Consider the following 56,544-nt stretch of genomic DNA (forward strand, 5'->3'; position numbering starts at 1 on the left):
CGTGCGTGCGGTCTCGCATGCCGGTGACTTGCAGGGCCTGGCCAGGCTGCGCGCAGGTTTGCGGCAGCAAGTACTGGACTCACCCATCTTCGATGCGCAGCGCTTTGCCGGCCACTTCGAGGCCGCCCTGCGCGGCATGTGGCAATTGTGGTGTGAGCAGAACCCCATGCCCGCCACGGCAGGCTGAAGAGGCCGGCAATGGGAATATTTGACAAATTTGTGCGGGGGGCACGTATTGCCGCAAAAGCAGATGCGCAAGTTGCGCCGGGTCCAGGTCCGGATCCGGGTTTGAGCGCCGATGATCTGCTTGCACAGGGCCTGGAACTTGAACAGCAGGGGCGACCGGAAGAGGCTTTGCGGCGCTATGACCAGGCGATTGTCCTGGCGCCCGACTTTGCCCGGGCTCATTTCAGCCGCGGCACCATACTGCTTGACCGGGGCGATGCACAGGATGCACTGGAGGCGTTTGCCAGGGCCGTGCAGTACAAACCGGACTCGGCCGGTACCCACTTCAACATCGGGTCCGCCCACGCACGGCTGGCTCAGCACGAGGCGGCCGCGCGGGCCTACCGTCAGGCGCTCGGATTCAAGCCGGATTTCGTGGACGCGGAAATCGCATTGGGGGCAGCCCTGGAAGAACTGGGGCAGGATGAAGCAGCCTTGGAGAGCTATCGCCGCGCCTTGAAGATCAAGCCGGACCATGCCCAAGCCCATGAAAAACAGGCCGACCTCCTGAAACGGCTTGAGCGCACCAGTGAGCTGGCTATCGCTTACCGCCAGATGCTGGAACTCGATCCCGACAATGTAGACATAGTTTATAGCCTGGGTCTGGTCTTGCGCTCTCTGGGCCAGCTCCGCGACGCCGCGACCCACCTTCGGCGCGCAGCGGAACTCAAGCCTGATTTTGTCAACACGCATTGCCATCTCGGCGATATTTTTATGGCGTTGCGCTTGTTCGGCGAAGCGGCGGCAAGCTATAGCAAGGCGATCCAACTCGAGCCCCAGAATGCCGAGGTGCATCACAATCTGGGTGCCGCCTTCAAAGACCTTGACCAGCTCGACGATGCGCTGAAAAGTTACCGCAACGCGCTAACCATCAAGCCTGATTTCCCCATCGCGCAAAGCAATCTTTTATTGACTCAACATTTCCTGCCCGGCCTTTCACCCGAACAGTTGCGAGACGAGGCCCAGCGCTTCGGCGCGATGGTTTCGAGGTTGGCCCCACCTCCCGCCAGCTTGAGGAACCATGCGGATCCCGACCGACGCTTGCGTGTGGGCTTAGTCTCTGCAGATTTGCGCTCACATCCCGTGGCTTACTTTATCGAGAGCGTGCTGGAGGCTCTGTCGACCGAAGCGGCGGGTCGGCTGGAACTCTTTGCCTATTCCAACTCACCGGATGCCGACGATGTCACGGAACGGCTTAAAGGCCACCTGCAAGGCTGGTATCTGGCGGTTGGCCAGCCCGATGAAGTCCTAGCCAGGCGTATCCGCGCTGACGGGATAGATATCCTGATTGACCTCTCAGGACATACCGGAAAGAACCGTCTTCCTGTCTTTGCCTGGAAAGCCGCCCCCGTGCAGATCAGCTGGCTGGGGTACTTCGCTACCACGGGTGTCGAGGCCATCGATTACCTGATTGCCGACCCCTGGACTTTGCCCCCCGAGCTGGAGAGTCATTTCACCGAGGAGATCCTGCGCCTGCCGGAAACCCGGCTTTGTTTTACCCCGCCCCCGCACAATGTTGAGGTCACGCCCCTGCCTGCCTTGCGCAACGGCTACGTGACCTTTGCCTGCTTCAATAGCCTGTCGAAGATGAATGATGCGGTTGTCGCCTTGTGGGCCCGGGTACTGCACGCTGTGCCCGGCAGCCGCTTGCGACTCGCAGCATCACCGGACCAGCAGATCCGCTGGCAGCATGCCGTAGCAGAGCGCTTTGCCATCCACGGTATCAGCGCCGAGCGGCTGCATGTACTGAGCGCGGGACCTCGCGCGGCCTACCTGGCGACCTACCAAGAGGTGGATATCGCCCTCGATCCCTTCCCCTACACAGGTGGAACGACCTCGGCCGAAGCCTTGTGGATGGGCGTGCCGGTGCTCACACTGGCAGGTAAGAGTTTTCTGTCGCGTCAAGGCGTCGGCCTGCTGATGAACGCCGGCCTGCCCGAGTGGGTGGCCGAAGACGCCGATGACTACGTGAGAAGAGCCGTCTCGCATGCCGCCGACTTGCCGCGCCTGGCATCGCTGCGCGCCGGCATGAGGCAACAGGTGCTGGCTTCACCGCTTTTCGACGCCCCGCGGTTTTCCCGGCACTTTGAAGAAGCCTTGCGCAGCGTGTGGCGCAAGTGGTGCGTGAGGCAAGCTGCCTCGGAGGCACGCGCCGGGAACTGAACCACCGGCGCCGCAGCTTCCCCGCAAGACCTTATTTAATGCAGACGGAGCGGACCATCTTCAGGTCGGTCAGTCCCATCAGCACTTTTTCCATGCCGTCCATCTTCAGCGTGTGCATGCCGCTGCTGACCGCGCTGGCGAACAGCTCGGCCACGCGGGCCCGTTCCTGGATCAGTTTTTTCGCGGCGTCGTCGGCAATCATGAGTTCATGTAAGCCGATCCGGCCCTTGTAGCCGGTCTTGCCGCATTTGTCGCAGCCCACGGCCCGGTATACGGTAAGCTTGCCGTCCTTGCCGTAGCGCTCCATCCAGTCTTCAAACAGCTTTTGCGACTCGCCGCCCTCATCGGCCTTCCAGGCGTCGGTGTGGCGCAGTTCTTCGGCGTATTCCCGGATGAAATCCTTGATCTCCTGCGAGCTCAAGGTGTGAGCCTCCTTGCAATCGCACAGTTTTTTGGCCAAGCGCTGCGCCAGGATGCCCAGCAAGGCATCGGCGAAATTGAAGGGATCCATGCCCATGTCCAGCAGACGCGTGATGGACTCGGGCGCGGAGTTGGTGTGCAGGGTCGAAAACACCATGTGGCCCGTCAGCGATGCCTCGACGCCCATGGCCACGGTTTCCTTGTCGCGCGACTCGCCGACCATGATGATGTCCGGGTCGGCCCGCAGGAAGGCGCGCATGACCAGCGCGAAGTCGATGCCGGCCTTGCGGTTGATCTGCACCTGGCGCAAGCCTTTCTGGGTGATTTCAACCGGGTCCTCGGCCGTCCAGATCTTGGTGTCCGGCGTGTTGAGGAATTTCAGGATGGAATGCAACGTGGTGGTCTTGCCCGAGCCCGTGGGACCGCACACGTAAAAGAGGCCGTAAGGTTTGGAGACGGTTTTTTCGAGCCGCTCCTTGTTGTGCGCGGTCAGCCCGAGCTTTTCCAGCGGAATCGGCTCGCCGGCGGCCAGGATACGCATGACCACGTCTTCCACACCGCCGGCGGAGGGAATGGTGGCGACGCGCAGCTCGATATCCAGCGGGCCGTATTTCTTGAACTTGATCTTTCCGTCCTGCGGCTTGCGCTTTTCGGAAATATCCAGGTCGCACATGATCTTGAGCCGGGTCACCATGGCCTGGCGGAACTGCGCCGGCACTTCGATGTAGGGCTGCAAGGTGCCATCGATTCGGAACCGGATCCCGGTCTTGGCCTTGCCTGGCATGGGCTCGATGTGGATGTCAGACACCTTCTGGTTGTAGGCGTCGATGATGACCTTGTTGACGAACTTGACCAGCTCGTTGTCGGCCGCCGCGGATTCCAGCGACGACTCGTCGAGAGAATCGCCTTCCAGCGGCGAATCCATGTCGGCCAGCAGCTGGTCGATGGAGCTGCTGTCGGCACCGGCGCCGAAGAGCTGGTTCAGCGTCTCGTCAAACTCGGTCTGGGTCGTGACGCGGTAGGCGAACTTGGTGATGCGCGGGAACACCTGGGGAACAACGCGTGCCCCGCGCACGGCCTCCGGATCCATGCACATGATCACCAGGCCGTCCGTGGTTTCCTCCAGCGGTATCCAGCCCTGTTGCCCGATGAACTCCCGCTTGAGTGGCCCGTGCAGCATTTCGGAGCGGATGCGGCCTGCGTTGAAGGGTTCATAGCCCACGCCGAAAAACTTCGCCAGCGACTGGCCGATCTGGGTTGGGCGAATGTGGTAGCTGGCCATCAGCATATGCTCGACCGACTTGCCCTCTTCACGCGCCAGCTGAATGCACTGCTGCAGTTCGTCCTGCGACAGCACGCCTTCGGTGACCAGCCCGTCGTACTTGGTGGCCTTGCGGCGCTGGCCGTCTTCCGCTCGCTGCATGCGCTGGCGTATCGCGATGCCCAGCGTCTGGCATAGCTGGCGGGCGCCGTCTTCCTCGAGCTTGCCAAAGGGCTGGTCGCTGCGGTTGTTGATGACCTGCAGGACGCCGTACAACGTGTCGCCGTCCATGACGGGCGCCACCAGCATCTGTTTGGTCCTGTAGCCCGAGCGCTTGTCGACTTCCTGGAGAAAGCTCAAGGCCGGATGGATTTTCTTGAGCGTTTCCTCGTCGTAGACATCGGCGATGTTAACCATCTGGCGCGACATGGCCACATAGCCTGCGATGCTTTGCGCGCTGACCGGAAGCTTCAGGTCGCGGCTGGTGTTAAGTCCCGTCTTGACCTTGGACACGATGGAGGTGCGATCTTCATTGACGGCGTACAGGGTCAACCGGTCGGCGTTGAAGAGCTTGCAGATATCCTGGCTCGCCTCCAGCATGATCTGGTCGATGTTTTCGGTCTCATGGATGCGGTTGGTGACCAGCTGCAGCTGCCGGAAATACAGCGCCTCGAAGGTGACGCCGCGCTCTTGCGGCGGCAGCATCTGCGAGTCGAAAAACTCATCCTGGGGGTCTCGTTGCAATACGGCGCTCATAGTTCGAACTCCTGGCCTGCCCGTAGCCACCGGATATCGTGCGAGACGTTGGGGCCAAACGGGCGGGTTTGGTCAAAACGCTGTATCTCGGCCATGATGAGGTCGGTTTCGGCAGGCTTGGTGTGGGTGATGTAAATCGGGTAGTTCTTCCCGCGTTCAATGCAATCGAGCTCATTGGCCAGCGCATGGGGCGACAGGTGCAGGCTGCGCTTGGCGAGGTCGCGCTCGCGGTTGCTGAAAGCGGTTTCGATGACCAGCATGGCCACGTTCATCTGGTTGATCCGGGCCCACAGGGCCGGATTCTGCTCGGTGTCGCCGGTGAACACCCAGCAGCCCTTGCCGGTGGCCACGGCGTATCCCACGGCCGGCACGGTGTGCACCGCCGGCAGCACTTCCACGTGTTTTCCCGCCAGCAACAGGGTCTGCCCCACATCCAGGGGATGAAAACTGATGAACGGCGCTTCCGGCGTGGGGATTCTCGAAAAATCCGGCCAGATGGTGTTGTTGAAGATGTGCGCCTTCAGCGCGTTGATGGTGCCTTGCAGGGCGTGAATCTGTATTGGCGTGGTTCGCCGCGCCGCGATGGCGTCCACCATCAGGGGCAGCGCGGCGACATGGTCAAGGTGCGAATGCGTGAGCAGCACATGGTTGATGCCGGCCATCTCGTCGAGCGTGAGGTCGCCCACGCCAGTGCCCGCGTCGACCAGCAGGTCGTTGTCCAGCAGAAAAGACGTGGTCCGGCAGTCCTTGGCAATGGCTCCCGAGCAGCCTAGTACACGTACTTTCATGAGGTTTTCCGGTTGGCCCTGAGTTGGTCTTTGTGTTATTTGGTCTCAAAATTGGTTGCGCCATCCCACTCCGGATCAAACGGCAGCAGCCTCATGGAGGCTACACGCTCCGCGTACAGCCGGTAAAGGAACTTTTTGCCATTTGCCCGCTGCAAATTTAGTAACTGAACGTCACACTGGTCCCAGTCCTGGGCACGGTAGGCTTTCAAGGCCATGCCCCAGGTTTTCAGTTCGGCGGTGTTGTCCTTGTCGATACGGTCCGCCGGCGCCAGCGGCCAAAAAATGGCCACGGCCTGATCTTTGCCCTTCACGCGGACTTTGTCCAGTTCCTGCCACGCGAAATCACCGGCCAGCTTGCGGGTGGATTCGCTGACCACGATCTCGACACCATAGGTCTTGGACAAGCCCTCCAGGCGCGAGCCCAGGTTCACCGCATCGCCGATCACGGTGTAGCTGCGGCGGATGTCCGACCCCATGTCGCCCACGCACATGGTGCCAGTGTTCAGGCCGATGCCGATGCCGATCTCGGGTAAACCCTTGGCTTTGTGCTCTTCGTTGATCTTGCGGACGGCGTTGGACATTTCGAGCGCGGTTTTCACGGCCAGCGCCGCGTGGTCGGGCGTGTCCACAGGTGCGCCCCAAAACGCCATGACACAGTCGCCCATGTATTTGTCGATGGTGCCGCGGTTGCCCCGTATCAGGTCCGTCAGGCGGCTGAAGACACTGTTGAGCAGCGCCTGCAGCTGGGTCGGCTCCATGGTCTCCGACATCTTGGTGAAGCCGCGCATGTCGCAGAACATGACGGTCAGCTCCTTGGTGGTCGCCGTCATGCTGTAGCTGTCGGGGTCTTTCACCATCTCATCGACCAGCTCTGGCGGCACATAGGTGCCGAACAGGTTGGCCAGCTCGCGCTTGGAGCGGCTTTCGACGAAATAACCGTAACTCATGTTGAGCGCAAAAGCCGTCAGCGCCATCACCACCGCGCTGGCCAGCGGCAGCACCAGGCCGTAGCCCGCATAGAGCCAGAAATTCAGCCCGGCGATAGCGGCGGTCACGGCAAGGCTGACCAGGACCGCGCGGGAGGCCGACAGCAGGGGCAACGCGAACGCCAGCGTCAGGCCCGACAACAGCAAAATGACGATCTCGAACCCGACCGCATAGTCGGGCTTGACGAACACCTTGCCGTCCAGGAAACCCGAGATCACATTGGCGTGGGTTTCCACGCCAGGGTAAGTCTCCCCGACCGGCGTGACCCGCAAATCGAGAAGGCCCGGGGCCGTGGTGCCGACCAGGACGATCTTGTCCTTGAGCGAGCCGGGCGCCAGGCGCTTGGCCAGCACGTCGGCCGCCGAGATGTAGCGAAACGAGCCTCCGTTGGCGCCGCCGTTGCCGCGAAATGGCACCAGCGTGGCAACCCGGTCGTCGACCGGAATCGCCAGTACCTTGCCACCCTGCTTGAGCAAAATGCTTTCCAGCCCCTGGTAATTGCGCGTGAGGAATTTTTCCGGCGGAAAGCCGGGCTCAACCTTGGGCAAGCCCACCAGCATGCGGAACATGGCCAGCGCCAGCGATTCGTAGTACTGCCCCTTGTATTCCGCCAGCAGGGGGATGGAGCGCACCACGCCATCGCCTTCGGTGATGGAGTTGAAGAAGCCGCCCAGCGGAGCGGCCTTGGCCAGGAGTTCGATGTTGGCGCCGTAACCATTCCAGCTGGTGAACTTGATCGGGCGGCCGCCCAGCGCATCGCGGTCCATGACGGGTGCAGGCAAGACACCGTTGACGCGTCCGTCCCTGTCGCTGGTGAAGTAATAGCCCATCACGACCGGCCGCTTTTCGATAGCCTTGGCGAATACCGCGTCGTAATCCAGGCTGGCCTGCAGCTGGTTGAGCTTTTCCGAAAAACCGGGCTGGTCCTTCAGTTCCGTCTGCGCCAGCTGCTTGAGGCGTTTCAGGCCCGAGCTTTCATCGGCTTCGGCGAATACCACGTCAAAACCGAGCAGTGCGGTCTTCTGGCGGTCCTGCAACTCCTCGACCAGCTCGGCAAGCCTGTTGCGCCCCCAGGGCCAGCGGCCGACTTCGGCCAGGCTTTTTTCATCGATGTCGACGATGACGATGCGCTCATCCAGTGTGTGCGGCATCGTCGCCCGAAGGCGAGCGTCGTAGATGATGTCGTCCAGCCGCTGCAGCACGCCTATGCGCAGCACGCCGCCCGCATGCAGCAGGGCAAACACGAGCGGAATCAGCGTGACGGCGATGCGAGGCCAGTGCCGGGAGAGGAGTCTCATGAGACCTCGGGTGTTGGGTGCTGACGGTCCGCGCTAGTGCGAAGCCCGGGCAGGCACCCGGGTCAATGTTGGACGAACTGCATCTGCGTTCCGGCCAGTTCGAGCATGTCGCCGTTTTTCAGGATGACGGGCTCGGCCCCGATGGGCGCACCGTTGAGGGTCGGTTTTCCGGCCCCTTCCACATGGGCCACGACAAAGCCCTGGGGCCGCTTGGTGATCGCGGCCACCGCGACGCCGGGCTTGCCGATGGTGGTCACCACCTTGACCAGCGCCACTTCGCGGCCGGCCGCGGCACCCGACATGACCTTGATGGCCGCGCTGATGTTGCCGCCCGCGTCGGCGGGCGCCGCCGCCGGTACACCACCGGGAGGAGGCGCGACCAGACCCGCGGAGCCGGCCTTGATGATCATGGTTTTTTCGAAGCCGGCAGGCTGGGCCTCGTTCACGTACTTGATCTTGTACTTGCCGATTTCCACCGTGTCGCTGTTTTGCAGCAACAGTTTCTTCACGGCCTTGCCGTTGACGTAGGTGCCATTGGTGCTGTTGAGGTCTTCAAGGTAGACCTCGTTGCCGGACATCTGCAGGACGGCGTGCTCCCCGCTGACAGCGAGGTTGTCAATGACGATGTCGTTGTAGGGCCTGCGACCCAAAGACGTCCTGTCTTTCGTCAACTGGACTTCCTTGATCACAACGCCGTCAATAGAGACGATCATTTTCGGCATGGCCGACTCCTGTCTGTTTTTAAATTTTCAGTCACCGCGCTATTTTCCCAGCATTCTGGACAAAAGCCCGCGCTTGACCGAGTCTTCTTTCGCGTAAGCCAGCAAGACGGAAATATTATCGCGTCCGCCGGCCTCGTTCGCCGCCGCAATCAGCTGCTTTGACTTTTGTTCCAGCGTTCCCGCGCCCGCCAGGATGGCGGCAATGCCCGGATCCGCCACCATGTCCGACAAACCATCGGAACACATCAGGTAGAGGTCGCCCGATTCCACGCGGTGCTCGTTGACTTCCACCAGCACCGTGTCTTCCACGCCCAGGGCGCGCGTCACCAGGTTCTTGTTCAGGGACGTCAGGGCCTGCTCGGGGGTGATCAGCCCGGCGTCGATCTGCTCCTGGAGCAGCGAGTGGTCCTTGGTGATCTGCTGGAGCTCCTGGCCGCGCAGGCGATAGCAGCGCGAATCGCCAATATGGCCCAGCATCAGGCGCCCGTCCTGGAAAACACCCACGACCAGCGTGGTGCCCATGCCCGTGTATTGGGGGTTGGAGTTGGCCGCGTTGAAAATCGAATGGTTGGCGTTTTCCACGCAGATTTCCAGCGCCCGGCGCACTTCCTTGGCATTCGCGTGCCGGCCCGCCTGGGACAGCCAGCGCCCCATTTCCGACTTGATGAAGGCCACGGCCATGCCGCTGGCGATCTCGCCGGCGTTGTAGCCGCCCATGCCGTCCGCCAGGATGCAAAGCCGCGTTGCCGGGTCGAACGCCACCGCGTCCTCGTTGTTGTCCCGCGTCAACCCTGGGTCGGTATGTGTACAAATCTCGTAGATCATCTTGTTCGTGTTGTCACTGGGTGTCTTTGTCGCTGGCGGGCGGCCTGGAGACAACGGTTTTGTCAAAGGTCTGGGCTCCGCCGGCATTCAGGGCCTGGGTGGCATCATAGGCGCTGGGCCCGGGCGCCGGCGCGGCGGGGGCGGATTGCGCCACCGTGGCGTCGAATGAAGCCCCGGGGGCGGCCGGCGGGGCTGAGTAGGCCGGCGCGGATGGGGCTGCGGGTGCGCCTCCCTCCAGGGCCGCGATGAGTTCGCGCAGGTCGGCCGCAAAGCGGTCGCCGTCCTGGTAGCGAAGCTCAGGTTTTTTGGCCAGCGACAGCGCAACGACCTCGGCCAGCCGCGCGGACAGCTCCTTGCGGATGATGCGGATGTCCGGCGCCTCTTCGTTGGCGATCTTGTACATCAGCTCGGCCATGGAGTCGCCGCGGAAGGGCAGCACGCCGGCCAGCATCTGGAACAGCATGACGCCCAGCGAATACAGGTCCGAGCGCCCGTCAACCTTCTTGCCGGCGATCTGCTCGGGCGACATGAAGCTGGGCGTGCCCAGCACCAGGCCGGTCTTGGTCTTGCTGGAATCCGTGATACGGGCAATGCCGAAGTCGGTCACCTTCACCGTGTCGCTGTCGATCTCGTACATGATGTTGGCCGGCTTGATATCCCGGTGCACCACGTTCTGTTTGTGAGCGTAAGCCAGGGCTTCGGCCACCCGAGCCACGATGGACAAGACCTTGGGAATCGGCAGCAGGCTGCCGTCCTTGGTGACGTCGGCAAGATCCTTGCCCTTGAGGAATTCCATGGCGATGTAAGCGAGGTCATGCTCTTCGCCGGCATCAAAAATCGTCACGATGTTCTGGTGCTGCAGGCGGCCGGCGGTCTCGGCCTCGCGGAAGAAGCGCTCGCGCGCATCATCGAGCTCCTCGCCCTCGAATTCCTGGCTCAGCGCCATGGTCTTGATGGCGACAACACGGCCAATCTTGGGGTCCTTGCCGAGGTAAACCACGCCCATGGCGCCCTTGCCCAGCTCTTTTTCCACCTGGTAGCGGCCCAGCATGGGTTTCTCGACGGCGCCGCCATCCAGCAGCATGGTGCCGCCGGGATGTGAGCCGCCGCCGCCCAGGATGACCGTCTCGGAAAGGTTTTTGGCGCGGTTCAGCCTGGACTGCAGGTCCTTGTGGTTCTTGTTATAGGTGGCCATGTACTCGTACACGGCCTGGGCCTTGTTGAACTGCCGCTTGCGCTCGAAGTCCAGCGCGAGGTTGTTCATGTTGTCCATCAGCGCATCGGTGAAAGGCACGCGGCGGAAACGGTCGAAAGCCATGTCAAGCTGGCCCTGGCCTTGCAGCGCCAGGCCCATCATGCGGTTGGTTTCAGCCGATTCCTCATCGGACTTGAGCTTGCCGGCCTCGGTCATCAGGAAGCGCTTGGTGGTCAGCGCCAGATGGCCTATGACCAGGAGGGCCGCGGGGAAGATGAACTTGAGCCAGGTCGCAGCCGCCGACAGCAGGCTGAACTCGACCACCAGCAGCACCACGAACAGCAGCAAGGTGACGATGGCGGCCTTGCCCGCCGAAAGACGCGGCAGCCCGGCAATCAGGTAGCCGGCTACCAGCAGCAACACACCCAGCGTGGCCCAGACGCCCCAGCCCGGCTGCACGATGAAGTGCTCGCTCAGGATGCTGGAGGTGATGTGGGCGATGGTTTCCGCCGGCGAAAGCCCGGGGCCGGCCGGCGTCGGAAACTGGGTGCCCACCCCCGCGGCGGTGGCTCCGATGATCACGATCTTGTCGGCGTACTTGGCGGCCGGAATCTTGCCGGAAATCACGTCGTAAAACGAATCCACTGCAAAAGCGGGCCGGCCATCCTTGCCCTTGTAAAACTGCGGCAGCATCAGCGCCGATTCGTCGGTCTTGACCATCAGCTTGCCGATCTGCACCGACTCACCCACATTGAGCTTGATATCGGCGGGCCCGAGGTTCAGGCTCTTGGCCGCCACCAGCAGGCTCATGGAGGGCACGGCCTTGCCGTAGTAATTAATCAGCAGCGGTTCCTGGCGCACGGCGCCGTCCACATCGGGCAGCTGGTTGAGGTGGGCGATGCCGGCGGCCGCCGCGCCTATCAGTTCGATGGGCTGCTGGCCGCGTATGGCCGGCAGCGAGAAGTTATTGGTTTCATCCACCGCGCTCTTCAGGGCATAGGCCGGCAACGGGTTGTCGGGGCGGCCCTGCGGCACGCCCAGCTGGAAAACAGAGGGAACCAGGACATTTCCGGCCTTGCCCATGCTGGCCGCGAGCTTGGCGTCGGTATCCAGGGCGATCTCGGCCTCGGCGATGACCTTGCCGAGCTGTTCGGGCAGGCCGCCCTGGGGGGCTGCGGCGGGATCCGCCACAGGGCCGAGTGCCTCCTTCATCTTGCGGATAAACACCAGGCCGCGGTCCGTCTGCGGCTCGAAGAAGAAAGCGGTGTGGGCGATGGTCTTGGCCTTGGCGGCCGAAAGCTGGTCGATCAGCTGCGCATGCACGTCGCGCGGCCAGGGCCAGCGGCCGATGTTGGCGATGCTCTGGTCGTCGATGGCGATGATGGCGATGCGGTCGGAGGGCTGGCGCGAAGTGCTGGTGCTTGCGAAATCGTAGTAGCGGCGCTCCAGGGTGCCGAAAAAGTCCGTCAGGCCATGCAGAAAAAGGACGGCCAGCACCACCAGGACCCCGACGAACCAGTCGGCCCGCCAGAACTGACTCAGCTTTCTAGATGATTTGGCCACTGCCCGTCCCTTGTCCTGTTTCGCTGTGCATAGCTATGCCGTTTTTTAATTGCTTTGTATTACCAGCCGCCCGGTAACGGCCGGTTTCGCGCACCCGGCACCGCCCGCCGGCTGTTTCGGCAGGTTACAAGTCTCCTGATAGGGGACATTAACAGACGGGGTGCGGCTGGACAAGGGACTTTTGCACGGCAGCCGGGCCGACTGTTGCAAATAAGTGGTTTTTCAGCGCATGCGCCAAAACCCGCGCAATGCGGGCATGGCAGGGGGGTGCTTTCCCGGCCTCGCCGCCGGGACGCGGTCGGGGGGACTTCAGGCCGAGGGCGCTTTTTCCTTCTGCCGTTTGGTCAGGTAAGTGCCCAGCGCCACGACTAGCACGGCGCCCAGGAGCCCGCCAGCGGTAACCGTGTGATCGCCGATAGGCCCGAAATGGGTGACCACGGCCGGGTCGGTCAGCAGCATTTCACCGGCCAGGAAGCCGAGCAGGGCGGCGCCTATGGTGATGATGATGGGGAAGCGTTCCATGACTTTGGTCAGCAAGGTGGCGCCGAAGATGATCAGCGGAATGCTGACCAGCAGGCCCAAAACCAGCAGCGGCAGGTTGCCCTTGGCGGCGGCGGCCACTGCCAGCACGTTGTCCAGGCTCATGACGAGGTCGGCAATCAGGATGGTGCGGATGGCGGCCATCATGCCATTGATTTCATGGCCTTCGCCGTCTTCGTCTTCCTCGCCCTTGAGGAGGTCCACGCCGATGTAGACCAGCAGGATGGCGCCTATGAGCTTGAGGTAGGGCAGGCTCAGCAGCTGGATGGCCACGATGGTCAGGGCGATACGCATGACGATGGCCGCGGCGCTACCCCAGAAGATGGCTTTGCCGCGCTGCTCGGGCTTGAGCGTGCGCGCCGCCATTGCGATCACCACGGCGTTGTCGCCCGACAGCACGATGTTGGCAAGGATGATGGAGCCGAAAGCGCTCCAGAAAAGCGGGGACGCGAGGTCCAGTCCGAAAAACATGGCTATCTCCTGTTATCAATGAAAAAAAGCGCCGGGCAGCGCTTTTTTTGTTTTTTCGAGTTTAGCCCGGATAGGCGCGGGCAGCGTTCGTATTAATGCTTACGACCGCCGCCGCCTCTGGCTGCCTTACAGCAGCGCCTTGAGCAGCTTGGCCATTTCCGAGGGGTTGCGCGTCACGGTGAAGCCGCAGGCTTCCATGATGGCCAGCTTGGCGTCGGCCGTGTCGGCGCCGCCGGAAATCAGCGCGCCCGCATGGCCCATGCGCTTGCCGGCCGGAGCCGTCACGCCGGCGATGAAGCCAACGATGGGTTTTTTCATATTGGCTTTGCACCACTGGGCGGCCTCCGCCTCGTCGGGACCGCCGATTTCACCGATCATGATGACGGCGTCGGTTTCCGGGTCGTCATTGAAGGCCTTCATCACGTCGATGTGCTTGAGCCCGTTGATCGGGTCGCCGCCGATGCCCACTGCGCTGGACTGGCCCAGGCCGATTTCGGTGAGCTGCGCCACGGCTTCATAGGTCAGCGTGCCTGAGCGGCTGACCACGCCGATGCGGCCCTTGCGGTGGATGTGGCCCGGCATGATGCCGATCTTGATTTCGTCGGGGGTGATCAGGCCGGGGCAGTTGGGGCCCAGCAGCAGGGTCTTCTTGCCGCCGGCGGCTTCCTTGGCCTTCATGCGGTTACGCACTTCCAGCATGTCCTTGACCGGAATGCCTTCAGTGATGCAGATGGCCAGGTCGAGGTTGGCTTCCACGGCTTCCCAGATAGCGGCGGCCGCGCCGGCGGGCGGCACATAAATGACCGACACCGTGGCGCCGGTGGCCTTGGCGGCCTCGGTCACGTTCGCGAAAATCGGGATGCCTTCGAAGTCTTCGCCGGCTTTCTTGGGGTTCACACCGGCCACAAAAGCCTCTTTGCCGTTCGCGTAGTCGCGGCACATGCGGGTGTGGAACTGCCCGGTCTTGCCGGTGATGCCCTGGGTGATGACTTTGGTGTGTTTGTTGATGTAGATCGACATGCTTGTGTTCTCCTGGGCTTACTTGACGGCGGCCACGATTTTGGTCGCGGCTTCGGCCATGGTGTCTGCGGCGATGATGGGCAGACCGGAGTCCGCCAGCATTTTCTTGCCCAGGTCTTCGTTGGTGCCCTTCATGCGCACGACCAGCGGAACGGAGAGGTTCACGGCCTTGCAGGCGGTGATCACGCCGTCGGCGATGGTGTCGCACTTCATGATGCCGCCGAAGATGTTGACCAGGATGCCTTTGACATCGGGGTTCTTCAGCATGATCTTGAAAGCTTCGGTGACTTTTTCAGCCGTTGCGCCGCCGCCCACGTCCAGGAAGTTGGCCGGTTCGCCGCCGAACAGCTTGATGGTGTCCATGGTCGCCATGGCCAGGCCGGCGCCGTTGACCAGACAGCCGATGTTGCCGTCCAGGCTGATGTAGGCCAGGTCGAACTTGCTGGCTTCGACTTCGGCCGGGTCTTCCTCGTCCAGGTCGCGGTAAGCGACGATTTCAGGGTGGCGGAACAGCGCGTTAGCGTCGAAGTTGAACTTCGCGTCAAGGGCCATGACTTCGCCCTTGCTGTTGCGGTTCAGGGGGTTGATTTCAACCAGCGATGCGTCGGTGTCCATGTAGCACTTGTAGAGCTTTTGCAGGATGTCGACGGTCTGTGCGACGGAGTCGGCGGGCATGCCGATGCCGGCGGCGACTTCTTTTGCCTGGGCGTCCGTCATGCCGACCAGCGGATCGACAAACACCTTGATGATTTTCTCGGGGTTGGAATGGGCCACCTCTTCGATGTCCATGCCGCCTTCGCTGGAAGCGATGAAGGCTACCTTTTGCGACTCACGGTCGGTCACCGCCGAAATGTAATATTCCTTGTTGATGTCGGCGCCGTCTTCAATATAGAGGCGGCGGACTTTCTGGCCTTCAGGGCCGGTCTGGTGCGTCTTCAGCTGCATGCCCAGGATTTCGCCGGCAATGCGCTTGACGTCCTCGATGCTCTTGGCAACCTTCACGCCGCCGCCCTTGCCGCGACCACCCGCATGGATCTGTGCCTTGACCACCCACACCGGGCCGCCCAGCTTCTGGGCGGCTTCCACCGCTTCCTGCACCGTGAAGGCCGGAATGCCGCGCGGCACAGGCACACCAAAATTGCGCAAGATTTCCTTGCCCTGGTACTCGTGAATTTTCATGAAAAACCTTCAGAATTCAGTAAAAGAGGGGGTGCAACTGGGATTTGGGGCAGGGCTGTGGGGTGTCGGAAACAGGCCACACCGGCCCAAAAAACCACGTCGGCGGTCACTGCAGGCAGCAACGCAGAACTGTATCATGGTGCGACGCACAATTCTTGTGCCGGGCTTACACCCCGAAATGGCGCCGAAATGGGCTTTTTGAGGTGTTTTTGACGGCCCCGCGACCTTGTATTTGCTTTGTTTGCCTTATTTGCGTATTCCATTTCTGTTGTCAGCACCTGGAAGTCCCCATGCCCAAAGTTTTTATTGACGGAGAAGCCGGCACCACGGGCCTGCAAATCCGCGAGCGGCTGCAAGCCATGCCGCAAATCGAGCTGGTCAGCATCGCGCCCGAGTTGCGCAAGGATGCCGCGGCCAAGCGCGCGCTGATGGCGCAGGTGGACATGGTGATCCTCTGCCTGCACGACGACGCGGCCCGCGAGTCGGTGGCCATGATTGACAGCCTCACCGGCAAGAAACCTAAAGTCATCGATGCCTCCACCGCCCACCGCACCGTGCCCGGCTGGGTCTACGGCTTTCCCGAACTGACGCAGACGCAACGCGCCGCCGTGGCGGCCGCCGACCGCGTCGGTAACCCCGGCTGCTACGCCACCGGCGCGATCGCACTGATCCGTCCGCTGGTCGACGCCGGCGCGATACCGGCCGACTTCCCTTTGAGCCTTCCCGCCGTGAGTGGTTACTCCGGCGGCGGGCGGCAGATGATCGAGGACTACGAGGCCGGCACCGCGCCCCTGTTTGAACTCTACGGCCTGAGCCTGAAGCACAAGCACCTGCCCGAAATCATGAAGTACACCGGCCTGTCACGCCGCCCGGTGTTCATCCCCTCGGTCGGCAACTTCAAGCAAGGCATGCTGGTGCAGCTGCCGCTGCACCTGGACTTGCTGCCCGGCAAGCCGACCGGCGTGCAGTTGCAGGACATGCTGGCCAAACACTACGCCGGCAGCGAATGGGTGACGGTGGAAGCCGCACCTGAATCGGGAAAACTGGACGCGCTGGCGCTCAACGACAGCAACAAGATGGAGTTGCGCGTGTTCGCCAACGAAGAGCACCGCCATGCGGTGCTGGTGGCACGGCTGGACAACCTGGGCAAGGGCGCTTCGGGCGCCGCAGTTCAGAACCTGAAATTGATGCTCGGGCTGTAAGCCTGGCTTCAGTCCTCATCAGCTTGGGACACCACGCGGCGGATCACGTCGCCGCCAAAGCCCCGAGCGGCCAGAAACCGCATCTGCTTTGCCCGCGCCGCAGCGTCGGGTGCTGGACCCTCAAACTTCTTGCGCCAGATGTCCCGCGCGCGTTCCAGTTCGCTGCCTTTGAGGCTGGCAACCGCGCCGGCCACCCGCTCAGCGCTGAGGCCTTTGGTCAACAACTCATGCTTGATGCGCGCCGCGCCAAACCGCCCGGCACGCCGGTTAATCACCGACTCAACCACCCGCGCCTCACTGATGAAGTCCTTGGCTTCGAGATCGTCGAGCACCTTGGCCAGCTGGCCGGGGGTTTCCTCATGCGGCGCCAGCTTGCGCTCCAGCTCGGCGCGCGAATGCTCACGCGCGGCCAGGTAACGCAGCGCGCGGCCCTTCAAAGAAAGGCCAAAACCCGCACGACGGGCGGGTTTGGCTGGCTTGTGATCTACCGGATTTTCCATGGCTAACAGGCCGAGCCCAACACGCGCGCTAGCTTGTTGATAGCTATTAGCGCCTGCTCCAACTGGGCTAGAGCCTTATTTGGCATAAAAATCAGGCGGCCGCTTTGGCGGGTTTTTCGGCCTTCTCGGCTTTTTCAGCCTTGGCGGGCTTTTCAGCCGGGGCGTCCACGCCGCCGGCAACCTGTACCAGCGGGATGCCCAGCGATTCGCGCACCTTGTTCTCGATCTCGATCGCGAGTTCCGGGTTTTCCTTGAGGAATTCACGCGAGTTGTCGCGGCCCTGGCCGATTTTTTCGCCGTTGAAGGCGTACCAGGCGCCGGCTTTCTCGACGATGTGGCCGGCCACACCCAGGTCCAGTACCTCGCCCAGGCGGCTGATGCCCTCGCCGTAGAGGATGTCGAACTCCGCCGTCTTGAACGGCGAGGCCACCTTGTTCTTGACCACCTTGACCCGGGTTTCGTTGCCGATGACCTCTTCGCCCTTCTTGATGGAGCCGATGCGGCGGATGTCCAGGCGCACCGAGGCGTAAAACTTCAGCGCATTGCCGCCGGTGGTGGTTTCGGGCGAGCCGAACATCACGCCGATCTTCATGCGGATCTGGTTGATGAAGATGACCATGCAGTTGGCCTTCTTGATGGTGGCGGTGAGCTTGCGCAGCGCCTGGCTCATCAGGCGGGCCTGCAAGCCGGGTAGCGAGTCGCCCATTTCGCCTTCGAGTTCGGCCTTGGGCGTGAGCGCCGCCACCGAGTCGACCACGATCAGGTCCACCGCGCCGGAGCGGGTCAGCGAATCGACGATTTCAAGCGCTTGTTCGCCGGTGTCGGGCTGGGAGATCAGCAGTTCCTGCAGGTTGACGCCCAGTTTTTGCGCGTACTGGATGTCCAGCGCGTGCTCGGCATCGACAAAGGCGCAGGTGCCGCCCAGTTTTTGCATTTCGGCGATGACCTGCAGGGTCAGCGTGGTCTTGCCCGAGGATTCCGGGCCGTAGATTTCGACGACACGGCCGCGCGGCAGGCCGCCCACGCCCAGGGCGATGTCCAGGCCCAGCGAGCCGGTGGAAACGACCTGGATGTCCTCGATCACTTCGCCGTCGCCCAGCTTCATGATGGTGCCTTTGCCGAACTGCTTTTCGATCTGGGCCAGCGCGGCCTGCAGGGCCTTGGCCTTTTCGGTATTCAGGGCGGCGGTTTGCACGGGGTTTTGGGCGGGATTCAGTTTGCTGGTCAGTTCCATGAAAAACTCCTTGAAAATCAATGATGTAAAACTTGTTGCCTGGATTCCAGCCTCTGCTTTTAATCACAGCGCTGGATACATGACCAGTACTTTATGGGCGCGATAGAAATAAGTAAACCCTATTTTTAGTCAGTTTGCCTGATCAATTGAGATACCATGGTTTTCATGGCGGACACGACATCCACGACACTCTCGCCCTCGCTTTCCAGCCCCTTCGGCGCGACCGATGCCGGCTGGCGGCAGACCCACCTGGGGCGGCTCATGGGCCATGCGCTGCGCCGCTTCGACGAGCGCGTGCTCTCGCTGATGGCCAGCAGCGTGGAGGTGCCGCTGGCGCTTTCCAACCTGGCCGCGCGCGACCAGGTCGGCGCCGCGCACATCCACATCACACGCCACCTCGCGGTGGGCGGCTCGCGCCTGACCGACCTGGCGCAAAGCGCCGGCATGAGCAAGCAAGCCATGGGCGACCTGGTCGACCAGTGCGAAGCCTGGGGCCTGGTCACGCGCCAGCCCGACCCGCACGACAAACGCGCCCGCCGCGTGGTGTTCACCGAATCGGGCCTGCTCTGGCTGGAGGCTTTCCACCAGGCGGTACGCCGAGCCGAAGACGAATTCCGCCAGGCTGTGGGGCATGATGTGGCGACCGTGGTGGCGCTGGGACTTGAAGCTTATGCTGGCGCTTGACCCTGGCAACGTCAGCAAACCTGGGGCGACAAAAGCCTAAAATTTGCTGAAGAAGTAAAACACTAGCCCGCAGACTTCGTATTGCGGACCAATCCTGGAGACAACCATGCGTATTCTGATTGCCGAAGACGACCAGGTGCTGGCCGATGGCCTGCTGCGCACTTTGCGCGCCTCCGGTGCGGCGGCCGACCACGTGGCCAGCGGCACAGAGGCCGACGCCGCGCTGCTGACCAACACCGAATTCGACCTGCTGATCCTCGACCTGGGCCTGCCGCGCATGCACGGCCTGGAGGTGCTCAAGCGACTGCGCGCCCGCGGCTCGGCCATGCCGGTGCTGATCCTGACGGCCGCCGACAGCGTCGAAGAGCGCGTCAAGGGCCTGGACTACGGCGCCGACGACTACATGGCCAAGCCGTTTTCGCTGCAGGAACTCGAAGCCCGCGTGCGCGCGCTGATACGCCGCGGCATGGGCGGCGCCAGCAGCACCATCAAGCACGGCCCGCTGGTCTACGACCAGGCCGGCCGCGTTGCCACCATAGACGGCCAGATGCTGGAGCTGTCGGCCCGCGAACTCGGCCTGCTCGAAGTGCTGCTGCAGCGTGCCGGACGGCTGGTCAGCAAGGACCAGCTGGTGGAGCGCCTCTGCGAATGGGGCGAGGAAGTCAGCAACAACGCGATCGAGGTCTATATCCACCGCTTGCGCAAAAAAATTGAAAAAGGGCCGGTGCGAATCGCAACGGTTCGCGGCCTGGGCTACTGCCTTGAAAAGATCCCGGGTTGAATGTGGCCCCCACGCTCCCCACTTCGTGTGGTTCGCTGCCCCCCGAGGGGGCGTTGCGCCTGCGGCCCGGCAAAGCCGGTTCCGCGGCCCCTGCTGGCGTGAAGAAAATGCGCGGTAAGTGAACTGCTCCCACGCTTTTTGATCCGTGGCCCTTAGACTCTTCCAGCGCGAACGCCGCAGCCTCTTCGGCGAGATCCTCGACTGGATGCTCACGCCGCTGCTGCTGCTGTGGCCCATCAGCCTGGCGCTGACCTGGCTGGTTGCGCAGAACATCGCGGGCAAGCCCTTTGACCGCGCGCTCGAATACAACGTGCAGGCGCTGGCCAAGCTGGTGGTGGTCAAGAACAACCAGGTGCAGTTCACCCTGACGGCGCCCGCGCGCGAAATCCTGCGCGCCGACGACACCGACCTTGTCTACTACCAAGTGGTGGGCACGCAGGGCGAACACCTGAGCGGCGAGCACGACCTGCCCGCGCCGCCCGACGAAGACAAGCCCACCAACGGCGAGGTGCGGCTGCGCGAGGACGTGATCCAGGGCGAGGACGTGCGCGTGGCCTATACCTGGCTCAAGGTCGATGTGAAGGGCGCGCCAGCCAGTTCGCTGCCGGTGCTGGTGCAGGTGGCCGAGACGCTGGAAAAGCGCAAGACCCTGGCCACCGAAATCGTCAAGGGCACCATGGTGCCGCAGTTCGTCACGCTGCCGCTGGCCGTGCTGCTGGTGTGGCTGGCGCTGGTGCGCGGCATCAAGCCGCTGGCCCAGCTCGAAAAGCGCATACGCGCGCGCAAATCCGACGACATGAGCCCGCTCGACGAAACCGCGGTGCCTGAGGAGGTTGCGCCGCTGGTGTCCTCCATCAACGACCTGCTGAGCCGGCTCAAGGTCTCGCTGACCACACAAAAGCGCTTCCTGGCCGATGCCGCCCACCAACTCAAGACGCCGCTGGCGGGCCTGCGCATGCAGGCCGACCTGGCGCAGCGCGAAACCGACGCCGACGAGCTCAAGAAATCGCTCAAGCACATAGGCCGCGCCAGCATTCGCGCCACGCACACCGTCAACCAGTTGCTGGCCCTGGCACGCGCCGAAACCACCGGCCGCAGCCTCGCCAAGCAGCACATCGACCTGGTGCACATCGTCTCGGAAGTCATGGCCGACTCGGTGCCGCGCGCGCTCGAAAAGCAGATCGACCTCGGCTACGACGGCCCCGACGCGGGCGAGCAGGCGACGCAGCTCGAAGGCAACGCCACCCTGCTCAAGGAGTTGGTGCGCAACCTGCTCGACAACGCCATCAACTACACGCCCGAAAAAGGCCAGGTCACGCTGCGGCTGATGACCGACCGCTTCAGCGGCGTGCTGGTGCTGCTGGTGGAAGACTCGGGGCCCGGCATCCTGGAGTCAGAGCGCGAACTGGTGTTCCAGCCTTTTTACCGCGCACTGGGCACCAATGTCGACGGCTCCGGCCTGGGCCTGGCCATCGTCCTGGAAATCGCCAAGCAGCACGGTGCGACGATTTCGATCGAAGATGCCGCCTTGCCAGGGCACCCGCAAACGCCGGGCACGCGCGTCACCGTGCGTTTCGTCGGCATGGATTTGCCTGAAGGCGGATAAGGGACGCGCTCAGCCTGCTTTGGTGGCTCGCGGCCAGCGGTCGTACAGCTTGACGGTGACGCGCTCGCCCCACAGTTCGATCTGCGCCGGCGTTCCGGCATGCGCCTGGTTCGCGCTATCGCCGCGCACATAGCCCAGCGCCACGCAGGCCCCAGCCAGCGGGCTCCAGCCGACCGACGAAATTTCGCCCACTGACTGGCCGCCCAGCACGATGGCCTCGCCGCCCCAGGCAAAAGCATCAGCCGTGTCAAACACCAGCGTGACAAGCTTTTTACGCAGCGGCAGTCCCTGTGTGCGAAGCAGCGCGGCCTTGCCGATGAAATCGGCGGGCTTGTCGAGCTTGACGCTGAAAGCCAGTCCGGCTTCCCACGGCGTTTCGTCCGGGCCGAGTTCCGCCCCCCAGGCGCGCCGGCCCTGTTCTATGCGCAGGGCGTCCAGCGCGTAGTAGCCCGCGTCGCGAATGCCCAGCGCCTGTCCGGCCTCCATGAGCGCCAGGTAGACGTGGCGCGCCATCTCGATCGGCACGTAAAGCTCAAAGCCCGGCCCGCCCACATAGCTCATGCGGGCCGCGCGCACGCGCGCAAAGCCGACGTCGATCTCTTTTGTCCATGAGAACTTCAGGGCCTCGGGCGACAGGTCGTCGGGGCTGACAAGCGCCATCAACTCGCGCGCCTTCGGCCCCATCACCGACAGCACCGAATACATCGCCGATACGTCGGTCAGCACCGCATGCTCCGCTTCACCGATGTGCCGCGTGATCCAGTCGAAGTCGCGCACGGTCTGTGCGGAACCAGTGATGACCATAAAGCAATCGGCGGCTTGGCGCATCACCGTGAGGTCACTCTCAAAACCGCCGCGTTCGTTGAGCAAGGCGGTGTAGACCATCTTGCCGATCGGCACGTCCATCTCGTTGGCGCACAGGCGCTGCAGCACCGCCAGCGCATCGCGGCCCTGCAGCAGGTATTTCGAGAAGGAAGTCTGGTCGTAGAGGGCCACGGCTTCGCGTGTGGCCTTCTGCTCTTCGAGCATCCAGGGAAGCCAGCCGGGTTTATCGAGCGTGTACTCTGGTCTTGGATGGAATTGCTCCTTCCCCCTCTGGGGGAAGGTTGGGATGGGGGCCGCAGCGGACGCGGCGGGCCCCCACCCCTGCCCTCCCCCAGAGGGGGAGGGAGAAATATCCATGCTGGGCTTGAAATAACTCGCCCTCTCCCACCCATTCTTGCTGCCGAACTCCGCCCCTTTGGCGGCCAGGATGTCGTACAGCGGCGAGGTACGCAGCGGCCGCGCCGTTTCCAGTTCTTGCCGCGGCCAGCGCATCGCATAGTGCAGGCCCAGGGTTTCACCGGTGCGCTCGGCCAGCGCCTTGCGGTTGCCGGTGAAGCTGCCGAAGCGGCGTATGTCCACGTCCCACAAATCGGTGCTGGGCTCGCCGCCCACAATCCATTCGGCCATGAGCCGGCCCGCGCCGCCGCTGTTGGCGATGCCGGCCGAGTTGAAGCCGGCGCAGACAAAAAAGTTGCGCAGCTCGGGCGCTTCGCCCAGGATGAAATTGCCGTCCGGCGTAAAACTTTCCGGGCCGTTGAGCAGCATCTTGACCTCGGCCGTTTCCAGGCAGGGTGTGCGGTGCAGCGCGGCTGTCATCAGCGGTTCGAACTGGTCCCAGTCCTCGTCCAGCAGTTCGAACTGGAAGGTGGACGGAATCGGGTCCATCTTCCAGGGCTTGGCCTGCGGCTCGAAGCCGCCCATCACCAGTCCGCCGACCTCTTCCTTGTAGTAGATGTAGCCGTCCGGGTCGCGCATCACCGGCAGCATGGGATGCACGCCCGGAATCTTGCCGGTGACGATGTAGAAATGCTCGGCCGAATACAGCGGCACGTTCACGCCCGCGAGCTTGCCGAACTGGCGCGCCCACTGGCCGCCGCAGTTGACGATGACTTCGCAGCGCACCTCGCCCTGCGCGGTTTTCACGCCCACCGCCTTGCCGTTTTCAATGATGACGCCGGTGACCTCTATGCCTTCAACGATCTTCACGCCGCGATTACGCGCGCCCTTGGCCAGCGACATGCACAGATCGGCCGGGTTGGCCTTGCCATCACCCGGCAGCCAGATCGCGCCCTGCAAATCATCGGTGCGCATGATGGGGTATTTGTCGCCGGCTTCCTGCGGCGAAATCTCATGGCATTCGACGCCGAAGCTGTTGGCCATGGCGACCTGCTTCCTGAGCACCTTCATGCGCTCGGGCGTGCGTGCCACGTTGACGCTGCCGCATTGCTTCCAGCCTGTGGCCAGGCCTGTTTCGACTTCAAGAGATGCATACAGCTCGATGCCGTACTTGCTCATCTGCGTCATGTTGCGGTTGGGCCGCATCTGGCCGACCAACCCGGCCGCATGCCAGGTGGTGCCGCTGGTGAGCTTTCCCTGCTCGAGCAGCAGCACGTCGGTCTTGCCCATTTTGGCCAGGTGGTAGGCCACCGAACAGCCGGCGATGCCGCCGCCGACAATCACGACCTGTGCGTGCGGGGGAAGCATCAGGGCCTGCGCAGCCGCAATTGTTCCAGCTCGGCACGCACCTGCGCCAACTCGCTGCGCGCCGTGACCAGGTCGATGTGGATGAAGTCGTCCCAGACGCAGGGGCCGCACGCAAAGAACCGCTTCAGGTGCAATTGCTCTCTCGCAACATAGAAGCGGTTCACCTCGTCGAAATAGACGAACTCATAGTCATGGGCGAGCAGCAGCGGCTCCCAGGCCGCGTGGTTGGGCACCGGCTTTCCCGGCTCGACGCTCTCGAGCATGATGACCCAGGGCCGGTATCGCCGCAGGTCGAGGCCTTCCAGTACGGCCCGCTCGCCGCCTTCCACGTCGATGCTGAGGCAGTGAATGTCGCCGCTGGGGCGGTGCCTGGCGAGCACGTCGTTCAGCGAAACCAGGGGGACCATCGTCGTCATGACCTGCGCACCCCCCGAACGATGCAGCTCGGCGGTCTGGGGCGTCGTCGTCGAATACTGCTGGGCGTCGCCGAACGTGAAAAATGTGGTGTGGCCGCTTTCCGCGCCGGCTGCGGCCTGGACCAAGAGGTCGTCGGGGCGCAACTCGGCCCACAGGCTCGCCATGCCGGGCGCTGGTTCAATGGCCACGCCGCGCCAGCCGCGCAAATACATTGCGTAGGTGTTGCTGTCGGCGGCCGGGTGGTAGGCGCCCACATCGACATAGAAGCCCTGCGCAACCGAGTCGAATACGCGATTGAGTATCACGTCCTCGAAGTTGCGCGTGTAAGAGACGAAAGGCATGGTGTCAGTATAGAGGTGGTCATGCCAGGCGCAGCGCCATCACACCCGCAACGATAGCGGCCGTGCCGATGGCGCGCCGCACGGTGAATGCTTCTTTCAGGAATATCGCGCCGAGTAGAACGGCGAACAGCACCGAGGTTTCACGCAGCGCCGCCACCGTGGCCACCGGCGCGCGCGTCATGGCCCACAGCGCGATGCCGTAGGACCCCAGCGAAGCCAGCGCGCCGCCGGTGGCCACCGGCCAGCGGTGGCGCGCATAAGCGGCCATGGCGCGCCCGCGCCGCGCCATCATCAACAGGCCGAAAGGCCATCCGTCGAACAGGAAGAGGGTGGCGACGTACTGCAAGGCGTTGCCTGAAGCGCGCACGCCCAGCCCATCGACCACGGTATAGACGGCAATGATGAGCGCATTGGCCAGCGCAAAGCCGACCGCCTTGGGCGCATGCAGGGCATGGCGGCTCAAGCCTAGCACCAGCACGCCGCAGCAGATACCCAGAATGCCCGCCCAGGCCAGCGGCGTGAGCGTTTCACCCAGGGTGAAACTGGCCGACAGCGCCACCAGCAGCGGCGCGACACCGCGCATCAGCGGGTAGGTCAGGCCCAGGTCGCCATGCTGGTAGGCGCGCGTGGTCGCAATGTAATAACCGATATGGATCAGTACCGAGGCCCCGATGAATGGCCAGGCTTCAGCGCGCGGCCAGCCGACCAGCAGCACCAGCGGCAAGGCCAGCACGGAGCCAATGAGGTGAATGACCGCCATGTCCAGCGCCTTGTCGGCGCTGGACTTGACCAGCGCGTTCCAGCCCGCGTGCAGCAGCGCGCCGAACAGCACGGCGCCCACCACTGGCCAGGTCAGGACCAGGATTTCAGACGGCAAGCGCAGGCCCGGAAACAACGAGGACGCAGCGCCGTGCCCGCGCCAGGAAGTGCGCCAGCGGCGGCGTGGCCATGTCCGCGTCTTTGGCGAGGTCGTCCCAGAGGCGCAGCTTCACCGCATCCGCGGCACCTGGTTGGGCGATAAAGTGCGCGGCTTCCTCGGCCGAAAAAATGCCCCCCTGTAGCAGCAGGCTGCGCTTGGAGTCGGCCGACAAGCTGGAGTGGTAGCCGCGCCGTGCCGCGCACAGGTAGCGCTTGGCGTCCACATGCAGCTTGATCGCGTCCAGCACCGCGTCGGGAAACAGGCCGCGCAGAAATGGCAGGGCGCGGTACTGGTGGACGTCGTCCACACCTCGCAGCGAAGGCGTTTCGCCCAGGTCGTGCAAAAGATGCCCGAGGTCGTGCAGCAGGGCGGCGGTGACCAGCGCATCGCTCGCGCCCTCGGCCTCGCCCAGCGCCGCGGTCTGCAGCGCATGCTGCAGCTGCGTCACCGGTTCGCCGCTGTATTGTTCACCGCCGCGCTCTGCGAAAAGGTGTTCGATGTCGTCAAAGCTCAGCATGTGAATTCCTCACAGATCATGCATTCCAGGGGAGCGAGTAAGTTTTCAAGTTCGTGAAACTCTTGATCGCTTCCTGTACACCTTCTTTATAGCCCAGACCCGAATCCTTGATGCCGCCAAAGGGCGTTAGCTCGAGACGGTAGCCGGGTACTTCACGCACATTGACCGTGCCGACGTGCAGCTCGCTGACGAAGCGGTTGATGTAGTCGAGGCGGTTGGTGCAGACCGCGCTCGACAGGCCGTAGGCCGTGCCGTTGGAGATCTCGATGGCTTCGTCGATGTTCTTGAAGCGTATCACCGGCGAGACCGGGCCGAAGGTTTCCTCGCGGGCCACCGTCATCCGCGGCGACACGTGGTCCAGCAGCGTGGGCGAGTAGAGCGCGCCCCGGCGCTGGTTGCCGGCCAGCAGCTTCGCGCCCTGCGCCACGGCTTCATTGACGCGCGACTCGAACAGCATGGCGGCCTGCTCGTCGATCACGGTGCCCATGTCGTTGGCCTTGTCGGCCGGATCGCCATACTTCCAGGCCAGGGTCTTGGCCAGCACCTGCTCCACGAACTCACCCGCCACCGCCTCATGCACCAAAAGCCGCTTGATGGCGGTGCAGCGCTGGCCCGAGTTTTTGTAGGAGCCCTGTACGGCCAGCGTTGAGGCTTCGGCTATGTCGGCGTCCTCCATCACGATGATGGGGTCGTTGCCGCCCAACTCCAGCACCACACGGCGGTAGCCGGCTTTTGACGCGATGTATTTGCCGATGGCCACGCCGCCCGTGAAGGTCACCAAGTCGACCAGCGGGTTGGTGATCAGCTCGTCGGCGATCTCGCGCGGATCGCCTGTCACCACGCTCAGCATCTCGGGCGGCAGGCCGGCCTCGTACAGGATATCGGCGAACAGGATGGCCGAGAACGGCACCTTCTCGGAAGGCTTGAGCACCATGCGGTTATTGGTCGCGATGCTGGGCACCACCTTGTGCGCCACCTGGTTCATCGGGTGGTTGAAGGGCGTGATGGCGGTGATCACGCCCAACAGCGGCGAGCGGTGCGTGTAGACGCGGCGCTTCTTGCCGTGCGGCGTGAGGTCGCAGCTGAATATCTGGCCGTCATCCTTGAGCACCTCGGTCGCGCCGAACAGCAGCACGTCGCTGACACGGCCGGCTTCATAAATCGCATCTTTCAGGCACAGGCCGGCTTCGGCGGTGATCAGGTTCGCGACCTCGGACAGGCGCGACTGGATGATGGCCGCCGCGCGGTTCAGGATGGCGGCGCGTTCGTAGCGGGTGAGCTGGGGCTTGTAGGCATGCGCTCTGGCAAAGGTCTGCTGCACCTCCTCCAGCGTAGCCTTGGGCACGGTCCCCAGCAGTTTTGCGGTATAGGGATTGAACACCTCAATAGCACGGTCGCTGCTTCGGCCCGAGCCGACCTTGCGACCCGACAGGCGCATGGCGTTGAGCTGGTGGTCCTGGATGTATTGGTCAATCACTCTGCGGCTTTCATGACATAGGGCTTGGGCTTACTGGGCGTAATTGAGCGCCAGGTCAAAGGCATCAAAATTGCGGAATCGCCGGTTGCGATCCAACCCGGGCAGGGCGCGGTTCACGATCAGCGGCACGCGCTGCTCGCTCATGCCGCCATGCGAACGCAGCGGCACTTCAAGTGCCGAGAGATCGTGACGCGAGGCCGAGGTGCCGATCACGGTGAAACGCTCGGACACCGCCACGATGTCGCCGATGCGGTCGGGCGGCAGCTCGAAGCGCTCGGCCGCCTGTTCGCGCGAAAGCACCAGCTCCATGCCCTTGAGTGCCGCCAGCCGTTTGCGCGCAACCTCGATGTTGGTGCCTTCCGGCAGGTAGACCGTGGCAAAGGAACCCAGCGCGCCGTGGTGCACCACATAAGGATCGGTAATCGGCAGGATCACGCGCGCGATGGTGGCGCCCAGCCAGTTGTCGAACCAGTCCTGCAGGTAGATCACGTCGGGCGTGCCGTCCATGGCGACCTTGGCGTTCATGCCGTGGTCGGCCGTGAGCACGATCACGCAGCCCAGGTCCTCGAGCTGCTGCATGTAGCCATCCATCATGCGGTAGAAGGAATTGGCGCCGTCTGTGCCGGGCGCATGCTTGTGCTGCACGTAGTCGGTGGTCGAAAGGTACATCACGTCGGGCTTGTACTTCTGCATGATCTTGACACCGGCCGCGAAGACGAACTCCGACAAATCGGCGCTGTAGACGCTGGGCAGCGGCTGCCCCACCAGGCCCAGCACGTCCTCAATGCCGTTTTCCTCGAGCGTGACCTGGTCCGCCTTCTCGGACGAAAAGCAGATGCCCTTCATCTTGTGGCCCAGCAGCTTGCGCAGCTTGTCCTTGGCCGTCACCACCGCCAGGGATTTCCCGGCGTCGGACAGCGCGGCCAACAGCGTGGGCGCGCGCAGCCACTTGGGGTCGTTCATCATGACCTCGGTGCCGCTCGCCGTGTCGAACAGGTAGTTGCCGCAGATGCCGTGCACGCTGGGCGGCGCGCCGGTCACGATGGAGAGGTTGTTGGGGTTGGTGAAGCTGGGCACGACGCAGTCGCCCGTCAGGCCCGAGCCCAGCGCCAGCGTGCGCTTGAGCCAGGGCATTTGGCCCGTCGCCACCGCCTGCGCGAGGTAGTCGGGTTCGCAGCCATCCACACAGACCACCACCGTGGGTTTGGCCGGCAGCTTGTAAGCCCTGCCGTTGACTTTCAGTTCGGTTGCCGGTTCAGCGTTTGCCACGTGAGGGCCCTTCCTTCATTTTGTCCTTGTTGTCTTTTTCCTTGCGCGCACCCGTGCTGCTGGAAACGAGCTTGACGGGAACCGGCTTGGCGGCCGCCGCATCTGCCTGCTGCCCCGCCTGGCGCCGCAGGTCGTTTTCTATCGTGCGCTCCTTGCTTTCGATCACGTGCTGGAACATCGCGCGGCCGGCCGAATCCGCGTCGCCCGAGGCAATGGCCTTGACGATCAGCCGGTGCTCATTGGCCGACATCGGCATCAGCCAGCCGTCCGCGAGGTTCAGGCGCCGGAACAGCGAAAGCTCCTTGATGAGCTTGCGGTAGATTTCGGTCAGTTTGCGGTTACCCGCCATCTCGACCATGCGGTCGTGGAAGGTGAGGTTCAGCAGGTGGTAGGCATGGGGGTCTTCGGCCTTGACCGCTTTCTCCATGGCATCGACAAGGGCCTTGAGCTCCTTGACCTCCGCCGCGGTGATGTTTTCCGCGAGGCGGCGGCCGACGAGTTCATCCATGGCCGCGCGCAGGTCGAAGATCTCGACGGCTTCGTCGATGGGAATGTCGCGCACGAAGACGCCGCGGTTCTTCTCGGTGCGCACCAGGCCGGCCTCTTCGAGCATGCGGAAGGCCTCGCGCACCGGGCCGCGCGAGACGCCCATTTTTTCAGCCAGCGTGGCCTCGATCAATTTGCTGCCGGGCTCGTATTCGCCGGCAAGGATGGCACGCTCGATTTCCTGCTGCACCACTGTGGTGAGAGAGCTGTTCTGGAGTTGCGCGATGGTGGGATGCAAAGCAGCGTTCATGCCCTGAATTGAAGCACAAAAATGTAGATTGTCAACAATCTGCAATAAACAATTGACAAGATAGAAGGGTCGGCGTTAAATAAAAAATGAGCTGGGTTGGCGGCCTGAACACAGGTGGTCATCGCAGTGTCACCCCGACACGAACGAGTCACAACATTGCAGGCTTTCCACAAAGGACTTTTTATGCAGCTGGCTACCCAACTCAAATCCCTGTCAAAGGCGATCGCCCTCCTCGGCTTGCTGGCCGCCACCACCGGCGCCTTCGCCCAGAAAACCCAGTTGCTGGTGTACACCGCGCTGGAAACCGACCAGATCAAGGCCTACCAGGAAGGCTTCAACAAGGTCTATCCCGATATCGAAATCAAGTGGGTGCGCGACTCGACCGGGGTGATCACCGCCAAGCTGCTCGCCGAAAAGTCCAATCCGCAAGCCGACACCATCATGGGCGTGGCCGCCTCCAGCCTGGCGCTGCTCGACAAGCAGGGCATGCTCGAGCCCTATGCGCCCATCAATCTTGATGGGATCATGAGTCAGTACCGTGACAAGAAGAAGGTCCCCGCCTGGTTCGGCATGGACGTGTGGGGCGCCACCGTGTGCTTCAACACCGTCGAGGCCAAGAAGAAAAACATCCCCACGCCCGAGACCTGGCAGGACCTGACCAAGCCTATCTACAAGGGCCAGATCGTCATGCCCAACCCGGCCTCCAGCGGCACCGGCTACTTCGACGTGACCGCCTGGCTCACGCTGTTCGGCGACAAGGACGGTAAGGGAGGTGGCTGGAAGTACATGGACGCGCTGCATGAAAACATCGCGCAGTACACCCACTCGGGCTCCAAGCCCTGCAACATGGCGGCCGCCGGCGAGTTCCTGGCCGGCATCTCGTTCGAGTACCGCGGCAACACCAACAAAGCCAAAGGCGCGCCCATCGACCTGGTGTTCCCCAAGGAAGGCCTGGGCTGGGACCTGGAAGCGTTTGCCATCCACAAGGGCACCAAGAAGCTGGACGCCGCCAAAAAGCTGGCCGACTGGGCTTCGAGCAAGGACGCCATGATGCTTTACGGCAAGAACTTCGCGATCACCGCGCAGCCCGGCCTGGCACCGCCGCTGGCCAATGTGCCGAAAGACTATGAAGCCCGCCTCGTCAAGATGGACTTCAGCTGGGCCGCCGACAACCGCGAGCGCATCCTGAACGAGTGGACCAAGCGCTATAACTCCAAAACAGAAAAGAAGTAGTAGCCCCCTGTCAGCGGCCTTTGGCCGCTGTCTCCCCCTCAGGGGGACAGCCTCTGTGGCCCGGCTAAGCCGGTTCCACGCGGCTGCTTGCTTTCCGTATCGGCGCGCCCCAGGCAATACATACGTATGACCCACGAATGAACAACGACACCTTTCTGAACCTGCGCCACATCCGCAAGGAGTTCGGCGGCTTCACCGCGCTGCAAGACATCAACCTGGACATCCGCAAGGGCGAGTTTGTCTGTTTCCTCGGGCCTTCGGGTTGCGGCAAGACAACCTTGCTGCGCATCATCGCGGGCCTGGAGGTGCAGACCTCGGGTGAGGTGCACCAGGGCGGCCGTGACATTTCGCGTTTGCCGCCGGCCTTGCGCGATTACGGCATCGTCTTCCAGAGTTATGCGCTGTTTCCCAACCTCAGCGTGGCCGACAACGTGGCCTATGGCCTGGTCAACCGCAAGACGCCCAGGGCCGAGGCCGCCAAACGCGTGAGCGAACTCGTCAAGCTCGTAGGCCTGCCGGGCAGCGAAGCCAAATACCCGAGCCAGCTGTCGGGCGGCCAGCAGCAGCGCATTGCGCTGGCGCGGGCGCTGGCCACTTCGCCGGGCTTGCTGCTGCTGGACGAGCCGCTGTCGGCGCTCGATGCACTGGAGCGCGTACGGCTGCGCCAGGAGATACGTGCGCTGCAGCAAAAGCTGGGCGTGACCACCATCATGGTCACGCACGACCAGGAGGAAGCCCTGAGCGTGGCCGACCGCATCGTGGTGATGAACCACGGGCTGATCGAGCAGGTCGGTACGCCGATGGAAATCTACCGCGAACCTGCTTCACCCTTTGTGGCCGATTTTGTCGGCAAGGTCAACGTGATGCCGGTGCGCGTGAGCGGCGGCGAGATGAAGTTCGGCGCGCTGTGCCTGCCCTGCGATGGCGCCGACCGCGAGGCGAAGATCTACCTGCGGCCCGAAGACGTGCTGGCCCGGCCGATCGCCGCCGGCGATGCCCATGTGTTCGACGCGACCATCGAGAAGATCGAGTTCCTGGGCTCCTTTTGCCACGTGCACGTGGCCTCGCCCGCACTGGGGGGCCACAAGCTCACGGTCTACCTGTCGCTCAATTTCCTGTCGGAGCAGTCGCTGCAGGTCGGCTCCTCGCTGCCGCTGAAGCTGCTGCCCGAACGCATCAAGGTGTTCTGATGCCGGTCTTCACGCCCCCCGCGCCGCCCATGGTCAGGCAGCGCGCGCACTGGATAGACCACATCGCCTACGCGGCCCTGGCGCTGGTTGCCCTGGTCCTGGTCGCCTTCCTCGCCGCGCCGCTGCTGGCCATCCTGCAGCAGGCCCTGCTCGACAAATCCGGCGGCTTCGTCTGGTTCGACAACTTCATCGAATACGCCAAGACACCCGCCTTGCTCGAGAGCCTGTGGAACAGCCTCTGGGTGTCGGCCGTCGTCACGCTGGTCGCCGTGCCGCTGGCCTTTGGGTTTGCCTATGCACTGGCGCGCTCCTGCATGCAGTACAAGGCGCTGTTTCGCGGCATCACGCTGATCCCGCTGCTGGCGCCCTCGCTGCTGTCGGCGATTTCGCTGATCTACTGGTTCGGCAACCAGGGCGTGCTCAAGGGCTGGATGCAGGGCATCGGCATAGACCAGATCTACGGCGCGCCCGGCATCGTGGTGGCCGAATGTTTTGCGGTGTTCCCGCATGCACTGATGATCCTGGTCACGGCGCTCACGCTGTCGGATGCGCGCCTGTATGAAGCCGCCGACGCCATGGGCACCAGCGCCAGGCGCAAGTTCTTCACCATCACCTTGCCCGGCGCCAAGTACGGCCTGATCTCGGCGGCGCTGGTCACCTTCACGCTGGTGATGACCGACTTCGGCATCCCGAAAGTGATAGGCGGCAACTTCAACGTGCTGGCCACCGACGTCTTCAAGCTGGTCATAGGCCAGCAGGACTTCGCCAAGGGCGCGGTGGTCGCCATCCTGCTGCTGGCGCCGGCCGTTCTGACCTTCGCGGTCGACAAATACGTCAGCAAGCGCCAGACCGCGATGCTGACGGCGCGCGCCGTGCCCTACCGGCCCACGCCCTCGCGCGGCTACGACTGGGCCATGACGCTGTATTGCTGCGCGATCGCCTTCCTGGTGCTGGCCATGCTGGGCATGGCGGTGTTCGCCTCCTTCGCGAGCTTCTGGCCCTACAACCTCACGCCCAGCCTGCGCCACTACACCATGGGTCTGGTCGATGCGGAAGTCGGCGTCGGCTTCCTTAACAGCCTGAAGATGGCGGCGGGCACGGCTTTTTTCGGCACGGCCCTGGTATTCGTCAGCGCCTACCTGCTCGAAAAAACCAAGGGCATGGACGGCCTGCGCGGTTTTGTGCGCATGCTGGCCATGCTGCCCATGGCGGTGCCCGGCCTGGTGCTGGGCCTGGGCTACATCTTCTTTTTCAACGCGCCCGACAACCCGCTGAACGGCCTGTACCACACACTGACCCTGCTCACGCTGTGCACCATCGTGCACTTCTACACCACCGGCCACCTCACGGCGGTGACGGCGCTCAAGGCGCTGGACGGCGAATTCGAGGCCGTCAGCGCCTCGCTCAAGGTGCCCTTCTTCAAGACCTTCTGGCGCGTGACCTTGCCGATCTGCACGCCGGCCCTGGTCGACATCGCGCGCTACTTCTTCATCAACGCCATGACGACGATCTCCGCCGTCGTCTTCCTTTACTCGCCCGAAACCAAGGTCGCCTCCATCGCCATCCTGAACCTCGACGAGGCCGGCGAAATCGGCGCCGCGGCGGCCATGGCGGTGCTGATCGGTACTGCTTCGACGGTTGCGACCCTGCTGTTCATGGCGCTGGCGTGGTGGGTCAACCGGCGAACGCAGGCGTGGAAAGGATGAGCGTTGTGGTTCTCACGAGCGGAAGCCCGATCTTGACGGTTCGGGTTGAGGTATCGAAGTCTGGCTTCGTTCCGGCTTGCGTCATCTTTGCCAGGTGTGGCTGGCCGGGAATGGCCCGGCGGCCAGTAACTTTCTTTTGCTTCGCCAAAAGAAAGTCACCAAAGAAAAGGCGACCCGCAGTCTGGGTCCCCTGCGCTTCGCTCCGGGGCAACCTGCGGTGCTCGACTGCGGCGGGGTCTCGCGCAAACTCGCCTTCGGCTCAAACAAGCGCGATCCCTGATCCGCCTCCGTCTGCGCTCCTCGGCCCAGCCAGGACGGGGCAAGCGGGAGCGGGGACAAAGACAAACAAGGACACGCCAAGGCGTGTCCTTGCGGATTTCGGTATTTCTTCTCCCCACCCCTTGTGGATGCGCCGAGGAGCGGAGGTCCAGACGGATCAGGGCAAAAACTTGTTTGAGCGAAGCGAGTTGTTTTTGACCCCGTCCGGACCGAGCACCGCAGGTTGCCCGCAGCGAAGCGGAGGGACGCAGCAACCAGGGTCGCCTTTTCTTTGCTTACTTTCTTTTGGCGAAGCAAAAGAAAGTGAGTTGCCGCCGGGCAACCCCGGCCAGCAAGCCTCGGCAAATCCAGCATCGTCCGATCAAAAACCAGCCTTCGACAGGCACAGCCCGAACCGTTCACCGGCATAGATTCGAAAACCAAAGAGACAAACCATGGACAGAGACAAAATCCTTTTGACGCCCGGTCCGTTAACGACCACCTTGCGCACCAAGCTCGCGATGCTGAAAGACTGGGGCTCCTGGGACAGCGACTTCAACGCCGTCACAGCCAGCGTGCGCAAAAGCCTGCTGGACGTCATCCATGGCCAGGATTCGCACGTTGTCGTGCCACTCCAGGGCAGCGGCACCTTCAGCGTGGAGGCTGCGGTGGCCACCGTGGTGCCGCGCGACGGCCATGTGCTGGTGATGGACAACGGCGCGTACTGCAAGCGCGCGGCCAAACTCACCACGCTGATGGGCCGGCGCTGCACCGTCATGCCTTTTGACGAAGCCGCCCAGGTCTCGCCCGCCGCGCTGGACGCCATGCTGGAAGCCGACACCAGCATCACCCACGTCATGCTGATCCATTGCGAGACCGGCGCCGGCGTGCTCAACCCGCTCAAGGAAGTGGCCGACGTCTGCAAGACCCATGGCAAGGGCCTGCTGGTGGACGCCATGAGTTCCTTCGCCGCGATCGAGATCGACGCGCGCAAGGTGCACTTTGACGCCCTGGTGGCCGCCAGCGGCAAATGCCTGGAGGGCGTGCCCGGCATGGGCTTCGTCTTCATCCGCAAGGCGGTGCTGGACGGCTGCGCCGGCCGCAGCCAGTCGCTGGCCATGGACCTGCACGACCAGTACGCCTATATGGAAAAGACCACGCAGTGGCGCTTCACGCCGCCCACCCACGTGGTGGTGGCGCTGGCCGAGGCGATTGCCCAGTTCGAGGAAGAGGGCGGCCAGCCCGCGCGCCTGGCACGCTATGAAAGCAACTACCGGACGCTGATCACCGGTATGGCGAAACTCGGCTTCAAGCCCTTCCTGGACCCGGCCATCCAGGCCCCCATCATCGTGACCTTTCACGCGCCGGCCGACAGCCGCTACGACTTCAAGACCTTTTACGCCGCCGCGCGAGATCGCGGCTTTGTCCTATACCCGGGCAAGCTGACCCAGGTGGAAACTTTCCGGGTCGGCTGCATAGGCGCCATAGGCCCGAATGAAATGGCGCAGGCGGTACAGGCCGTGGCGGGCGCCTTGCAGGACATGGGCATCACCTCTGCCGCGCCGGCCTGAGCAAAGAACCAAGCGGCCCTGGCTTCTCTTCACCAGCAGGGGCCGCGGAACTGGCTTTGCCAGGCCGCAGGCGCAGCGCCCCCTCGGGGGGCAGCGCATTACACGAAGTGAAAAGCGTGGGGGCCTAATGATTTCGGCGAAATGCTTCGGAAGGCAGCTCGCCAAACATTTGCTGGTAGTCGTGCGCGAAATGACCAAAATGCCAAAACCCCAGGTGTGTTGCAGCCGCCGTCACGGACGTGGCGGTCTTCAGCGCCTGCCGGGCGGCGTTCAGGCGCACGGCGCGCAGATAAGCCAAGGGGCTGATGCCCAGCGCCGTCTGAAAACCGTTTTGCAAGGTTCGCCGGCTCACGCCGAGTTGCTCACACAGCGCCAGCACAGTGGGCGGCTGATCAAGTTGCGTATGCACCAGCTCACGGGCGCGCCGCGTCAGCGTCCAATGCCCGTGAGTGCCGACAGCGTCCGCGCTACCCGTCGGCGCAAGAACACGGCCGAGCTGCTCCATCACCGTGTCGAGCATGGCGGCCTGCACAGCGGGCGACTGCAGCAACGCAGGGGCCGCTTCCACGGTATCCAGCACGCCGGTCAGGCACTGCCTGAGCCCCGCCTGCGCCGCGCCGTCCAGCCGGCGCAAGCCGGCCTGCGCACCCAGCCGGGCCTGCAGCGCCGGATCATGCTCACCGCAGCGGCGCCAGGCGGCCTCATCCAGCTCCAGTCCCAACATCACATGGCGGCGGGACGAGCGGAACTCAAAACCCGACTCACCCGAAAACACATGCAGCGCCCCTGCATCACTGGGCGCACCGCAAAACACACTGGGCCCATCAACCTGCAGCGGCAAACCCAAGGCCAGCGCCCCTTCGCGGATCTGGCCGGTCTGGTAGACCGACTCCCGCAGGCTTTCCACAAAGAGCCGCAAGCCCGCGAACTCAAGCTGTCGCACTTCTCCGCCGAACGCACCGCGCGAAAGCTGCAGGTAGCTCTGGTTCCAGCCCGTGAGCGCAGCTGCCTGCTCGTCCGCGTCGGCAAACGACGCGTGGGACAACAGGGCCGGTGGGGCCGGCTGGGCGGTATCGGAAGGATGTGCCATCGCCGCATTCTTGCAGGATTCGTGCCGCATGCAAGCTACGCTTTGAAACAGTTCGACTTACTTTCGCTCACTTCGCCGGCGCCTCATCCGCGCAGTTTGCCGAAATGGGATTTCAGCGCGCCCACCCCCGCCCTAGGATGCAACACGGCCCCACCGGGCCCCCAACCCTGCAAGCTCCAAGGAGGTACCCATGTCAGAACGTTCCAGCGTCCAGTACGCGAAAGTCGACGGCAGCTACTTTGAAAAGAGGGGACTGCGCCGTTATGCCGGCGTCTGGTCGCTCTGGGCCCTCGGTGTGGGCGCCGTGATCTCGGGCCACTTCGCCGGCTGGAACCTGGGCCTGGCTACCGGCTGGGGCAGCATGCTGCTGGCCACCATCATCATTTCCGTCATGTACTTGGGGCTGACCTTTTCTCTGGCCGAAATGTCGCCCGCGCTGCCGCACACCGGCGGTGCTTACTCTTTCGCCCGCACCGCCATGGGGCCCTGGGGCGGCTTCTTGACCGGGTTGGCCGAGAACGTGGAGTACGTGCTGACGCCGGCCGTCATCGTGTTTTTCATCGGCAGCTACATGGGCAGCATCTTCGGCACGCCGCCGGCCTGGCAGCCGTTGTGGTGGATAGGTTTTTACGTCGTCTTCATCGGCCTGAACATCGTCGGCGTCGAGCTGTCCTTCAAGATCACGCTGGCCGTCACGCTGCTGGCGCTGGCCTGCCTTGTGGCCTTCTGGGTCAGCGCCCTGCCGAAGATCGACTTCGCGCGCTGGGCCATGAACGTGGGCGCCGGCGGCGCCGTGCTGCCCGAGGGCCGCGGCCCCTTCCTGCCGCTGGGCTTCGGCGGCGTGCTCGCGGCCCTGCCTTTTGCCGTCTGGCTGTTCCTGGCCATCGAGCAGCTGCCGCTGGCGGCCGAAGAGTCGGTGGACCCGCGCCGCGACATGCCGCGCGGCATCATCGCCGGCATCTTCACGCTGATTGTTTCCGCCTTCATGATCCTGTGGCTCAACCCCTCGGTCGCCGGCATAGGCTCGCACGCGCTCAGCACCTCGGCCGAACCGCTGCTGGACGGCTTCAAGGCGATCTACGGCGACGGCATCGCCAAGGTGCTCGCGCTGGTGGCCGTGCTGGGCCTGGTGGCGAGCTTTCACACCATCATCTTCGCCAAGGGCCGGCAGATCTATTCGCTGAGCCGGGCCGGCTACTTCCCCTCGGCGCTGTCGGTCACGCACGGCAGCCGCAAGACGCCGCACATCGCGATGATCGTCGGCTCGGTGGTCGCGCTGGTGGTGATGTTCGTGCTGTGGTTCACGCTGGGCGTCGACAAGGGCTCCGCGGTGATCGGCGGCACCTTGCTGAACATGGCGGTGTTCGGCGCCATGTTTTCCTATGTGATGCAGGCGCTTTCCTTCATCCGGCTGCGCAGCAAGCTGCCGCACATGGAGCGCCCTTACCGCAGCCCGCTGGGCGTGCCGGGCGCGATCCTGACCCTGTTGATCGCGCTGGTCACCATTTACTTCCAGCTCAGCGACCCGGTCTACCGCATCGGGGTGCTCTGGGTCGCGCTGTGGTTCGCCATCGGCGTCAGTTACTTCGCGGTGATGGGCCGGCACCGGCTGATCCTCTCGCCCGAAGAAGAATTCGCGATCAGCCTGGCCGAAAAGGGCCGGGCCGCCGCCCATCCCTGAACCACAAGGCGACCCAGACCATGGCCAAAAAAGCTCCCACCCCCTCCGCCTCGCGCGGTGTGCTCGACGCGCTGCGCAAATCGGGGGCCAACAAGATGAAGGTCGCCGTCAGCGACATCGACGGCGTGCTGCGCGGCAAGTACCTGCACAAGGACAAATTCTTCGGCGCGGCCGAACCCTATCCCGGCGGCGGCTTCGGCTTTTGCGACGTGGTGCTGGGCTGGGACATGATGGACAACTGCTACGACAACACCACGGTGACCGGCTGGCAGCACGGCTTCCCCGACGCGCTGGCCCGGCTGGACCTGGCCACGCTGCGCCACGTGCCCTGGGACAACAAAGTGCCTTTTGTGCTCGGCGAGTTCGTCAACGCCGACGGCACGCCGCATGCCGTCTGTCCGCGCCAGACGCTCAAGCGGGTCCTCAAGCGCGCAGAGAAGATGGGCCTCATGCCCATGACGGGCATGGAGTTCGAGTGGTTCAACTTCCTGGAGACGCCGCAGAGCTGGGCCGCCAAAAACGGTGTGGGTGCGGAGAAGCTCACGCCCGGCATGTTCGGCTATTCGCTGCTGCGCATGAACCAGAACCAGGGCTTCTTCAACGCCCTCATGGACGAGATGCTGGCCTTCGGCATCCCGATCGAGGGCCTGCACACCGAGACCGGCCCGGGCGTCTACGAGGTCGCCATCGCCTTCAGCGAAGCGCTGGAGCAGGCCGACCGCGCCATCCTGTTCAAGACCGGCGCCAAGGAAATCGGCTCGCGTTTCGGCATCATGCCCAGCTTCATGGCTAAACCCCATCAGCAGCTGCCGGGCTGCAGCGGCCACATCCACCAGAGCCTGTCCGACGGCAAGAACAACCTGTTCTACGACGCGAAAAATCCGCGCAAGATGAGCAAGCTGTTCGAAAGCTACATCGCCGGCCAGGTCGCCTGCATGATGGAGTTCGGCCCCATGATCTGGCCCACCATCAACAGCTACAAGCGCCTGGTCGACGGCTTCTGGGCCCCCGTCAAGCCGACCTGGGGCATGGACAACCGCACCGCGAGCTTTCGCGTGATCGCCGGCAGCCCCAAGGCCACCCGGCTGGAGACCCGCTGCCCGGGCGCCGACGTCAACCCCTACCTGGCCATGGCGGCGGTGATCGCGGCCGGCCTGCATGGCGTTGAAAAAGGCCTGAAGCTGGGCGCGCCCATCACCGGCACCAACGCCGGGGCCGAACACATCGCCCGCGCGCCGCGCACCCTGATAGAAACCACGCGGATTTTCCAGAAATCGGCGATTGCGCGCGACTGGCTGGGCGATACTTTCGTGGACCACTTCTCGGCCACGCGCGAGTGGGAATGGCGCCAGTGGCTGGACGCTGTGACCGACTGGGAAATGAAACGCTATTTTGAAATCATCTAAGGACTTGATGCAGATCCGCCGCCTTGAAATCTCCGACGCACCGGTCTACCGGGAACTGCGCCTGCGCGGGCTGCGCGAGCACCCCGACGCCTTCACTTCCAGTTTCGAGGAAGAAAACCTGCGCCCGCCGGCCGACACCGAAAAGCGCCTGTCCGCCGCGTCGGACACCGTGATGTGGGGCGGCTTCATCGATGGCGCCTTGGCCGGCGTGGTCGGCATGACGCGCGAAACCCGGCTGAAAAACCGCCACAAGGCCACGCTGGTCGCCATGTACGTCGCGCCCGAATACGGCGGCAGGGGCCTGGGCCTGGCCCTGGTCAACACCGTCGTGCAGGCGGCCAGGGCCGCGGGCGTGGAACTGCTGATCCTGACCGTGACCGAGGGCAACCGGCAGGCCGCCGCCCTGTATGAACGCGCCGGCTTCGCGGCTTTTGGCGTGGAGCCCGACGCCATCCGCGTGAACGGCGTACCGTTCGGCAAACAGCATATGTATTTGCAGCTGACTTCCGCCACCTGACCCTTACCGCCAACCGAAAAAAGACACCCCATGAGCACCACCAATTTTTCCTTCCCCACCGCCATCCGTTTCGGCGCAGGCGCGCGCAAGCAGGTTGCCGAAACCCTGTTGGCCGCCGGCTGCAAGCGCCCGCTGATCGTGACCGACAAGGCGCTGGGCGCGCTGCCGGTGCTGGCCGAGTTCAAGACCCACCTGACCGGCCTGGACGTGGCCGTGTTCTCAGGCGTCTTCGGCAACCCGACCTGCAGCCAGGTCATGGACGGCGCCGCGGCCTATAAGGCGCACAAGGCCGACTGCGTGATCGGCTTCGGCGGCGGCGCGGCGCTGGACGTGGCCAAGGTGGTGGGCATTGCCGCCACGCATGAAGGCGACATCCTCGAATATGTCTGGGACCACCCCCAGGTGCGGCCCATCGTCAACGAGCTTCCTTACTTTGTGGCCCTGCCCACCACCTCGGGCACCGGCTCCGAAGTCGGCCGCTCCTCGGTCGTGAGCGAAAACGACACACACATCAAACGCGTGGTGTTCAGCCCCAAGATCCTGGCCAAGGTGGTGTTCGCCGACCCGGAACTCACACTGGGCCTGCCGCCCCACGTGACGGCCGCCACCGGCATGGACGCGCTCACTCACAACATCGAAAGTTATCTCTCGCCGGCCTACCACCCCCTGTGCGACGGCATTGCGCTCGAAGGCACGCGCATCGCCGCGCGCGCGCTGCTCACCGCCGTCAAGGAGCCCTCCAACCTGCAGGCGCGCAGCGACATGATGATGGCCTCCATGATGGGCGCCATCGCTTTCCAGAAGGACTTGGGCGCGGTACATTCCTGCGCACATGCGCTGGGCACCGTCTGCGACCTGCACCACGGCCTGGCCAACGCGCTGATGATAGACACCGTGCTGGCCTGGAACTACGAGTCGGCGCCCGCCAAGTTCGACGAGCTGGCCCATGTCTGCGGCGTGGCCGGCGGCGGCAAGGCCTTGGTGCCCTGGCTCAAGCAGCTGAAGGAAAGCGTGGGCATCACCGGTTCGCTGTCGGCCCACGGCGTCAAGCGCGAGCACCTGCCGCGCCTGGTCGAGATCGCCACGGCCGACATCTGCCACCAGACCAATCCACGGCCTTGCAAGGCCGAGGACTTTGAACGATTATTTGAGGCCGCCCTGTAAATGGCCCCCACGCTTTTCACTTCGTGTAATGCGCTGCCCCCCGAGGGGGCCGCTGCGCCTGCGGCCCGGCAAAGCCGGTTCCGCGGCCCCTGCTTGGGTACAACAGCACGACCACTTTTAAGAAAGGTGCTCGCATGGCCGCTAGTCGTCTCAAAATAGGTTTGTCGGCCTGCTTCTCGCACGCCGATCCGACACGTTCCTATTTCACCGGCAAGACGCTGCAATACGTCGAACAGTCCATCGCGCACTGGGTCATGTCCTCGGGCGCCATGGTGGTCATGGTGCCCTGCCCCACGGGCAGCACGCAGCGCGGCGACGTGACCTACGAACATTACGCGCAGTGGCTGGACGGCCTGGTGCTGCACGGCGGCGCCGACGTCTGGCCCGGCAGCTACGGCGAGGATCCGCTGGACGAAAAATGGTCGGGCGACCGCGTGCGCGACGAATACGACAAGGCCCTGGTGGCCGCGTTTGAACGGGCCGGCAAGCCGGTTTTCGGTGTCTGCCGCGGCTTGCAGCTGCTCAATGTGGCTTTCGGTGGCACGCTGTACCAGGACATCAACACCCAGGTGCCCGACTCCTTTGTGCACCGCGACGCCGCGACCTACGACCAGAACTTCCACAGCGTCAACATCGTCCAGGGCTCGCGGCTGTCGGCGCTGTACCCCGGCGTGGAGCGCGCGCGCGTCAACAGCATCCACCACCAGGGCATCAAGGACCTGTCGCCCGAATTCGAAGCCGAGGCCTTCAGCGTGGACGACGGCATCGTGGAGGCCATACGCCGCAAGGACAAGACCAAAAGCTACATCGCCGCCACTCAGTGGCACCCTGAATTCCACAAACCCGGCTCCGACACCATAGACGACGCGGCCGTGCTCGACGATTTCCTCACGGCCGTGGCCGCCGCCAAACACAAAACCAGACCAGCATGAACACACTCACCATCCAGAATCCCGCCACCGGCGCGCTGATCGCCGAACTGCCCGCCGACGATGCGGCCTCCGTCGCCGCCAAGGCCAAGCGCGCGCGCGCGGCGCAGCCCGCCTGGGCGGCAGTGCCGCTGGCCGAGCGCAAGGACTGCATTACGCGCTTTCGCGCGGGCGTGGTCGCCGAACTCGACGCGCTGGCCGCCGTCATGACGCGCGAGACCGGCAAGCCGCTCAAGATGTCGCGTAACGAACTCAACGGCCTGCTGGGACGCATCGATTTCTTCCTGGCCGAGGCCGCCGGCGCCACCGACACCCAAACCGTGTTCAACGAGGGCGGCATGACCGAGCAGATCGAGCACACGCCGCTGGGCGTGGTCGCCAACATCTCCGCCTGGAACTACCCCTGGTTCGTCGGCGGCAATGTGTTCATCCCGGCGCTGCTCACCGGCAACGCAGTGCTCTACAAGCCGTCAGAGTACGCCGCCATGACCGGCGTGGCGATCGCGCGCCTGCTGCATGCGGCCGGCGTGCCGCAGGATGTCTTCATCCCGCTGATCGGCGGCGGCGCGGTGGGCGCGGCGCTGATGGAGCAGAAAATCGACGGCCTTTTCTTCACCGGCTCGTATGCGACAGGCGCGAAGATCGCGCAGGCCATGGGCCCGCGCATGGCCAAGCTGCAACTGGAGCTGGGCGGCAAGGACCCGACCTATGTCAGCGAAGACGCCAACGTCAAAAACGCGGCCGAGTCGCTGGCCGACGGCGCGATGTACAACACCGGCCAGAGCTGCTGTTCGGTCGAACGCATCTATGTGCACGAGAAAATTTACGACGCCTTCGTCACCGCCTTCCTGGAAACGGTGAAGACCTTCAAGATGGGCGACCCCATGAGCGAAGACACTTACATTGGCGCCATTACACGCGCGCCGCAACTCGACGTGCTGGACGCCCAGGTTGCCGACGCCAAAGCCAAGGGCGCCACCCTGCTGGCAGGCGGCAAACGCGGGGCCGGCCCCGGCAACTGGTACGAGCCCACGGTCTTCAGCAACGTGAACCACAGCATGGAACTCATGCGCGAGGAAAGCTTCGGCCCCCTGATCGGCATCCAGAAGGTTTCGGGCGATGCCGAGGCCGTGAAACTCATGAACGACACGCGCTACGGCCTGACGGCCGGCGTGTTCACGCCCGACGAGGCGCGCGCCCGGGCTTTGCTGGCCCAGGTCAACGCCGGCAGCGTCTACTGGAACTGCTGCGACCGCGTGAGCCCGCGCCTGCCCTGGAGCGGTTATGGTGATTCCGGCGTGGGCCTGACCTTGTCGACTTACGGCATCCAGACCTTTACCCGCCCCAAAGCCTGGCACCTGCGCAATCCCTGACCATGAAGCTCACCCTCTTCGACCTGGACCACACCGTCCTCAACGGTGACAGCGACGTGCTGTGGTGCGACTTCCTGATCGGCAAGGGCATCCTGGGAAAAACCGAGTTCACCGCGCGCAATGCCGACATGGCAGCGCGCTACAAGGCCGGCACCGTCGGACTCAAGGAGTTCGCCGATTTTTACGTGGGCACGCTGGCCGGGCGGACGGCGCAAGAGTGGGAGCCGCTGCGCCAGGAGTTCCTGGCCGACTGGATCGTGCCGCGCGTGACACCCGCGGCGCTGGCGCTGGTCGACAAACACCTCGAAGCGGGCGACCTGGTCGTCCTGACCACGGCCACCAACCGCTTCATCACCGAACTCACGGCCATCTATTTCGACATCGAGCACCTGATCGCCACCGAGCCCGAGATGCGCGGCGACTTTTTCACCGGCAGCACCACCGGCGTACTCAATATGCGCGAAGGCAAAGTCGAACGCCTGCATGCCTGGCTCGCCGCGCGCGGCCTGCATTTCAAGGACTGCAAGACGACGGCCTACAGTGATTCCATCAACGACCTGCCGCTGCTGGAAGCCGTCAAGCACCCGGTGACGGTGAATGCCGACGCGACGCTCGCGGCCATCGGCGGCAAGCGCGGCTGGCCCGCGCTTCAGCTGCACTGAGAGCCATCGCAAGTCCGGTAACGGCCAGCGCGATAACGCGGCCGCATGCAGAATGGCTGTCTCATCCGGCTTGCCATATGCACACTCCACTCCCCATTCCTTTCCAGCGCCTGGCCTGGTCCAACCTCGCCGCGCAATCCGCCGAACAGCTGAGCCTGGCGGCCGTGCCGCTGGTCGCGGTGCTGGTGCTGGGCGCCGGGCCGGGCGAGATCGGCCTGCTGGCGGCGCTGCAGACCCTGCCTTTCCTGCTGCTGGCCATCCCCCTGGGCCTGCTGGCCGACCGGGTCTCGCGCTGCCGCCTGATGGTGGCGGCCGAAACCTTGCGCGCGCTGTCCTTGCTGGCGCTGCTGGCCATGGTGCTCACGGGCCATCTGTCGATCGCCGGGCTGGCGCTGCTGGGTTTTATCGGCGCAGTGGGCACCGTCTGCTTCAGCGTGGCGGCACCCGCATTGGTGCCGGCCATCGTGCCGCGCGAAGCGCTGGCACGTGCCAACGGCCGGTTGGAGCTGGCGCGCAGCATGGCTTTCGCGGCCGGCCCGGCGCTGGCGGGCGCACTCGTCGCCTGGGCCGGGGCGCCTGCGGCCTTTGTGCTGGCGGCGATTTTGTCGGCCTCGGCCGCTGGCTTGCTATTCAGCCTGCGCGAGCCGGCCCGCACACCGGCCGTGGGCCGCCATGCGCTGCTCGAGATTCGCGACGGCGCGCAGTTTGTCTGGCGCCAGCCGTATTTGCGCCCCATGGTGCTCACAGGCATCGTCTGGAACATCGCCTGGTTTGTGCTGCAGGCGGCTTATGTGCCTTATGCGGTGCGCGTGCTGGGCCTGACGGCGCAAGGCGTCGGCATCACCCTGGGCGCTTACGGCGCGGGCATGGTGCTGGGTGCGCTGCTGTCGCCGCGCGTGGTGGCGGCCATACCTTTCGGCCGCGCCATCCAGCTCGGCCCGGCCGTGTCGGTGCTGGCCGCCGCGACCATGGTGGCCACGCTGTTTGTGCCCAGCGGTATTCTGGCGGGCCTGTCGTTCTTCCTGTTCGGCGTCGGCCCCATCGTCTGGACCATCACCTCCACCACCTTGCGCCAGAGCATCACGCCCCACGCCATGCTGGGCCGCGTCTCGGCGGTATTCCTGGCCGTCAACGCCGGTTCACGGCCTATAGGAGCGGCACTGGGCGGGGTGGTCGGTGCATCGTGGGGCGAAGCCGCCTGCCTGTGGCTGGCGCTGGCCGGCTTTGCCTTGCAGGCGATCGTGATCTTCGGCTCGCAGCTGCACGCACTGCGGCAGCTGCCCGAGCCGGCGATATAAGTCCCCGGCCCCGCTGCAGTTTCAGAGCTGCTCTTACTCGGCAGTCAGGTGCTTGCCCACGATCCCTGCCAGCTCAAACATCGTGACCTGCGGCTTGCCGAACACCGGCAATAACTTGGCGTCGGCATTAATGGCGCGCTTGTTGGCCGCGTCTTGCAGGCCTTCGGCCTTGATGTAGTCCCAGAGTTTTTTGATGACCTGGGTGCGCGCCACCGGTTCCGTGCCTATCACCGCGGCCAGCGCGGCGCTGGGCTTGAGGCCTGCGCCCGGCTTGGCGACGCGCGGCGTTTTGGGCTTGGCGGTTTTCGCGGCGGGTGCCTTCTTGGCCGCGGCCTTCTTCGCGGCCGGTGCTTTCGCGGCCTTCACCGCCACGGTCTTACCGAAGGGCGTTTTCACCGTGCCGGTCTTGGCCGCCGCCGGTTTGCGCGGCGGGAACTTGGACGGCGCGAACTCGAAGTTCACCTTGTCGGCTTCCTTGTCCCAGGCCAGCATGGCCTTGAAGGGGCGGCGCGTGCGCATGGAGACAAACTTGTCGAGCAGGTCGGTCTTGCCGGTTTCCAGCAGCTTGTGCATCTGCTCGCGCTCGATAGGCTGCTGCAGGATGACCTGGCCGGTCTTGAAGGTGCAGCTGGGCGTGGGTTGCGCCAAGGTGGGCACGGATTTTTCGCAGACGTAGTTCTTGCCGAGCTCGAACACGCGCGAGGCGCAGCGCGGGCAGGGGCCCAGCGACTGCTGCTCGCCGAAGTCGACGATCTCACCGGTTTCGCCGTTCTTGTCGTCGCCGAAGTCGAACTCAAGCTTGTAGTTCTTCGTCTCTTCGTCGAACTTGATCACCATCTCGGCGGTGAAAGGCCAGCCGGCCTTGGAGCGGAAGCCGTCCAGCGGGCCGATCTTCTTGTCGCGCAGGAACTGCTCGACCTCGGCCACTTCAAAGGTGCGGCCGGCCGGCGTCTTGCCGAAGCTGAAGCCGCAGCCGTCGTCGCCTTTTTTGCCGGTGCAGGTGTAGCGGCGGTAGTTTTCCTTGATCACGCCGCCACAGTTAGGGCAGGGTGCCGACAGCGTGGCGTAGTCGCCGGGAATCGTGTCCTTGTCATAGCCCTTGGCCTTGTTGACGAGGTTCTCCGTCATGGCCGCGATCTCGGCCATAAAGGTTTCGCGGCTCAGCTGGCCGTGTTCCATCTGCGCGAGCTTGTGCTCCCACTCGCCGGTCAGCTCGGCCTTGGAGAGTTCTTCCACGCCCAGTCCACGCAGCAAGGTCATGAGCTGGAAGGCCTTGGCCGTGGGGATCAGCTCGCGGCCTTCGCGCAGCATGTACTTCTCGGCGATCAAGCCTTCAATCGTGGCGGCGCGCGTGGCCGGCGTGCCCAGGCCTTTTTCCTGCATGGCTTCGCGCAGCTCGTCGTCGTCAATCGTCTTGCCGGCGCCCTCCATGGCGCCCAGCAGCGTGGCTTCCGAATAGCGGGCGGGCGGGCGTGTCTTCAGGCCCTTGGCCTCGACCACTTCGGCGCGCACCATCTCGCCGGGCTTGACCGGCACCAGGCTCTGGCCCTTGTCGCCGTCCTTGGCGTCGGCCACTTCGTCGGCGGCTTCCTTGCCGTAAATCGCGAGCCAGCCGGGCTTGACCAGCACCTTGCCCTCGGTCTTGAAGCTGTGGCCCACGGCCTGCGAGATGCGCGTGGTCACCAGGTATTCGGCGCTCGGGAAAAACACCGCCATGAAGCGGCGCACCACCAGGTCGTAAAGCTTTTGTTCGGCTTCGCTCAGGCCGCTGGGCGCCTGCAGCGTGGGGATGATGGCGAAGTGATCGCTGACCTTGGCGTTGTCGAAGATGCGCTTGCTGGGCTTGATGTAGTTGCCCTTGATGGCCGTCGCCGCGTGTGGTGCCAGGTGGCGCATGCCGCTGTCGGCCAGCATTTCAAAGGTCTGCTTGACCACGGGCAAATAATCTTCGGGCAGCGCGCGTGAATCGGTACGCGGGTAGGTCAGCGCCTTGTGGCGTTCATACAGGCTTTGCGCGATGGACAGCGTGGTCTTGGCCGAGAAGCCGAACTTGCCGTTGGCCTCGCGCTGCAAGGAGGTCAGGTCGAACAGCAGGCCGGCCGCCTGCGTGGTGGGCTTGCTTTCTTCCGTCACCGTGGCGGCCTTGCCGCGCACGGCCTCGGCGATCGCCAGCGCTTCGCGCTCGGACCAGACGCGGTCGGCTCTCAGCTCGGGATCGGGTTCCGCGCCTTCACCGTTCGCGGCATTGGCCGCGGCTTTTTTCCATTTCGGGTCGAACCACTTGGCCGGGTATTCGCCGGCCTCGGCCAGGAAGCTCGCGTGGATTTCCCAGTAGTCGCGGCTCACGAACTTGCGGATTTTTTCCTCGCGCTCCACCACCACCGACAGCGTCGGCGTCTGCACGCGGCCCACGGTGGTCAGGAAGAAACCGCCGTCGCGCGAGTTGAAGGCCGTCATGGCCCGGGTGCCGTTGATGCCGACCATCCAGTCGGCTTCGGAGCGCGAACGCGCCGCGTCGGCCAGGCCCTGCATCTGCTTTTCGCTGCGCAGGCTGTCAAAGCCCTCGCGGATCGCGGCCGGCGTCATGGACTGCAGCCACAGGCGCTTGACCGGCAGCTTGCTGCCTGCGTATTGCTGGATCAGGCGAAAAATCAACTCACCTTCGCGGCCCGCGTCGCAGGCGTTGACGAGGTTGCCCACGTCCTTGCGCTTGGCCAGCTTGACGATGGCGTTGAGCCGCGTCTTGGTCTTGTCGATGGGTTTGAGGTCGAAGTAGGGCGGTATCACCGGCAGGTTGGCGAAACTCCACTTGCCGCGCTTGACGTCGAACTCTTCGGGCGCCTGGATCTCGACCAGGTGGCCGACAGCCGAAGTGACCAGCCAGTCGTCGCTCTCGAAATATTCATCGTGTTTTTCGAACTTGCCGGCCGTCGGCGTGATGGCGCGGACGATGTCCTGCGCCACCGAGGGCTTTTCTGCAATCACAAGGGTTTTCATATGTACTTCTTCAAACCTTCTACATCTTCGGGGAACATTTCCCCGCTTTCAGCGAATACGACTTTGCCTTCACGGCCATCCGCCGACACCTTGAGCACCACCACCACGGGCAGGCCCACCGGCTTGGGCAGGAATTTCGCGACTTCGGGGGTCAGCATCCCGGCGGGAAAGCTGTAGCCCTTGGTCTTCATATAAGTAGCCGCGGCGGCCGGCTGCTTGTCGATGGATAGCGCCAGCACCTCCAGGCCCCTGGCCTTTTGGGCCCGCCACAGTGCGTCTATATGGGGCGATTGCACCGCGCAAAAAGGGCACCAGCTGGCCCACCAGTACACCACAAGCGTCTTTCCGCCTACCTCGGAAGGCTTCCAGGCGCCGCCGTCCAGCAGCGCCACGGGCGGCAACACCAGGGTGGCACCGACCTTGGGCAGAGGGCTTTCCCCGCCCTTGGCCCATGCCGGCAGGCCCAGCCCGGCCACGAGGGCGGCGGTCGTCTGCAGCAGGTTTCGGCGTTTGAACATGGGGAGCTCCTGGGGGACTTCGCGCGGCATCACTACAATAGCGGCTTCTCGCGCATGTACGCGCGCGGGTGCGCACGCATACGCGCGCACGCGCACATGCATGAATTAACCATACCAAAAAAATACGTCGTGTCAAAAAACCAGGCTTCCGCGTCGCTCGCGCCGCTCTCTTCCATGCCCACCGCACCGGCTCCCACCACCGACGGCCGGCGCATCCAGACACGGCGCTCCGGCGTGCACGGCAAGGGCGTCTTCGCCGTGCAGGACCTGGCCGAAGGCGAGACCCTGATCGAATACGTCGGCGAGATCATCAACTGGAAAGAGGCGCTCCGCCGCCACCCGCATGACCCCAAGGACCCGAACCACACCTTCTACTTCCACATCGACGAAGAGCATGTGATCGACGCCAAGCACGGCGGCAATTCCTCGCGCTGGATCAACCACAGCTGCAAGCCCAACTGCGAAGCCGACGAAAACGATGGCCGCGTCTTCATCAAGGCGCTGCGCAACATCAAGGCCGGCGAAGAGCTGTTCTACGACTACGGCCTGATCATCGACGCGCCCTATACCAAGAAGCTGCTGGCCGAATATCCCTGCTGGTGCGGTGCGAAAAACTGCCGCGGCACGCTGCTGGCACCCAAGGACGACGACAAGAAGTCCAAGGGCAAGAAGAAGTCGGCCAAAAAAGCCGATAAAAAGGCCGAGGCCAAGGCCGATAAAAAGAAGGCTGAAAAGAAAGCCGGCAAGAAGGCCGCTCCAAAAGTCGATAAAAAAGCCGACAAAAAACCCAAGAAGAAAAAGAAAGACTGAGCCGGGTTTTCCTGCGCCGCCGACACCACCAGGCCCCAGGGCCTGGGCTTTTCATGACCTCCTCCTCTTCATTCCCCATCCGATGGCCCGCCGAAGCCCTCTGGGAGGCCCTGGCGCCCTCGCTGCCGGGCTTCACGGTGGAGGTGCTGCCCGAGATCGACTCCAGCAACACCGAGCTGATGCGCCGCTTCCGCGGCAGCCCCACGGTCGAACCCCGTCCCGAGCCCCTGCTGCTGGTGGCCGAGCAACAGACCGCCGGGCGCGGCCGCCTGGGCCGCCAGTGGCAAAGCCGGCGCGGCGACAGCCTGACCTTTTCGCTGGGCCTGCCGCTGGCGCCCGCCGACTGGTCCGGCCTGTCGCTGGTGGCCGGTGTCAGCGTGGCCGACAGCCTGGAGCCCCTCAACGCCAGCCAGGGCGGTAAACCCCGCATAGGCCTCAAATGGCCCAATGACCTGTGGCTGTCCACACCGCAGGGCGAAAGCAAGCTGGCCGGCATCCTGGTCGAGACCGCCAGCTGGGAAGGCCTGCGTTATGTGGTCATCGGCATAGGCATCAACATCCGCGCCGTGGCGCTGGACACCGCGCAGGCCCCGGCCGCCCCATCCGCCCCGGCCGCCGTCCCACCCGGCAGCCTGCAGGAACTGCTGCCCGGCCTCGACGCGCCGGCCGTGCTGCTGCGCGTGATCCCGCCGCTGGTGCAGGCGGTGCAGGCCTTTGAGCGCTTTGGTTTTGCGCCCTTCCAGGCGCGTTTCGCGGCGCGCGACGTGCTGGCCGGCCGGGCCGTGCAGCTCTCCGACGGCACCGTGGGCACGGCCCACGGCGCGGGCGAAAACGGCGCGCTGCTGGTGCATACTGCGGCTGGCATGAAAGAAATCACCAGTTCCGAAGTCAGCGTGCGGCCCGTGGCGGCGCCCAACCCGCAAGGCGCGCGCCCATGCTGAGGCTGCTGGTGCTGGCGCTGCTGCTGGCCAATGCTGGCTACTTCGCCTGGACGCAGGGCCTGCTGGCCGACTACGGTTATGCCCCGGCCGTCCAGGCCGAACCGCAGCGCCTGGCCCAGCAGATCAAGCCCCAGGCCATGCAGCTGCTGACGGCCGCCGACGCGCGCCAGCTCGAAAACGCTGCATCCCCCGCCGCCCCGGCGCAAGCCGCCGCCGAATGCCTGCAGGCGGGCCTCTTCAGCCCCGAACAAAGCACCGCCCTGCGCACCGGCCTCGAAAGCAGCCTGCCCATCGGCAGCTGGACGCTGGAAAGCGGTGTGGAGCCAGGCCGCTGGATCGTCTACATGGGCAAGTACAACAGCGAAGACGCCCTCATCAAAAAACGCACCGAACTGCGCGGCCTGGGCGTGTCCTTTGAAGCCCTGATCAATCCCACGCTGGGGCCCGGCCTGTCGCTGGGCCACTACAGCTCGCAGGCCGAGGCCGAACGCGAACTCGCCAAGGCCGCCACGCGCGGCGTGCGCACTGCCAAGGTGGTGCTGGAGCGGCCCGAAGCGCGCGGCCAGCTGCTGAAGCTGCCGGCCGCCGACGCGGCGATCAAGGCGAAGCTTGAGACGCTCAAGCCGCAGCTCGCTGGCAAGCCCCTGCAAGCTTGCCAGTAACTTTCTAAACGGCTTTCCAGGCGCGCAGCGGCACGCAGGTCTGCAAGCGCGTCACGGCCTGATCCATCAACGCCGGATGCAGCTCATGGCCCAGCGAGCGGGCCACGTCCAGCGTCGCGTCGGCGCCCAATTCCATCAGGTGGTCAAAATCGCTGCGCGTGCGCGCCAGCGGCACGACTTCGTCGTTCTGGCCGTGCAGCAGGTGCAGGGTGGTCAGCGCCGGCGCGCGGGCCGGCCAGACCTGGTAGCCGCCGCCGAAGGACAGCAGCCGGCCCGCCAGGCCGTCGTGCGCGTCGCTGAAAGCCAGTGCCAGGCTGGCGCCCGCGCCAAAGCCGGCCAGCGCGGTGTCCGACTGCAGGATCTCGAAACGCTGCTGCTGCGCGCGCACAAAGGCGGCCAGCACTTCCACGCGCGCGGCCAGGGCCGCCGCATCATCCAGCCCGGCCGCCGCGGCGCCCGCCGCATCGGCGTGTGGTCCCGACAGGCCTTCCGGAATCAGCACCGCGGCCTCGGGGAAAGCGCCGCCCAGCAGATTGCCCAGCTCCAGCATGTCGGCGGCCGTGCCGCCCGCGTCGTGCAGCAGCACAAAGAGCTGGCGCGGCGTGGCGCCGGCGGGCAGCAGTTCAATGGTTTCGGTGTCTAGCGGGTTCATGGCAGGCGGGCGTTGAAGCAGGGGTCAAAAAAAACAGTTGGGGCCTCCGCGGCGGCTTTCAACCACTGTACCCGGCCCGCTATGCCGGCGCCACGCCGTTGGCATCTTCCATCACCAGCGAGGCATGCATGCCTATGCCGGCCGCCACCCCGCCGGCGCAGGCAAAAGTGATGCTGTGCGGCACGCGGGCCATGTCGCCGCCCGCGTAGACGCCGGCCACGCTGGTCAGGCCCCAGGCGTCGATGCGCACGATGGGGCCGAAGGGCGAATCGTCAAACGCGCAGCCCAGCGCCGCCGCCAGCGGGCTGGCCATGCGCACCTGCGTGCCTACCAGCAGGGCCTTGATCGCCACCCGCCGGCCGTCCCGCAGCAGCACGCCGTCGAGCGCGGGTGCCGCGCCCTGCAGTTCGGCGATGGGGCTGGACTCGACCCTGACCTTGCGCGCGGCCAGCGAGGCCTGCTCTTCGGCAGACACCGCCACCACGCCCTGGGTGAACAGCGTCACCTCGCCCCAGTCGGCGAACAGCACCGCCTGGTGCACCGACATCGGCCCGGTTCCCAGCACGCCGATGGCGCCGCCGCCAATCTCATAGCCGTGGCAATAGGGGCAGTGCACCACCGTCTTGCCCCAGCGTTCCTGGAGGCCGGGGATTTCGGGCAGCACGTCGGCCACGCCGGTGGCCAGCAGCAGGCGGCGCCCGGTGAACCAGCGCATGCTGTCCTCGGCCTCGACGACAAAGCCCGCCTCGCCGCTGTCCACACGGCTCACACGGCCGCTGAAGACCTGCACGGTCGGGTAGGCTCGCAACTGCTGCCTGGCCTCGGCCAGGACTTGCGAGCCCGGCTTGCCGTCGTGGCCCAGCACGCCGTGCGACTCCGATGCGAAGCGGTTGCGCGGCAGGCCGGCGTCGATCACCAGTACCTGGCGCCGGGCGCGAGCCAGCTGCAGGGCGGCGGACAGCCCGGCAAAACTGCCGCCCACGATGATGGCGTCATGCAGCATGGCCGGCCTCCGGGGCATGAGGGTGCGCGGCGTGGCCGGCATGGGCCACCATGGCGCGGTTGAAGTCGGCCGACAAGTCGGCCAAGGTGACCTCGCCCAGGCGCCTGGCCAGCAGGGCCTCGGCCTCGCGCAGGCTGCCGGCCAGCGCGCGCTGCACCGACTGCTCGATGACGCAGCCGTCGGCATGCGCGCCCTCGCCGTCCGCCCCGGCGCTGTCACCGAGAGCCATCTGCACGTCAAGCAGCGTGACGGATGCCAGATCGCGCGCCAGCACCCAGCCGCCGCCGTGGCCCCGCTCCGACACCACAAAACCGGCTTCGCGCAGGCCCGCCATGGTGCGCCGCACCACCACCGCGTGCGTACGCAGGCAGGCCGCGAGTTCGTCCGAGGTCATGGGCCCGCCGCGGTGGGCCATGTGCAACAGCGCGTGCAGGACGGCGGAAAGCCGGCCTTTTGATTTCATGTAACTTATCATGTTGCATGATTCTACGGATGCCGTTTGCCGGCGTCCGTGCCCGGCCGCAAATCCCCATGCGGCGCGGGGCCAATACCCGGCGATCCGGCGTGTTCCGGCCCCGGCCCGCCGGCTGGGCGAAAATCAGCGCTTTTACGCATCACGGCCATCCGGAGTTACCACATGAAAATCGCAAAAGACACCGCCGTCACCCTCAGCTACAAGGTGGCGGACGCCCAGGGCAAGCTGGTCGAGCAGAGCAACACGCCTATGGTTTACCTGCACGGCGGCTACGGCAACACCCTACCCAAGATCGAGGAAGCGCTGGACGGCCAGGAAGCCGGCTTCCAGACCGTGCTGGCGCTGGAGCCGCAGGACGCCTTCGGCCTGCGCGATGAAGGCCTGGTGCAGACCATCCCGCGCACGCAGTTCCCGCCCGGGGTCAAGGTCGGCGGCCAGCTCGAGGGCCGCGGCGAGGACGGCCGCCAGCACGTCTTCAACGTCATCAAGATCAAGGGCGACACCGTCATGCTGGACGGCAACCACCCGCTGGCCGGCAAGGCCCTGCGGTTTACCCTGAAGGTCACCGCTGTGCGCGCCGCCTCGGAAGAGGAAATCGCCCACCGCCACGTGCACGGCGAGCACGGCCACCACCACTGATCCGCGTTTCACAACCGATTAGCGGTTTTATTCACCACGTTACCCCCCGTTACGGCTAAAAAACGCCCGCTGGCCTACAGTGGGACTAAGCCTACGCATCCCGAAGGCGGCCGACGACAGGCCCCGCGCGGGATGGCGGCTAAGTTCGTGGATTAACTTCGGGGGTTCCATGGTGATCAACGCGTTCCTTGTCGAGGACAAGCCGGACATACGCAATACCTTGGTGGAAGCCATGGAAGAAATCGCGCCGCTGCGCTTTGTCGGCCACGCCGATTCCGAGACCGGCGCACGCCTGTGGCTTCATGACCATGAAGACTGGGACCTCGCCATCGTCGACCTGTTCCTCGCCGAGGGTTCGGGCTTCGGCGTACTCAAGGACTGCCAGCGGCGCAAGCCGGGCCAGAAGGTGGTGGTGCTGACCAGCCACAGCCAGGAAAACCTCTTGCTGCGTTGCCGCGAGTTGGGGGCCGATGAGGTTTTTGACAAATCACAGGATGTGGAGAAGCTGGTGCGGTTTTGTCAGCATCATGCTGAGAGTCTTGATGGGGTGTTGCCGCCGGCGCAGTGAGGGTGCTCCCTCTGTGCTCTCTTCTTAGTTCTGCTGGCCGGGGGTTGCCCGGCGGCAAGTAACTTTCTTTTGCTTCGCCAAAAGAAAGTCACCAAAGAAAAGGCGACCCGCAGTCTGGGTCCCTCCGCTTCGCTACGGGCAACCTGCGGTGCTCGACTACGGCGGGGTCTCGCGCAAACTCGCTTCGCTCAGACAAGCGCGATCCCTGATCCGCCTACGTCTGCGCTCCTCGGCCCAGCCAGGACGGGGCAATCGGGAACGGGGAAAGAAGACAGAAAACGAAAATACCAAGAAGACAATACAAACAAGGACTCGCCATGGCGAGTCCTTGTTTCTTAGGTATTGGTATTCCTTCCCCACCCCTTGTGGATGCGCCGAGGAGCGCAGGTTCAGGCGGATCAGGGATCGCGTTGTTTGAGCCGAAGGCGAGTTTAGCGAGACCCCGCCTGAACCGAGCACCGCAGGTTGCCCGAAGCGAAGCGCAGGGACGCAGCAACCAGGGTCGCCTTTTCTTTTGCTTACTTTTCTTTTGGCGAAGCAAAAGAAAAGTGAGTAGCCGCCGGGCTACCCCCGGCCAGCAGGACCAAGCAAAGGACAAGGGGAGCGCGCAAGCCGGCGCAAGACCCGGTCAACTCACCCCGAGATGAAATTGATGTTGGCGCGCGTGGGGTCGTTCCCATGAACCGCGAAAATGTTGATGCCCATCTGGTAATACTTGTAGCCTTGCGCGTCGAGCAGATCACGCAGTGCCTGCTGGTCGGTCTTCAGCCATTCGATCCACAGATGGGGTTTGTGGGCCTCGATGGTTTTGAGTGCGCCTGCCAGTCCTTCAAGTTCCATGCCCTCGATGTCCATCTTGATGAAGTCCAGGCGGGGTAGCTTGAGGCCGTCCACCGTGATCATCCTGACCGTCTGGCTGTTCTGCTCGGAATAATCGATGGGCTGCCCGATAAATTCGTTTTTTTCGCTTTGGCGCAATTCAAGCGAGCCGAAACTTCCGGGTACCAGGTAGTCGGGCCTGGGAATTTTCATCTCGCCTTCCTCGGCGCCCAGCGCGGCGTGGTAGGCCCTTGCGTTAAAGCAGTTGTTGATGGCGATGTTGCCGGCGAGGGCGTAATAAATCCTTTCCTGGGCTTCGACGGCGATGACCTTTCCCCAGCCGTGCATATGCCTGGCCCACTCGATGGTGTGAACGCCCATGTTCGCGCCGATGTCAAGCGCGACAACGCCGTCGCCGAAAGCGTCCCGGCGCAAAGTCAGCAGTTGCAAGACCGTGTCGACTTCCCCGGGGTCAAACTCCGAGTTCTGGAGAATTTGATAGCCGACGCCGTAGCCGCGCCCGTCGTCGGTCATGTGGTGGTCGTTGCGATTGACGATCATGGTTCCATGATTGGATGAGGCCAATACAAAAGGCAGGGGGCGAGCAACAAAAGCCATGGTAAATCTTCCCGGTTGACAAAAAATCCCGGGCTTGCGCTTGGCGCAAGCCCGGCGTCGCGGCAAGGTTATGCCCAGC

General features: G+C 64.1%; 48 protein-coding genes. 23 read left to right on the forward strand and 25 right to left on the reverse strand.

Annotated features, from left to right (window positions below; all coding sequences use genetic code 11):
• Both AC1D1F_RS11840 and AC1D1F_RS11845 read left to right on the forward strand, forming a co-directional pair.
• On the forward strand, positions 1 to 187 hold a 187-nt coding region (locus AC1D1F_RS11840; protein ID WP_477700727.1), incomplete at its 5' end, for a hypothetical protein.
• An 11-nt stretch (positions 188 to 198) separates the two neighbouring features.
• Positions 199 to 2,388 carry a tetratricopeptide repeat protein gene (locus AC1D1F_RS11845; RefSeq protein WP_477700728.1) on the forward strand — a complete coding sequence of 730 codons (2,190 nt, stop codon included), beginning with the start codon at positions 199 to 201 and terminating at the stop codon, positions 2,386 to 2,388.
• A 31-nt stretch (positions 2,389 to 2,419) separates the two neighbouring features.
• Here AC1D1F_RS11845 and AC1D1F_RS11850 read toward each other — a convergent pair whose 3' ends face one another.
• The 9 genes from AC1D1F_RS11850 to sucC all read right to left on the reverse strand — a co-directional run bounded on the left by AC1D1F_RS11850 (position 2,420) and on the right by sucC (position 15,413).
• Positions 2,420 to 4,825: a GspE/PulE family protein gene (locus AC1D1F_RS11850; protein ID WP_477678030.1), complete on the reverse strand. Its 2,406-nt coding sequence runs from the start codon at positions 4,823 to 4,825 to the stop codon at positions 2,420 to 2,422.
• Positions 4,822 to 5,613 (reverse strand): 3',5'-cyclic-nucleotide phosphodiesterase, encoded by a 792-nt coding sequence (locus AC1D1F_RS11855; protein WP_477678031.1) that lies wholly within the window; start codon positions 5,611 to 5,613, stop codon positions 4,822 to 4,824. Before AC1D1F_RS11855 ends, AC1D1F_RS11850 begins: the two co-directional genes overlap by 4 nt.
• Before the next feature lie 35 nt (positions 5,614 to 5,648).
• Positions 5,649 to 7,898: a CHASE2 domain-containing protein gene (locus AC1D1F_RS11860; RefSeq protein ID WP_477678032.1), complete on the reverse strand. Its 2,250-nt coding sequence runs from the start codon at positions 7,896 to 7,898 to the stop codon at positions 5,649 to 5,651.
• A gap of 62 nt (positions 7,899 to 7,960) precedes the next feature.
• Positions 7,961 to 8,620, reverse strand: a complete 660-nt coding sequence (locus AC1D1F_RS11865) for an FHA domain-containing protein (protein WP_477697262.1) — start codon at positions 8,618 to 8,620, stop codon at positions 7,961 to 7,963.
• Between the two features lie 39 nt (positions 8,621 to 8,659).
• Complete coding sequence (locus AC1D1F_RS11870) at positions 8,660 to 9,445, reverse strand: Stp1/IreP family PP2C-type Ser/Thr phosphatase (RefSeq protein WP_477655581.1); 786 nt, start codon at positions 9,443 to 9,445, stop codon at positions 8,660 to 8,662.
• 13 nt (positions 9,446 to 9,458) lie between these two features.
• Positions 9,459 to 12,203 carry a CHASE2 domain-containing serine/threonine-protein kinase gene (locus AC1D1F_RS11875; RefSeq protein WP_477697261.1) on the reverse strand — a complete coding sequence of 915 codons (2,745 nt, stop codon included), beginning with the start codon at positions 12,201 to 12,203 and terminating at the stop codon, positions 9,459 to 9,461.
• Between the two features lie 309 nt (positions 12,204 to 12,512).
• Positions 12,513 to 13,214, reverse strand: coding sequence for a TerC family protein (locus tag AC1D1F_RS11880; protein ID WP_477697260.1), 702 nt, complete (start codon positions 13,212 to 13,214; stop codon positions 12,513 to 12,515).
• Positions 13,215 to 13,340: 126 nt separating this feature from the next.
• The gene (sucD, locus tag AC1D1F_RS11885; protein WP_477655578.1) at positions 13,341 to 14,234 is read right to left on the reverse strand and encodes a succinate--CoA ligase subunit alpha; all 894 of its coding nucleotides are present in this window, start codon (positions 14,232 to 14,234) and stop codon (positions 13,341 to 13,343) included.
• Between the two features lie 18 nt (positions 14,235 to 14,252).
• Positions 14,253 to 15,413 (reverse strand): ADP-forming succinate--CoA ligase subunit beta, encoded by a 1,161-nt coding sequence (gene sucC / locus AC1D1F_RS11890; RefSeq protein ID WP_477676091.1) that lies wholly within the window; start codon positions 15,411 to 15,413, stop codon positions 14,253 to 14,255.
• Between the two features lie 290 nt (positions 15,414 to 15,703).
• On the opposite strand from sucC, the gene argC reads away from it, so the two are divergent.
• Positions 15,704 to 16,615, forward strand: a complete 912-nt coding sequence (gene argC / locus AC1D1F_RS11895; RefSeq protein ID WP_477676090.1) for an N-acetyl-gamma-glutamyl-phosphate reductase — start codon at positions 15,704 to 15,706, stop codon at positions 16,613 to 16,615.
• Positions 16,616 to 16,623: 8 nt separating this feature from the next.
• On the opposite strand, the gene recX is transcribed toward argC, so the two are convergent.
• Together recX and recA are read right to left on the reverse strand one after the other, a co-directional pair.
• The gene (gene recX / locus AC1D1F_RS11900) at positions 16,624 to 17,115 is read right to left on the reverse strand and encodes a recombination regulator RecX (RefSeq protein ID WP_477676089.1); all 492 of its coding nucleotides are present in this window, start codon (positions 17,113 to 17,115) and stop codon (positions 16,624 to 16,626) included.
• Between the two features lie 91 nt (positions 17,116 to 17,206).
• Positions 17,207 to 18,349 carry a recombinase RecA gene (recA, locus tag AC1D1F_RS11905; protein ID WP_436157222.1) on the reverse strand — a complete coding sequence of 381 codons (1,143 nt, stop codon included), beginning with the start codon at positions 18,347 to 18,349 and terminating at the stop codon, positions 17,207 to 17,209.
• Positions 18,350 to 18,610: 261 nt separating this feature from the next.
• Between recA and AC1D1F_RS11910 the strand changes: the two genes are divergently transcribed.
• The 3 genes from AC1D1F_RS11910 (at position 18,611) to AC1D1F_RS11920 (ending at position 21,420) form a co-directional block, all read left to right on the forward strand.
• Positions 18,611 to 19,033 carry a MarR family winged helix-turn-helix transcriptional regulator gene (locus AC1D1F_RS11910; RefSeq protein WP_477676095.1) on the forward strand — a complete coding sequence of 141 codons (423 nt, stop codon included), beginning with the start codon at positions 18,611 to 18,613 and terminating at the stop codon, positions 19,031 to 19,033.
• Positions 19,034 to 19,139: 106 nt separating this feature from the next.
• On the forward strand, positions 19,140 to 19,814 hold the full coding sequence (locus AC1D1F_RS11915; protein ID WP_007870259.1) for a response regulator: 675 nt from the start codon (positions 19,140 to 19,142) through the stop codon (positions 19,812 to 19,814).
• A gap of 205 nt (positions 19,815 to 20,019) precedes the next feature.
• Positions 20,020 to 21,420, forward strand: a complete 1,401-nt coding sequence (locus AC1D1F_RS11920; protein WP_477676094.1) for a sensor histidine kinase — start codon at positions 20,020 to 20,022, stop codon at positions 21,418 to 21,420.
• 9 nt (positions 21,421 to 21,429) lie between these two features.
• On the opposite strand, the gene AC1D1F_RS11925 is transcribed toward AC1D1F_RS11920, so the two are convergent.
• The 7 genes from AC1D1F_RS11925 to AC1D1F_RS11955 form a co-directional block, all read right to left on the reverse strand.
• Entirely contained in the window at positions 21,430 to 23,949 is a 2,520-nt protein-coding gene (locus tag AC1D1F_RS11925) for a GcvT family protein (RefSeq protein ID WP_477676087.1), read from the reverse strand.
• The gene (locus tag AC1D1F_RS11930) at positions 23,949 to 24,707 is read right to left on the reverse strand and encodes an FkbM family methyltransferase (protein WP_477676086.1); all 759 of its coding nucleotides are present in this window, start codon (positions 24,705 to 24,707) and stop codon (positions 23,949 to 23,951) included. The genes AC1D1F_RS11925 and AC1D1F_RS11930 overlap by 1 nt, the downstream gene beginning before the upstream one ends.
• A gap of 19 nt (positions 24,708 to 24,726) precedes the next feature.
• Positions 24,727 to 25,584, reverse strand: coding sequence for an EamA family transporter (locus AC1D1F_RS11935; RefSeq protein ID WP_477676085.1), 858 nt, complete (start codon positions 25,582 to 25,584; stop codon positions 24,727 to 24,729).
• The gene (locus AC1D1F_RS11940; protein WP_477676084.1) at positions 25,574 to 26,143 is read right to left on the reverse strand and encodes a phosphonate degradation HD-domain oxygenase; all 570 of its coding nucleotides are present in this window, start codon (positions 26,141 to 26,143) and stop codon (positions 25,574 to 25,576) included. Before AC1D1F_RS11940 ends, AC1D1F_RS11935 begins: the two co-directional genes overlap by 11 nt.
• Positions 26,144 to 26,159: 16 nt before the next feature.
• Entirely contained in the window at positions 26,160 to 27,581 is a 1,422-nt protein-coding gene (gene phnY, locus AC1D1F_RS11945; RefSeq protein ID WP_477697246.1) for a phosphonoacetaldehyde dehydrogenase, read from the reverse strand.
• A gap of 69 nt (positions 27,582 to 27,650) precedes the next feature.
• Positions 27,651 to 28,889, reverse strand: a complete 1,239-nt coding sequence (gene phnA, locus AC1D1F_RS11950; RefSeq protein WP_477676083.1) for a phosphonoacetate hydrolase — start codon at positions 28,887 to 28,889, stop codon at positions 27,651 to 27,653.
• Complete coding sequence (locus AC1D1F_RS11955) at positions 28,876 to 29,685, reverse strand: phosphonate utilization associated transcriptional regulator (RefSeq protein ID WP_477697243.1); 810 nt, start codon at positions 29,683 to 29,685, stop codon at positions 28,876 to 28,878. Before AC1D1F_RS11955 ends, phnA begins: the two co-directional genes overlap by 14 nt.
• Positions 29,686 to 29,868: 183 nt before the next feature.
• Here AC1D1F_RS11955 and AC1D1F_RS11960 point away from each other — a divergent pair, with 183 nt between their 5' ends.
• The 4 genes from AC1D1F_RS11960 to AC1D1F_RS11975 all read left to right on the forward strand — a co-directional run bounded on the left by AC1D1F_RS11960 (position 29,869) and on the right by AC1D1F_RS11975 (position 35,643).
• Positions 29,869 to 30,918: a putative 2-aminoethylphosphonate ABC transporter substrate-binding protein gene (locus AC1D1F_RS11960; protein ID WP_477676081.1), complete on the forward strand. Its 1,050-nt coding sequence runs from the start codon at positions 29,869 to 29,871 to the stop codon at positions 30,916 to 30,918.
• 137 nt (positions 30,919 to 31,055) lie between these two features.
• Positions 31,056 to 32,108: a putative 2-aminoethylphosphonate ABC transporter ATP-binding protein gene (locus tag AC1D1F_RS11965; RefSeq protein ID WP_477697004.1), complete on the forward strand. Its 1,053-nt coding sequence runs from the start codon at positions 31,056 to 31,058 to the stop codon at positions 32,106 to 32,108.
• Positions 32,108 to 33,814, forward strand: coding sequence for a putative 2-aminoethylphosphonate ABC transporter permease subunit (locus AC1D1F_RS11970; RefSeq protein ID WP_477677152.1), 1,707 nt, complete (start codon positions 32,108 to 32,110; stop codon positions 33,812 to 33,814). The genes AC1D1F_RS11965 and AC1D1F_RS11970 overlap by 1 nt, the downstream gene beginning before the upstream one ends.
• A gap of 713 nt (positions 33,815 to 34,527) precedes the next feature.
• Positions 34,528 to 35,643 (forward strand): 2-aminoethylphosphonate--pyruvate transaminase, encoded by a 1,116-nt coding sequence (locus AC1D1F_RS11975; protein WP_477697002.1) that lies wholly within the window; start codon positions 34,528 to 34,530, stop codon positions 35,641 to 35,643.
• A gap of 124 nt (positions 35,644 to 35,767) precedes the next feature.
• On the opposite strand, the gene AC1D1F_RS11980 is transcribed toward AC1D1F_RS11975, so the two are convergent.
• Entirely contained in the window at positions 35,768 to 36,733 is a 966-nt protein-coding gene (locus tag AC1D1F_RS11980) for a helix-turn-helix domain-containing protein (protein WP_477677154.1), read from the reverse strand.
• A gap of 190 nt (positions 36,734 to 36,923) precedes the next feature.
• Between AC1D1F_RS11980 and AC1D1F_RS11985 the strand changes: the two genes are divergently transcribed.
• The 8 genes from AC1D1F_RS11985 (at position 36,924) to AC1D1F_RS12020 (ending at position 45,763) form a co-directional block, all read left to right on the forward strand.
• A complete protein-coding gene (locus tag AC1D1F_RS11985; protein ID WP_477697001.1) occupies positions 36,924 to 38,414 on the forward strand; it encodes an amino acid permease in 1,491 nt (496 codons plus the stop codon).
• 20 nt (positions 38,415 to 38,434) lie between these two features.
• Complete coding sequence (locus AC1D1F_RS11990; protein WP_477677156.1) at positions 38,435 to 39,820, forward strand: glutamine synthetase family protein; 1,386 nt, start codon at positions 38,435 to 38,437, stop codon at positions 39,818 to 39,820.
• Between the two features lie 7 nt (positions 39,821 to 39,827).
• On the forward strand, positions 39,828 to 40,337 hold the full coding sequence (locus AC1D1F_RS11995) for an N-acetyltransferase family protein (protein WP_477677157.1): 510 nt from the start codon (positions 39,828 to 39,830) through the stop codon (positions 40,335 to 40,337).
• Positions 40,338 to 40,367: 30 nt separating this feature from the next.
• The gene (locus AC1D1F_RS12000; RefSeq protein ID WP_477677158.1) at positions 40,368 to 41,501 is read left to right on the forward strand and encodes an iron-containing alcohol dehydrogenase; all 1,134 of its coding nucleotides are present in this window, start codon (positions 40,368 to 40,370) and stop codon (positions 41,499 to 41,501) included.
• A gap of 134 nt (positions 41,502 to 41,635) precedes the next feature.
• Entirely contained in the window at positions 41,636 to 42,433 is a 798-nt protein-coding gene (locus AC1D1F_RS12005) for a gamma-glutamyl-gamma-aminobutyrate hydrolase family protein (RefSeq protein ID WP_477677159.1), read from the forward strand.
• Positions 42,430 to 43,803, forward strand: a complete 1,374-nt coding sequence (locus tag AC1D1F_RS12010) for an aldehyde dehydrogenase family protein (RefSeq protein WP_477700729.1) — start codon at positions 42,430 to 42,432, stop codon at positions 43,801 to 43,803. Before AC1D1F_RS12005 ends, AC1D1F_RS12010 begins: the two co-directional genes overlap by 4 nt.
• Positions 43,804 to 43,805: 2 nt before the next feature.
• Positions 43,806 to 44,465: an HAD family hydrolase gene (locus AC1D1F_RS12015; protein WP_477696999.1), complete on the forward strand. Its 660-nt coding sequence runs from the start codon at positions 43,806 to 43,808 to the stop codon at positions 44,463 to 44,465.
• A 77-nt stretch (positions 44,466 to 44,542) separates the two neighbouring features.
• Positions 44,543 to 45,763 (forward strand): MFS transporter, encoded by a 1,221-nt coding sequence (locus tag AC1D1F_RS12020; protein ID WP_477677416.1) that lies wholly within the window; start codon positions 44,543 to 44,545, stop codon positions 45,761 to 45,763.
• 33 nt (positions 45,764 to 45,796) lie between these two features.
• Here the strand turns inward: AC1D1F_RS12020 and AC1D1F_RS12025 are convergent, their stop codons facing one another.
• Complete coding sequence (locus tag AC1D1F_RS12025; RefSeq protein WP_477677415.1) at positions 45,797 to 48,760, reverse strand: DNA topoisomerase III; 2,964 nt, start codon at positions 48,758 to 48,760, stop codon at positions 45,797 to 45,799.
• Positions 48,757 to 49,278 (reverse strand): TlpA disulfide reductase family protein, encoded by a 522-nt coding sequence (locus tag AC1D1F_RS12030; protein ID WP_477677414.1) that lies wholly within the window; start codon positions 49,276 to 49,278, stop codon positions 48,757 to 48,759. Before AC1D1F_RS12030 ends, AC1D1F_RS12025 begins: the two co-directional genes overlap by 4 nt.
• A gap of 174 nt (positions 49,279 to 49,452) precedes the next feature.
• Between AC1D1F_RS12030 and AC1D1F_RS12035 the strand changes: the two genes are divergently transcribed.
• From AC1D1F_RS12035 to AC1D1F_RS12045, 3 genes are read left to right on the forward strand one after another with little or no spacing between them, the layout of a single operon-like run.
• Complete coding sequence (locus AC1D1F_RS12035) at positions 49,453 to 50,088, forward strand: SET domain-containing protein (RefSeq protein WP_477677417.1); 636 nt, start codon at positions 49,453 to 49,455, stop codon at positions 50,086 to 50,088.
• A gap of 53 nt (positions 50,089 to 50,141) precedes the next feature.
• Complete coding sequence (locus AC1D1F_RS12040; RefSeq protein WP_477677413.1) at positions 50,142 to 51,029, forward strand: biotin--[acetyl-CoA-carboxylase] ligase; 888 nt, start codon at positions 50,142 to 50,144, stop codon at positions 51,027 to 51,029.
• Entirely contained in the window at positions 51,023 to 51,691 is a 669-nt protein-coding gene (locus tag AC1D1F_RS12045; protein ID WP_477677412.1) for an SPOR domain-containing protein, read from the forward strand. Before AC1D1F_RS12040 ends, AC1D1F_RS12045 begins: the two co-directional genes overlap by 7 nt.
• Before the next feature lie 4 nt (positions 51,692 to 51,695).
• Here the strand turns inward: AC1D1F_RS12045 and ypfH are convergent, their stop codons facing one another.
• The 3 genes from ypfH to AC1D1F_RS12060 form a co-directional block, all read right to left on the reverse strand.
• Positions 51,696 to 52,343, reverse strand: a complete 648-nt coding sequence (gene ypfH / locus AC1D1F_RS12050) for an esterase (protein WP_477677411.1) — start codon at positions 52,341 to 52,343, stop codon at positions 51,696 to 51,698.
• A 79-nt stretch (positions 52,344 to 52,422) separates the two neighbouring features.
• Positions 52,423 to 53,346, reverse strand: a complete 924-nt coding sequence (locus AC1D1F_RS12055) for an NAD(P)/FAD-dependent oxidoreductase (RefSeq protein ID WP_477696998.1) — start codon at positions 53,344 to 53,346, stop codon at positions 52,423 to 52,425.
• On the reverse strand, positions 53,336 to 53,809 hold the full coding sequence (locus tag AC1D1F_RS12060) for an Rrf2 family transcriptional regulator (RefSeq protein WP_477677409.1): 474 nt from the start codon (positions 53,807 to 53,809) through the stop codon (positions 53,336 to 53,338). The genes AC1D1F_RS12055 and AC1D1F_RS12060 overlap by 11 nt, the downstream gene beginning before the upstream one ends.
• A 174-nt stretch (positions 53,810 to 53,983) precedes the next feature.
• Here AC1D1F_RS12060 and AC1D1F_RS12065 point away from each other — a divergent pair, with 174 nt between their 5' ends.
• Both AC1D1F_RS12065 and AC1D1F_RS12070 read left to right on the forward strand, forming a co-directional pair.
• The gene (locus AC1D1F_RS12065; protein WP_477677408.1) at positions 53,984 to 54,460 is read left to right on the forward strand and encodes an FKBP-type peptidyl-prolyl cis-trans isomerase; all 477 of its coding nucleotides are present in this window, start codon (positions 53,984 to 53,986) and stop codon (positions 54,458 to 54,460) included.
• Positions 54,461 to 54,629: 169 nt separating this feature from the next.
• Entirely contained in the window at positions 54,630 to 55,028 is a 399-nt protein-coding gene (locus tag AC1D1F_RS12070) for a response regulator (RefSeq protein WP_477677407.1), read from the forward strand.
• Between the two features lie 633 nt (positions 55,029 to 55,661).
• On the opposite strand, the gene AC1D1F_RS12075 is transcribed toward AC1D1F_RS12070, so the two are convergent.
• Complete coding sequence (locus AC1D1F_RS12075; protein ID WP_477676665.1) at positions 55,662 to 56,408, reverse strand: FkbM family methyltransferase; 747 nt, start codon at positions 56,406 to 56,408, stop codon at positions 55,662 to 55,664.
• Positions 56,409 to 56,544: the final 136 nt, after the last annotated feature.

It is taken from the genome of Polaromonas sp. P1_H6 (genome assembly GCF_056405195.1).

Excerpts from the sequence above, each read along its gene's own strand:
- AC1D1F_RS11845 (WP_477700728.1), top strand. The coding sequence starts at position 199 with ATGGGAATATTTGACAAATTTGTGCGGGGGGCACGTATTGCCGCAAAA.
- AC1D1F_RS11850 (WP_477678030.1), bottom strand. The coding sequence starts at position 4,825 with ATGAGCGCCGTATTGCAACGAGACCCCCAGGATGAGTTTTTCGACTCG.
- AC1D1F_RS11855 (WP_477678031.1), bottom strand. The coding sequence starts at position 5,613 with ATGAAAGTACGTGTACTAGGCTGCTCGGGAGCCATTGCCAAGGACTGC.
- AC1D1F_RS11860 (WP_477678032.1), bottom strand. The coding sequence starts at position 7,898 with ATGAGACTCCTCTCCCGGCACTGGCCTCGCATCGCCGTCACGCTGATT.
- AC1D1F_RS11865 (WP_477697262.1), bottom strand. The coding sequence starts at position 8,620 with ATGCCGAAAATGATCGTCTCTATTGACGGCGTTGTGATCAAGGAAGTC.
- AC1D1F_RS11870 (WP_477655581.1), bottom strand. The coding sequence starts at position 9,445 with ATGATCTACGAGATTTGTACACATACCGACCCAGGGTTGACGCGGGAC.
- AC1D1F_RS11880 (WP_477697260.1), bottom strand. The coding sequence starts at position 13,214 with ATGTTTTTCGGACTGGACCTCGCGTCCCCGCTTTTCTGGAGCGCTTTC.
- sucD (WP_477655578.1), bottom strand. The coding sequence starts at position 14,234 with ATGTCGATCTACATCAACAAACACACCAAAGTCATCACCCAGGGCATC.
- sucC (WP_477676091.1), bottom strand. The coding sequence starts at position 15,413 with ATGAAAATTCACGAGTACCAGGGCAAGGAAATCTTGCGCAATTTTGGT.
- argC (WP_477676090.1), top strand. The coding sequence starts at position 15,704 with ATGCCCAAAGTTTTTATTGACGGAGAAGCCGGCACCACGGGCCTGCAA.
- recX (WP_477676089.1), bottom strand. The coding sequence starts at position 17,115 with ATGGAAAATCCGGTAGATCACAAGCCAGCCAAACCCGCCCGTCGTGCG.
- recA (WP_436157222.1), bottom strand. The coding sequence starts at position 18,349 with ATGGAACTGACCAGCAAACTGAATCCCGCCCAAAACCCCGTGCAAACC.
- AC1D1F_RS11910 (WP_477676095.1), top strand. The coding sequence starts at position 18,611 with ATGGGCCATGCGCTGCGCCGCTTCGACGAGCGCGTGCTCTCGCTGATG.
- AC1D1F_RS11915 (WP_007870259.1), top strand. The coding sequence starts at position 19,140 with ATGCGTATTCTGATTGCCGAAGACGACCAGGTGCTGGCCGATGGCCTG.
- AC1D1F_RS11920 (WP_477676094.1), top strand. The coding sequence starts at position 20,020 with ATGCTCACGCCGCTGCTGCTGCTGTGGCCCATCAGCCTGGCGCTGACC.
- AC1D1F_RS11925 (WP_477676087.1), bottom strand. The coding sequence starts at position 23,949 with ATGCTTCCCCCGCACGCACAGGTCGTGATTGTCGGCGGCGGCATCGCC.
- AC1D1F_RS11930 (WP_477676086.1), bottom strand. The coding sequence starts at position 24,707 with ATGCCTTTCGTCTCTTACACGCGCAACTTCGAGGACGTGATACTCAAT.
- AC1D1F_RS11940 (WP_477676084.1), bottom strand. The coding sequence starts at position 26,143 with ATGCTGAGCTTTGACGACATCGAACACCTTTTCGCAGAGCGCGGCGGT.
- phnY (WP_477697246.1), bottom strand. The coding sequence starts at position 27,581 with ATGCGCCTGTCGGGTCGCAAGGTCGGCTCGGGCCGAAGCAGCGACCGT.
- AC1D1F_RS11955 (WP_477697243.1), bottom strand. The coding sequence starts at position 29,685 with ATGAACGCTGCTTTGCATCCCACCATCGCGCAACTCCAGAACAGCTCT.
- AC1D1F_RS11960 (WP_477676081.1), top strand. The coding sequence starts at position 29,869 with ATGCAGCTGGCTACCCAACTCAAATCCCTGTCAAAGGCGATCGCCCTC.
- AC1D1F_RS11965 (WP_477697004.1), top strand. The coding sequence starts at position 31,056 with ATGAACAACGACACCTTTCTGAACCTGCGCCACATCCGCAAGGAGTTC.
- AC1D1F_RS11970 (WP_477677152.1), top strand. The coding sequence starts at position 32,108 with ATGCCGGTCTTCACGCCCCCCGCGCCGCCCATGGTCAGGCAGCGCGCG.
- AC1D1F_RS11975 (WP_477697002.1), top strand. The coding sequence starts at position 34,528 with ATGGACAGAGACAAAATCCTTTTGACGCCCGGTCCGTTAACGACCACC.
- AC1D1F_RS11980 (WP_477677154.1), bottom strand. The coding sequence starts at position 36,733 with ATGGCACATCCTTCCGATACCGCCCAGCCGGCCCCACCGGCCCTGTTG.
- AC1D1F_RS11985 (WP_477697001.1), top strand. The coding sequence starts at position 36,924 with ATGTCAGAACGTTCCAGCGTCCAGTACGCGAAAGTCGACGGCAGCTAC.
- AC1D1F_RS11990 (WP_477677156.1), top strand. The coding sequence starts at position 38,435 with ATGGCCAAAAAAGCTCCCACCCCCTCCGCCTCGCGCGGTGTGCTCGAC.
- AC1D1F_RS11995 (WP_477677157.1), top strand. The coding sequence starts at position 39,828 with ATGCAGATCCGCCGCCTTGAAATCTCCGACGCACCGGTCTACCGGGAA.
- AC1D1F_RS12000 (WP_477677158.1), top strand. The coding sequence starts at position 40,368 with ATGAGCACCACCAATTTTTCCTTCCCCACCGCCATCCGTTTCGGCGCA.
- AC1D1F_RS12005 (WP_477677159.1), top strand. The coding sequence starts at position 41,636 with ATGGCCGCTAGTCGTCTCAAAATAGGTTTGTCGGCCTGCTTCTCGCAC.
- AC1D1F_RS12010 (WP_477700729.1), top strand. The coding sequence starts at position 42,430 with ATGAACACACTCACCATCCAGAATCCCGCCACCGGCGCGCTGATCGCC.
- AC1D1F_RS12015 (WP_477696999.1), top strand. The coding sequence starts at position 43,806 with ATGAAGCTCACCCTCTTCGACCTGGACCACACCGTCCTCAACGGTGAC.
- AC1D1F_RS12020 (WP_477677416.1), top strand. The coding sequence starts at position 44,543 with ATGCACACTCCACTCCCCATTCCTTTCCAGCGCCTGGCCTGGTCCAAC.
- AC1D1F_RS12025 (WP_477677415.1), bottom strand. The coding sequence starts at position 48,760 with ATGAAAACCCTTGTGATTGCAGAAAAGCCCTCGGTGGCGCAGGACATC.
- AC1D1F_RS12030 (WP_477677414.1), bottom strand. The coding sequence starts at position 49,278 with ATGTTCAAACGCCGAAACCTGCTGCAGACGACCGCCGCCCTCGTGGCC.
- AC1D1F_RS12035 (WP_477677417.1), top strand. The coding sequence starts at position 49,453 with ATGCCCACCGCACCGGCTCCCACCACCGACGGCCGGCGCATCCAGACA.
- AC1D1F_RS12040 (WP_477677413.1), top strand. The coding sequence starts at position 50,142 with ATGACCTCCTCCTCTTCATTCCCCATCCGATGGCCCGCCGAAGCCCTC.
- AC1D1F_RS12045 (WP_477677412.1), top strand. The coding sequence starts at position 51,023 with ATGCTGAGGCTGCTGGTGCTGGCGCTGCTGCTGGCCAATGCTGGCTAC.
- ypfH (WP_477677411.1), bottom strand. The coding sequence starts at position 52,343 with ATGAACCCGCTAGACACCGAAACCATTGAACTGCTGCCCGCCGGCGCC.
- AC1D1F_RS12055 (WP_477696998.1), bottom strand. The coding sequence starts at position 53,346 with ATGCTGCATGACGCCATCATCGTGGGCGGCAGTTTTGCCGGGCTGTCC.
- AC1D1F_RS12060 (WP_477677409.1), bottom strand. The coding sequence starts at position 53,809 with ATGAAATCAAAAGGCCGGCTTTCCGCCGTCCTGCACGCGCTGTTGCAC.
- AC1D1F_RS12065 (WP_477677408.1), top strand. The coding sequence starts at position 53,984 with ATGAAAATCGCAAAAGACACCGCCGTCACCCTCAGCTACAAGGTGGCG.
- AC1D1F_RS12070 (WP_477677407.1), top strand. The coding sequence starts at position 54,630 with ATGGTGATCAACGCGTTCCTTGTCGAGGACAAGCCGGACATACGCAAT.
- AC1D1F_RS12075 (WP_477676665.1), bottom strand. The coding sequence starts at position 56,408 with ATGATCGTCAATCGCAACGACCACCACATGACCGACGACGGGCGCGGC.